The organism is Nitratidesulfovibrio termitidis HI1, assembly GCF_000504305.1.
GTDB classification, from domain to species: domain Bacteria; phylum Desulfobacterota; class Desulfovibrionia; order Desulfovibrionales; family Desulfovibrionaceae; genus Cupidesulfovibrio; species Cupidesulfovibrio termitidis.
Genome location: NZ_KI632512.1, coordinates 1,821,477 through 1,879,147 on the forward strand (window position 1 = coordinate 1,821,477; position 57,671 = coordinate 1,879,147).

45 protein-coding genes, 5 tRNA genes and 1 pseudogene (2 of these 51 cut by a window edge) are annotated in these 57,671 nt (G+C 66.2%); 41 read left to right on the top strand and 10 right to left on the bottom strand.

The genetic code is table 11. The features are described 5' to 3' along the window. Positions 1 to 475, bottom strand: partial view of a WcbI family polysaccharide biosynthesis putative acetyltransferase gene (locus DESTE_RS07445; RefSeq protein ID WP_035066531.1) — the start only. The gene continues 479 nt to the left of window position 1, outside the view; 475 of the gene's 954 nt are visible here — the first part of the coding sequence; it begins with the start codon at positions 473 to 475; the stop codon falls past the left edge of the window. Between the two features lie 325 nt (positions 476 to 800). Here DESTE_RS07445 and DESTE_RS07450 point away from each other — a divergent pair, with 325 nt between their 5' ends. The 4 genes from DESTE_RS07450 (at position 801) to DESTE_RS07465 (ending at position 6,539) form a co-directional block, all read left to right on the top strand. After that, positions 801 to 2,237, top strand: a complete 1,437-nt coding sequence (locus DESTE_RS07450; protein WP_425411687.1) for an amidohydrolase family protein — start codon at positions 801 to 803, stop codon at positions 2,235 to 2,237. A 15-nt stretch (positions 2,238 to 2,252) separates the two neighbouring features. Continuing rightward, positions 2,253 to 3,230 carry an aspartate carbamoyltransferase catalytic subunit gene (locus DESTE_RS07455; protein ID WP_035066536.1) on the top strand — a complete coding sequence of 326 codons (978 nt, stop codon included), beginning with the start codon at positions 2,253 to 2,255 and terminating at the stop codon, positions 3,228 to 3,230. After that, a complete protein-coding gene (locus tag DESTE_RS07460) occupies positions 3,227 to 4,507 on the top strand; it encodes a dihydroorotase (RefSeq protein ID WP_035066538.1) in 1,281 nt (426 codons plus the stop codon). The genes DESTE_RS07455 and DESTE_RS07460 overlap by 4 nt, the downstream gene beginning before the upstream one ends. A gap of 706 nt (positions 4,508 to 5,213) precedes the next feature. After that, positions 5,214 to 6,539 carry an HD domain-containing protein gene (locus DESTE_RS07465; RefSeq protein ID WP_035066540.1) on the top strand — a complete coding sequence of 442 codons (1,326 nt, stop codon included), beginning with the start codon at positions 5,214 to 5,216 and terminating at the stop codon, positions 6,537 to 6,539. 824 nt (positions 6,540 to 7,363) lie between these two features. Here the strand turns inward: DESTE_RS07465 and DESTE_RS07470 are convergent. Further along, on the bottom strand, positions 7,364 to 8,185 hold the full coding sequence (locus DESTE_RS07470; protein ID WP_245590770.1) for an acyl-[acyl-carrier-protein] thioesterase: 822 nt from the start codon (positions 8,183 to 8,185) through the stop codon (positions 7,364 to 7,366). Positions 8,186 to 8,451: 266 nt separating this feature from the next. Between DESTE_RS07470 and DESTE_RS07475 the strand changes: the two genes are divergently transcribed. The 3 genes from DESTE_RS07475 to rlmN all read left to right on the top strand — a co-directional run bounded on the left by DESTE_RS07475 (position 8,452) and on the right by rlmN (position 11,922). After that, a complete protein-coding gene (locus tag DESTE_RS07475; protein ID WP_084559397.1) occupies positions 8,452 to 9,012 on the top strand; it encodes a MarR family winged helix-turn-helix transcriptional regulator in 561 nt (186 codons plus the stop codon). Beyond that, the gene (locus DESTE_RS07480) at positions 9,009 to 10,502 is read left to right on the top strand and encodes an MFS transporter (protein ID WP_035066542.1); all 1,494 of its coding nucleotides are present in this window, start codon (positions 9,009 to 9,011) and stop codon (positions 10,500 to 10,502) included. Before DESTE_RS07475 ends, DESTE_RS07480 begins: the two co-directional genes overlap by 4 nt. A gap of 301 nt (positions 10,503 to 10,803) precedes the next feature. Next, a complete protein-coding gene (gene rlmN / locus DESTE_RS07485) occupies positions 10,804 to 11,922 on the top strand; it encodes a dual-specificity RNA methyltransferase RlmN (protein WP_035066544.1) in 1,119 nt (372 codons plus the stop codon). A 268-nt stretch (positions 11,923 to 12,190) separates the two neighbouring features. On the opposite strand, the gene DESTE_RS17945 is transcribed toward rlmN, so the two are convergent. The 4 genes from DESTE_RS17945 to DESTE_RS07505 form a co-directional block, all read right to left on the bottom strand. Beyond that, positions 12,191 to 13,156: a hypothetical protein gene (locus DESTE_RS17945; RefSeq protein ID WP_035066546.1), complete on the bottom strand. Its 966-nt coding sequence runs from the start codon at positions 13,154 to 13,156 to the stop codon at positions 12,191 to 12,193. A 141-nt stretch (positions 13,157 to 13,297) separates the two neighbouring features. Continuing rightward, the gene (locus tag DESTE_RS07495) at positions 13,298 to 14,593 is read right to left on the bottom strand and encodes an iron-containing alcohol dehydrogenase (protein WP_035066548.1); all 1,296 of its coding nucleotides are present in this window, start codon (positions 14,591 to 14,593) and stop codon (positions 13,298 to 13,300) included. Positions 14,594 to 14,907: 314 nt separating this feature from the next. Continuing rightward, positions 14,908 to 16,356, bottom strand: coding sequence for a Y-family DNA polymerase (locus tag DESTE_RS07500; RefSeq protein ID WP_084559400.1), 1,449 nt, complete (start codon positions 16,354 to 16,356; stop codon positions 14,908 to 14,910). 141 nt (positions 16,357 to 16,497) lie between these two features. Continuing rightward, positions 16,498 to 16,941 (bottom strand): LexA family protein, encoded by a 444-nt coding sequence (locus DESTE_RS07505; RefSeq protein ID WP_035066550.1) that lies wholly within the window; start codon positions 16,939 to 16,941, stop codon positions 16,498 to 16,500. 380 nt (positions 16,942 to 17,321) lie between these two features. Between DESTE_RS07505 and DESTE_RS07510 the strand changes: the two genes are divergently transcribed. From DESTE_RS07510 to gap, 5 genes are all read left to right on the top strand, one after another. Beyond that, on the top strand, positions 17,322 to 18,161 hold the full coding sequence (locus tag DESTE_RS07510; RefSeq protein ID WP_035066553.1) for a hypothetical protein: 840 nt from the start codon (positions 17,322 to 17,324) through the stop codon (positions 18,159 to 18,161). 252 nt (positions 18,162 to 18,413) lie between these two features. Further along, a complete protein-coding gene (locus DESTE_RS07515; RefSeq protein WP_035066554.1) occupies positions 18,414 to 18,830 on the top strand; it encodes a MarR family winged helix-turn-helix transcriptional regulator in 417 nt (138 codons plus the stop codon). Between the two features lie 32 nt (positions 18,831 to 18,862). After that, on the top strand, positions 18,863 to 19,438 hold the full coding sequence (locus DESTE_RS07520) for a manganese efflux pump MntP (protein ID WP_035066555.1): 576 nt from the start codon (positions 18,863 to 18,865) through the stop codon (positions 19,436 to 19,438). Between the two features lie 432 nt (positions 19,439 to 19,870). Continuing rightward, on the top strand, positions 19,871 to 20,434 hold the full coding sequence (locus DESTE_RS07525) for a GAF domain-containing protein (protein ID WP_035066556.1): 564 nt from the start codon (positions 19,871 to 19,873) through the stop codon (positions 20,432 to 20,434). A gap of 11 nt (positions 20,435 to 20,445) precedes the next feature. Beyond that, positions 20,446 to 21,462, top strand: coding sequence for a type I glyceraldehyde-3-phosphate dehydrogenase (gap, locus tag DESTE_RS07530; RefSeq protein WP_035066557.1), 1,017 nt, complete (start codon positions 20,446 to 20,448; stop codon positions 21,460 to 21,462). A 318-nt stretch (positions 21,463 to 21,780) separates the two neighbouring features. On the opposite strand, the gene DESTE_RS17600 is transcribed toward gap, so the two are convergent. Both DESTE_RS17600 and DESTE_RS07540 read right to left on the bottom strand, forming a co-directional pair. Continuing rightward, complete coding sequence (locus tag DESTE_RS17600; protein WP_084559401.1) at positions 21,781 to 22,437, bottom strand: FkbM family methyltransferase; 657 nt, start codon at positions 22,435 to 22,437, stop codon at positions 21,781 to 21,783. 194 nt (positions 22,438 to 22,631) lie between these two features. Continuing rightward, complete coding sequence (locus DESTE_RS07540; RefSeq protein ID WP_035069942.1) at positions 22,632 to 23,468, bottom strand: TlyA family RNA methyltransferase; 837 nt, start codon at positions 23,466 to 23,468, stop codon at positions 22,632 to 22,634. A gap of 449 nt (positions 23,469 to 23,917) precedes the next feature. Here DESTE_RS07540 and rpmE point away from each other — a divergent pair, with 449 nt between their 5' ends. From rpmE to prfA, 3 genes are all read left to right on the top strand, one after another. After that, positions 23,918 to 24,133 (top strand): 50S ribosomal protein L31, encoded by a 216-nt coding sequence (gene rpmE / locus DESTE_RS07545; protein WP_035066559.1) that lies wholly within the window; start codon positions 23,918 to 23,920, stop codon positions 24,131 to 24,133. Positions 24,134 to 24,338: 205 nt separating this feature from the next. Next, entirely contained in the window at positions 24,339 to 25,325 is a 987-nt protein-coding gene (locus tag DESTE_RS07550) for a DUF1385 domain-containing protein (protein ID WP_035069944.1), read from the top strand. Between the two features lie 3 nt (positions 25,326 to 25,328). Continuing rightward, a complete protein-coding gene (gene prfA, locus DESTE_RS07555) occupies positions 25,329 to 26,402 on the top strand; it encodes a peptide chain release factor 1 (RefSeq protein WP_035066560.1) in 1,074 nt (357 codons plus the stop codon). 160 nt (positions 26,403 to 26,562) lie between these two features. Here the strand turns inward: prfA and DESTE_RS07560 are convergent, their stop codons facing one another. After that, positions 26,563 to 27,198, bottom strand: a complete 636-nt coding sequence (locus DESTE_RS07560) for a LysE family translocator (protein ID WP_084559402.1) — start codon at positions 27,196 to 27,198, stop codon at positions 26,563 to 26,565. A 106-nt stretch (positions 27,199 to 27,304) separates the two neighbouring features. On the opposite strand from DESTE_RS07560, the pseudogene DESTE_RS18685 reads away from it, so the two are divergent. The 19 genes and pseudogenes from DESTE_RS18685 to rpoC form a co-directional block, all read left to right on the top strand. Continuing rightward, positions 27,305 to 27,442, top strand: a pseudogene (locus tag DESTE_RS18685) (LysR family transcriptional regulator); the annotation flags it as partial. Positions 27,443 to 27,616: 174 nt separating this feature from the next. Continuing rightward, complete coding sequence (locus DESTE_RS18365) at positions 27,617 to 28,174, top strand: LysR substrate-binding domain-containing protein (RefSeq protein ID WP_245590772.1); 558 nt, start codon at positions 27,617 to 27,619, stop codon at positions 28,172 to 28,174. After that, the gene (locus tag DESTE_RS07570; RefSeq protein WP_245590773.1) at positions 28,174 to 29,316 is read left to right on the top strand and encodes a N5-glutamine methyltransferase family protein; all 1,143 of its coding nucleotides are present in this window, start codon (positions 28,174 to 28,176) and stop codon (positions 29,314 to 29,316) included. Before DESTE_RS18365 ends, DESTE_RS07570 begins: the two co-directional genes overlap by 1 nt. Before the next feature lie 271 nt (positions 29,317 to 29,587). After that, complete coding sequence (lpxC, locus tag DESTE_RS07575) at positions 29,588 to 30,538, top strand: UDP-3-O-acyl-N-acetylglucosamine deacetylase (RefSeq protein ID WP_035066565.1); 951 nt, start codon at positions 29,588 to 29,590, stop codon at positions 30,536 to 30,538. Positions 30,539 to 31,278: 740 nt separating this feature from the next. Then, positions 31,279 to 31,354: transfer RNA gene (locus DESTE_RS07580), tRNA-Thr, on the top strand. Between the two features lie 4 nt (positions 31,355 to 31,358). After that, positions 31,359 to 31,444: transfer RNA gene (locus DESTE_RS07585), tRNA-Tyr, on the top strand. 85 nt (positions 31,445 to 31,529) lie between these two features. Then, a tRNA-Gly gene (locus DESTE_RS07590) sits at positions 31,530 to 31,606 on the top strand. A gap of 33 nt (positions 31,607 to 31,639) precedes the next feature. Next, positions 31,640 to 31,715: transfer RNA gene (locus DESTE_RS07595), tRNA-Thr, on the top strand. A 53-nt stretch (positions 31,716 to 31,768) separates the two neighbouring features. After that, the gene (gene tuf, locus DESTE_RS07600) at positions 31,769 to 32,962 is read left to right on the top strand and encodes an elongation factor Tu (protein WP_012612578.1); all 1,194 of its coding nucleotides are present in this window, start codon (positions 31,769 to 31,771) and stop codon (positions 32,960 to 32,962) included. A gap of 3 nt (positions 32,963 to 32,965) precedes the next feature. Beyond that, a complete protein-coding gene (rpmG, locus tag DESTE_RS07605; protein ID WP_035066568.1) occupies positions 32,966 to 33,115 on the top strand; it encodes a 50S ribosomal protein L33 in 150 nt (49 codons plus the stop codon). A gap of 14 nt (positions 33,116 to 33,129) precedes the next feature. Further along, a tRNA-Trp gene (locus DESTE_RS07610) sits at positions 33,130 to 33,206 on the top strand. A gap of 156 nt (positions 33,207 to 33,362) precedes the next feature. Beyond that, the gene (secE, locus tag DESTE_RS07615) at positions 33,363 to 33,614 is read left to right on the top strand and encodes a preprotein translocase subunit SecE (RefSeq protein ID WP_012612579.1); all 252 of its coding nucleotides are present in this window, start codon (positions 33,363 to 33,365) and stop codon (positions 33,612 to 33,614) included. 11 nt (positions 33,615 to 33,625) lie between these two features. Next, positions 33,626 to 34,180 carry a transcription termination/antitermination protein NusG gene (gene nusG, locus DESTE_RS07620; protein ID WP_012612580.1) on the top strand — a complete coding sequence of 185 codons (555 nt, stop codon included), beginning with the start codon at positions 33,626 to 33,628 and terminating at the stop codon, positions 34,178 to 34,180. Positions 34,181 to 34,244: 64 nt separating this feature from the next. Beyond that, the gene (rplK, locus tag DESTE_RS07625) at positions 34,245 to 34,667 is read left to right on the top strand and encodes a 50S ribosomal protein L11 (RefSeq protein ID WP_007523977.1); all 423 of its coding nucleotides are present in this window, start codon (positions 34,245 to 34,247) and stop codon (positions 34,665 to 34,667) included. A gap of 139 nt (positions 34,668 to 34,806) precedes the next feature. Further along, positions 34,807 to 35,514, top strand: coding sequence for a 50S ribosomal protein L1 (gene rplA / locus DESTE_RS07630; protein WP_035066571.1), 708 nt, complete (start codon positions 34,807 to 34,809; stop codon positions 35,512 to 35,514). 184 nt (positions 35,515 to 35,698) lie between these two features. After that, a complete protein-coding gene (gene rplJ / locus DESTE_RS07635; protein WP_035066572.1) occupies positions 35,699 to 36,220 on the top strand; it encodes a 50S ribosomal protein L10 in 522 nt (173 codons plus the stop codon). A 51-nt stretch (positions 36,221 to 36,271) separates the two neighbouring features. Next, positions 36,272 to 36,655 (top strand): 50S ribosomal protein L7/L12, encoded by a 384-nt coding sequence (gene rplL / locus DESTE_RS07640; RefSeq protein ID WP_035066574.1) that lies wholly within the window; start codon positions 36,272 to 36,274, stop codon positions 36,653 to 36,655. 690 nt (positions 36,656 to 37,345) lie between these two features. Next, the gene (gene rpoB / locus DESTE_RS07645; RefSeq protein ID WP_035066576.1) at positions 37,346 to 41,464 is read left to right on the top strand and encodes a DNA-directed RNA polymerase subunit beta; all 4,119 of its coding nucleotides are present in this window, start codon (positions 37,346 to 37,348) and stop codon (positions 41,462 to 41,464) included. Positions 41,465 to 41,585: 121 nt separating this feature from the next. Next, on the top strand, positions 41,586 to 45,743 hold the full coding sequence (gene rpoC / locus DESTE_RS07650) for a DNA-directed RNA polymerase subunit beta' (RefSeq protein WP_035066578.1): 4,158 nt from the start codon (positions 41,586 to 41,588) through the stop codon (positions 45,741 to 45,743). A gap of 1,359 nt (positions 45,744 to 47,102) precedes the next feature. Here rpoC and DESTE_RS17170 read toward each other — a convergent pair. Further along, on the bottom strand, positions 47,103 to 47,489 hold the full coding sequence (locus tag DESTE_RS17170) for a helix-turn-helix domain-containing protein (RefSeq protein ID WP_051384368.1): 387 nt from the start codon (positions 47,487 to 47,489) through the stop codon (positions 47,103 to 47,105). 571 nt (positions 47,490 to 48,060) lie between these two features. Here DESTE_RS17170 and DESTE_RS07660 point away from each other — a divergent pair. From DESTE_RS07660 to DESTE_RS07690, 7 genes are all read left to right on the top strand, one after another. Continuing rightward, the gene (locus tag DESTE_RS07660) at positions 48,061 to 48,729 is read left to right on the top strand and encodes a DUF4390 domain-containing protein (RefSeq protein WP_051384369.1); all 669 of its coding nucleotides are present in this window, start codon (positions 48,061 to 48,063) and stop codon (positions 48,727 to 48,729) included. Between the two features lie 14 nt (positions 48,730 to 48,743). Beyond that, the gene (locus tag DESTE_RS07665; RefSeq protein WP_156925290.1) at positions 48,744 to 51,134 is read left to right on the top strand and encodes a sensor histidine kinase; all 2,391 of its coding nucleotides are present in this window, start codon (positions 48,744 to 48,746) and stop codon (positions 51,132 to 51,134) included. A 92-nt stretch (positions 51,135 to 51,226) separates the two neighbouring features. Further along, positions 51,227 to 52,159, top strand: coding sequence for a TIGR01777 family oxidoreductase (locus DESTE_RS07670; protein WP_035066579.1), 933 nt, complete (start codon positions 51,227 to 51,229; stop codon positions 52,157 to 52,159). Between the two features lie 61 nt (positions 52,160 to 52,220). Beyond that, positions 52,221 to 53,693 (top strand): HD domain-containing phosphohydrolase, encoded by a 1,473-nt coding sequence (locus DESTE_RS07675; RefSeq protein WP_035066581.1) that lies wholly within the window; start codon positions 52,221 to 52,223, stop codon positions 53,691 to 53,693. Between the two features lie 33 nt (positions 53,694 to 53,726). Next, a complete protein-coding gene (locus tag DESTE_RS07680; protein WP_035066583.1) occupies positions 53,727 to 55,190 on the top strand; it encodes a sigma-54-dependent transcriptional regulator in 1,464 nt (487 codons plus the stop codon). Positions 55,191 to 55,287: 97 nt separating this feature from the next. Beyond that, positions 55,288 to 56,037: a 2,3-diphosphoglycerate-dependent phosphoglycerate mutase gene (gpmA, locus tag DESTE_RS07685; protein ID WP_035066587.1), complete on the top strand. Its 750-nt coding sequence runs from the start codon at positions 55,288 to 55,290 to the stop codon at positions 56,035 to 56,037. A 305-nt stretch (positions 56,038 to 56,342) separates the two neighbouring features. Then, positions 56,343 to 57,671: the 5' portion of a tetratricopeptide repeat protein gene (locus DESTE_RS07690; protein ID WP_035066590.1), read on the top strand. 36 nt of this gene lie beyond the right edge of the window; the window shows 1,329 of its 1,365 coding nt (coding positions 1-1,329); it begins with the start codon at positions 56,343 to 56,345; its stop codon lies off the right edge, out of view.

Sequence of the window (57,671 nt, forward strand, 5' to 3'; positions counted from 1 at the left end):
CTCCGCGTTCCTTGTCCCGCTCCACATCCAGCGATGCGCGCAGCATGGCGTCCAGGTCATACTTGGCCGCGATGTCGCCATGCAGGTACACGTGCAGGATTTCCGTCATGCCAAGGCCCATGGATACCAGCCGGTCCAGGAACGCATCGCCGAAATCCATGGGACTCTTGTTGGTCCAGAACGGCCAGTAGCCCGTGAACAGCATGTTGGGCAGGCGCAGCACCCGCGCCGCCGGGTTGACCATGGCCAGCAGCCGGTCAGAGGCGTGGTCGTCCCACTTTTCGCCCAGATGCTGGTACAGGAACAGTTCGCAGCCGGAAAGTTCGGCGGGGGCCACGCGCTCGCGCAGATAGTTGGTGTACCGGCGGATTTCGTAGCGCGCGGCAAACTGCGGCGAGGCGGCCAGAAGCTTCGCCAGCGGGTCGCCCTGGCAGTTGGCGTGGATGAGGCAAAGGCTGCGGTGCGGTGTGGTCATGGGAATCTGTGCGAGGACAAGCGGCTGGGGTTGCGGGGCGGGTGCCCCCGGAATGCGCGGGACTGCGGAATCGGACGGACCGTCAACCAAGGGCAACCAAGGACAAACAAGGCCAGTCAGGGACAGACAGCGGCAGGCAGGGTGACTACCGGGCATGAATGTCCGGAAAGGGCCATCCGTCATCAACTGTTCGGCGGGGGCGCCCGTTTTCTTTACATCCCCCCCCGATTGTGGAACACTATCTTGTGGGCATGCGTCCAATGACATGCCCCAAGTGCCGGGAGCCACTGTGCCCGGCTTGTACACCCAACCCCCCGTACAGACAATGCTCATCGCCGTCCGCGCGCGACGCGTCATACCCCTCGCAGGTGAGGGTCCGTCACGAGACCCGCGCGACCTGTTTTCGCCGCCCCGTGTTCTCGACGACCATGTCGTTGTGATCCGGGGCGTTTTCTTGGACGGCGCGTGCGCCACGCCGTCCGACGTGGATGTCCCTGATGGCACGAATGTTCCTGCTGGCGCGGATGCCCCTGATTGCGCGGATGACGCGGCCCGCATGCTCTCCGGGCTGCGCGGCGGGGTCATCGAGGCCGTGGAGCCCATGGAGGCCTTCCGCCGCCGCGCGGGCGTGCCTCTGACCGACCTTGGCGCCGTCACCCTGACGCCCGGCGTGGTCAACTGCCACACCCATCTCGAACTCTCGCACCTGGCCGGGCGCACCGTGCTGGGCGGCGGCTTCGTGCCATGGGTAAAAAGTCTGTTGCCGCTTGCCGGGGCCGACACGCCTCCGGAAGTTCGCGCCGCCGCGCTGACCGAAGCCGCCCGCCAGCTTGCGGCCTGCCACACAGCCCACGTGGGCGACATCACCGCCGTAGCCCCCGCCGCCGTGCGCCGGGCCATGCAGGCCGCGTCCATCGGCTGCTCGCACTTCGCGGAAGTGTTCGGCTACCGTTTCACCACTCCCGACGGAGAACCGGCAGCCCCGGCAGACACCGCCGCCCTGTGGCCGCGCGCCATGGCGGAACTGGCGTCCGATCTGACTGCGGAGGATATCGCTCTTTCCGGCCCGCCGGGAGCATTCCCTGCCACCAACGCGCCCTTCCCCATCCACCCGGACGCCGCGCTGGCCGGACATGCCCTGTACTCCACTCATCCAGTGGCCATGGCCGCCGCCCGCCGCTGGTGCGAGCGCAACCACCGTGTCTTTTCCCTGCATCTGGCCGAACACCCGGACGAGGTGGAATTCCTGACCACCGGGCGCGGCGCGCTGGCCGACCTGCTGGCCGTGCGCGTGCTGCCGCCGGGTTTTGCCGCGCCGGGCATGCGCCCCGTGCCCTATGCCGCCGAACTCGGCCTGCTGGACGAAGGCACCCTGGCTGTGCACTGCGTGCACCTGGACGCGGCGGACATCCGCCTGCTGGCCGAATCGGGCGCGCACGTCTGCCTGTGCCCCCGCTCCAACGCAGCCATCAACGTGGGCACGGCCCCGGCCCGCGCCCTGGCCGAAGCGGGCGCGCCGCTGTGCCTGGGCACCGACAGTCTGGCCTCGAACCACGACCTGGACCTGTGGAACGAGGCCCGCGCCCTGCGCGACCTGCCAGCCGGGCACGACCTGCCCGCCGCCGCCCTGCTGCGCCTGCTGACCGTGGGCGGCGCATCCGCCCTGGGCCGGGGCGACATCGGCGCCATCGTTCCGGGCCACCGCGCGCGACTGGCCCTGCTGCCCCAAGATTTCTCCCAAGCACTGGGGACAACCCCGTAACCCCCACACACCCACATGCAGCACGCACAACGCCCCACGTGGCCCCACAAGGACCTGCTGGACGTCACCCAGCTGACACGGGCAGAGCTGTTCCACCTGCTGGACACGGCGGCCCAGTTTCACGACATCAACCGCCGCCCCGTGAAAAAGGTGCCCACCCTGAAGGGCAAGAGCGTGGTGCTGTTCTTCGCGGAGCCGAGCACCCGCACCAAGACCTCGTTCGACGTGGCGGGCAAGCGGCTTTCCGCCGACACCTTCTCGCTGGCCAAGAGCGGGTCCAGCCTGTCCAAGGGCGAAAGCCTGAAGGATACCGCGCTCACCTTGCAGGCCATGACGCCGGACATCATCGTCATCCGCCACTCGTCCAGCGGCGCGGCGCAGTTTCTGGCCGAACGGCTGGACTGCTCTGTGGTCAACGCGGGCGACGGCTGGCACGCCCACCCCACCCAGGCCCTGCTGGACTGCTATTCGCTGCGCCAGGTCTGGGGCGACACCTTCGAGGGGCGCACCCTGCTCATCCTTGGGGATATCGCGCACAGCCGGGTGGCCCGCTCCAACGTGCACCTGCTCTCGTCGCTGGGGGTAAAGGTACGGCTGTGCGCGCCGCGCACCCTGCTGTCCGCCGGGGTGCACAACTGGCCGGTGACCATCTTCAACCGGCTGGACGACGCCGTGCAGGGCGCGGACGCGGTGATGTGCCTGCGCCTGCAACTGGAACGCCAGCAGGCGGGCCTGCTGCCCGACCTGCGTGAATACGCGCAACGGTTCTGCCTGTCGCCCCGGCATCTGGCCATGGCCGCGCCGGGCGCGCGGGTGCTGCACCCCGGCCCCATGAACCGGGGGCTGGAAATCTCGTCCGTGCTGGCCGATTCGCCCGAAAGCCTGGTCCTTGACCAGGTGGCCGCAGGCGTGGCCACGCGCATGGCAATCCTTTTCCTGCTCGCCACCCGCACCGGCATAGAGCAGACCGCCGACAACGGAGGCCGCGCATGACCGCCACCACTTCCCCTTCCCTGTTCCTTCGCAATGCCCGCCTGCTGGGGCGCATGGTGGATGTTGCCGTGGCCGACGGGCGCATCGCGTCCGTGACGGACAGCGGCGCGGGCAGCGCCCCCGCCGGGGCGGAGAACATCGACGCCAAGGGCATGGTGCTGTTCCCGGCCTTCATCGACGCGCACACCCACATGCGCGAGCCGGGGCAGGAGTACAAGGAAGACATCGCCAGCGGACTTGCGGCAGCCGCCCACGGCGGGTTCGGGGCCGTGCTGTGCATGGCCAACACCAGGCCGGTCAACGACGACGCCTCCATCACCCGCGACATGATCGACACCGCCCGCCGCCACTGGCCGCACGGCCCGCGCCTGTACCCCATCGGCGCGGCCACGGTGGGGCTGAAGGGCACGGAGCTTGCTCCGCTGGCCGAACTGGCCGAGGCGGGCTGCGTGGCCTTTTCCAACGACGGCGCGCCCGTACCGGATACCGAAATGTTCCGCCGCTGCGTGGAATATGCCGCCGATCAGGGCAAGGTGGTCATCGACCACTGCGAAGACCCGTACCTGGCCAAGGGCGCGCACATGAACGAGGGCGAAACCAGCGGGCGCATAGGGGTGAAGGGCCAGCCGGACATCGGCGAGGCGCTGCACGTTGCGCGCGACATCCTGCTGGCCGACTACCTGAAGCTGCCCATTCACCTTGCGCATATCTCGTGCCGCCGCTCCGTGGAGCTGATCGCCTGGGCCAAGCAGCGCGGCGTGCCGGTAACGGCGGAAACCTGCCCCCACTACCTGCTGCTGACCGACAGGGAACTGCTGGGCTACGACACCAAGGCCAAGGTCAACCCGCCCCTTCGCACCGACGACGACGTAGCCGCCCTGCGTGAGGCGGTGCAATCCGGCGTCATCGACATCCTGGCCACCGATCATGCCCCGCATGCCGCGCACGAAAAGGAAACCCCGCTGGACGAGGCGCCCAACGGCATCACCGGCCTTGATACCGCCGTGGCCCTGACCTGGGGGTTGGTACGCGAAGGCGTGCTGACGGAGGCGGATTTGATCCGCCTGTGGGCGACGGAACCTGGGAAGATATTCGGGCTGCCCGTGAACGGATTCGGCGTGGGCGACCCGGCGGATTTCTTTCTGCTGGACCCGGAAGAGAAATGGGTGCCTTCGCGCGAGACCATGCACTCGAAGAGTCTGAACACGCCGTTTCTGGGACGGGAGCTGGTGGGCAGGGTGAAGGCGTTGTGGCTTGGCGGGGTGAAGGTGGTGTAGGGGGGCGGGGGTAAGGCCGTGTCCGGCGGGGAGAAATAGTGTTGTGCCCCACTGGGAAGGCTTCTACGTATACAGTCCTGCCCTGTTGACCACGCCCGATTTCGTTATGCCTCCGGCGGGATGGGATGATGTCGTGCTTTATTGGTGAGGTTTCTACGAAGACACGCCAGCCCTTTTGACCTCGCCCGATTTCGTTATGCCTCCGGCGGGCAAGGGGCCATTTAGCGATAGCCCCTTGCATCCCCGCGCTCCAGGGGGGCGCAGCCCCTTGGAACGCGGGGGTGCAGGGGGTGTTCGTTACAACACCCCCTGCCCGCCGGAGGCATAGCGAAATCGAGGGTGGCCAAAGAGGCGTGACTGCCTTCGTAGAAGCCGTACCCAACAACGCTCAACCCTTTCCACTTCCCTTTATCTCAACCCCTTACCCCCGCCCCCGATAGCCCCCACCCCACTCCCCCTTGCATCCTCCGCCACTTTTGTGCATTTTGGCACAATCAGGCGGACACACTTCCCGTGCGCACGCACCCAGTGTTGCCCCATCCGGTGCCGCCAGCCATGGCTGGCCCGCATCCACCGGTCAGCCGGTTCACGGCCACCACCCGCGCCCCGTCACAGCTAGCCACCTTGACTTTTCGGGCCGCGCCTGTGATGCACGGATGGCACCGCGCCCGAGGGCGCGCTTTTCATCATTTTCAGGAGGACAGGGATGAGCCAACCTTTCAAGGACGCCATAGCCATCTGCAAGGCCATCCTTCGCAACGGCTACGACGCCTACGTGGTCAACGCGCAGTTGCAGAAGGAACTGCTGCAGGGCCGCGAAACCGAAATCGACATCGCCTGCGAGCCCGACTACGAAGAGCTCGGCAAGCTTTTCCCCAGCCTCGAGCGCTCCAACGAAGAGGGCGTGGTGGCCACCATGCGCGAAGGCGGAGCCCTGATCCGCTTCTACCACACCGATACCGAAGAATCCTCGCACCCGGAACATACCCTGGCCCGCATCACCCCGCGCATGCTGCGCGTGCTGGAGGAACAGGGCAAGATGCCCCCCGCCCTGGCCTGCCCGTACATCGCCCATACCGGCGACGTGTACGAAGGTTTCGAGGATTTCTCCAAGGGCAAGGTGCAACTGCGCGGCATTCCGGATGAAACCCTGCGCCGTAACTACCTGCTGGTCATCCGGGCCATGCGCTTCGCCGCCAACTTCGACCTGCCCATCGAACCCAACTCGTGGATCGCCATCATCCGCGCCGCCAGCCGCGTGCTGGACTACGTGCGCATCTCGGACATCATGGACGAGTGGCGCAAGGTGGAAGCCGAGTGCATGTGGAAGTTCGTCCGGCTGCTGTTCGATTCGCAGGTGCTGCACGGCCTGCTGCCCGAAGTGGCGGCCCTGTCCCGCGTGCGCCAGCAGCGCAATGACGAGGGCGTGGAAGAAACCGTGCTCGACCACACCATCGAGTGCGTGCGCCACTACCCGGAAGGCGAATACAACTACGACTGGCTGGGCACCTTCGCCATGCTGTTCCACGACGTGGGCAAACTGTACACGGCGGAATACTTCGACGGTAAGTGGAACTTCTACCAGCACCACCGCGTGGGTGCGAAGGTAACGCGCAAGCTGCTGCGCCGCCTGCACTTCTCGCCGGAGGACGTGGAACAGGTGTGCCATCTGGTGCGCCACCACATGCGCTTCCACTTCATGCTCACCGACCGGGGCATCCGCCGCTTCAAGTCGCTGGACGAATTCCCCCGGCTCATCGAGATGGCCCGGGCCGACCTGAAAGCCCGCGAAGGCAGCTACACCTACTTCAATCACAACATGAAGTACCTGGAGCGCGCCGAAACGCCGGAGCAGATGCTGGAACCCCTGCTGAACGGCAACGAGATCATGGAGTTCACCAGCCTGCACCCCGGCCCCCAGGTGGGCATGCTGCGCGATGCGCTGCTGAAGGCGCAGGTGGCGGGCGAAGTGACCAGCGTGCCCGAAGCCGTGGACTACGTGCGCGAGTACAAGGCGAAGAATTTCGGCTAGCGCCGGAATTGGAATGCGGCTGGTGCCGCGTGTTGAAGAGAAATGCGGGGGAAGGGACGAAGGTTCCTTCCCCCGTTTTTTGTTGGGGGGAGAGGAGGACGTTGCGCCCTGTTGGATGCGGCTTCTACGAAGACAGTCGTGCGCTGTTGTGAACGCCTGATTTCGTTATGTCTCCGGCGGGCAAGGGGCCGCAGAGCGGCGGCCCCTTGCATCCCCGCGCTCCAGGGGCTGCGCCCCTTGGAACCCCGGGTCATCCTGCACCGCGTTTCTTTCGTCGGCAGCTTCCCTCCGGCGCAGGGCGCCTTCGGGTGATCTGCCGACGGAACACGAATGTGCGTCCGACTCCCGCTAGCATGGCAAAGGGTTGGAGGCGTGCGTGTATCGACAGTAATCCTGCGCGGCGTCCCTGCGGCGGCAGCTTCCCTTCGGCGCAAGGCGCCTTCGGGTGATCTGCCGCCGGTGACGCCAATGCGCGCGAAGCTCCCGAAGTCTTGGCGTTAGTTCGGGTTCTGCATGTACCTCTGGTCGGTCTGCGGTGCACCCGCAACGCCGGAGCTTCCGCCGTCGCAGGGCCTCCGGCGGCGTTCTCCGCCTGCGGGCGCAATCCGCGCGAAAGTTCGTCGGTGAATGAAACGGGAATAAGGCAGAACCCGGCTCCGGAAGAACGCCAAATTATGTAACCGCAACAGGACCGACACTGCCCCCGTCCGGCAGTCAGTGGCTGCTCTGCGCCCGGCAACTCAACCGCGTATGCACCCCCGGTGGTATGTTGCGTCGTTTGGACTGGCCGGTCATGCGCGAAAGGCGCTTTCAGAAAGTGGCCATCACCGCCAGCCGGTAAGCGCCCGCGCCACCTCGCGGCCATCGGAACTGCGGGTAAGGATGTGCACGAAGCGGGCGGCACCCGGCGCAGGCGTATCGGCAGGCGCTGGCAGGCATTGCGCCTCCACCGTGTCGCCGTACACCGTCTCGGCCCGGAAGTGCATGTCCAGCCACACCGGGCGGGATGTCTCCTGCACCTCGTCCGGCACGCCTTCCAGCGCCCAGTCCAGGTAGCGCACGTTGTTCACGTGGCGGTTGCGGTCCATGTCCGCCCGGCGCACCGCGAAGAACCGGGAGGAAAGCGGCGCGGCGTCTTCCGCCGCTGCGGGTGGCCGCCGGTCGCCCAGCAGTCCGCCATCCAGCGCCAGTGGCGGATTTTCCGGCAACAGGGCCGCCACAGTGGGGGGAATCCGCTCCGGCCTGCGGGTGGCCAGGTTGATGACCACCCAGAACGAGGCCCCGCGCGCCACCACCGCCCCGTCCTGCCCCAGCATCAGGTAGTCGCGCCGAAATTGCAGCCGTTCCACCCCGCACGGCCAAGTGCGCACCGTCACCGTCTCGCCCTCCGCCGGCGCGCGCTCCACCTGCACCGCAAGCCGCGCCAGCACCCACGCCTGCCCCTGTTCGTGCAGCGCCGCCAGCGAGAGCCCCAGCCTGTCCGCGTGCACCCCGGCTGCCTCTTGCAGGTAGTCGCAGATGATCTGCGCGGAAACGGTGCCGTCCGGCCCCACCTCGTACCCGCGCACCCGGAAGGTTTCGTGATGCACGCGCAGATCGGCGGGGGCGGCAGGGGCAGGGTTTGCGGAAGAATCGTGGCTGAGCATGGACGGCTCCTTGTCCTGTGGGCGAATGTCCGGCGACGGATGCGTGAACCCTGTCGCACCGCCACGGCATAGCGCCGCGCCGCGCCGGAGTCCACTGCCGTTCTCGCCCCTTGCACGACCATACCGTGCCAAAATACCGCCCTGCCTGCCCGACGGCCCTTGCCGCCACAAGAAAATCCTACCCCCCACCCACCTTGACACTCGACGATCCCACGCCTATCTGTTGCCCCTTCAACAGTTGCAACGGCAACAATAGGACGTCTCGCATGGAACAGAGATTCACATCCTTCGCCTACCGCGTGGGCCAGCTGCGCCGCCTGGTGCTGCTGCTGGCCATAGAGCGCATTACCCCCCTGGGGCCAATAGGCAAGGGGCAGATACCCTTTCTGGCCGAACTCTTTCAGGGCGGCGACGGCGTATCGCAGGAAGACCTGGCGGAAAAGCTGCACTTCGACAAGGGTGCCGCAGCCCGCTCGCTGGCCAAGCTGGAAGCCGCCGGGCTGGTGACCCGCACCGTGAACCCGCACAACCGCCGCCAACTGGTCATCACCCTGACCCCGCAAGCCGAAGCGCTTCGCACCCCCTTTCTGGCCACCCTGCGCGAACTGACGGAAACCATGGTGCGCGGATTCTCCGGCGATGAACGCGAGCAGGCCCTGGGCTTTCTGGACCGCATGATCGGCAACGTGCTGGCCGAGTTGGGCCGCCCGTGCCGGGCAGACAGGCCGGCCAGATCGGGCAGACAGGCAAGAACGGACAGACCGGGTACCCCCGGCACGACATACCCGACTGGCCCGACTGGCCCGGCCTGTGGAGACGCGCAATGAGCCCCGCCTCCTTCCCCTTCCGCGATCCGGCGCACCGCGCCGCCACGCCCCGCCCGGCACCCGCGCCCGTATCGCGCGGGGCGGTGCTGTTCGTGGTCAGCACGTCCATGATCCTCATGCCGCTGATGATGTCCGCCGTGGGCGTATCGCTGCCCGCCATCGGGCGCGACCTTGCCGCCACGGCCATGCAGGTGGGCCTGGTGGAAACCACCTACGTCATGGCCCTTTCGGTGTTCCTGCTGATCATGGGCCGCCTTGGCGACATCTTCGGGCGGCGCAGGCTGTTTCTGGCCGGGCTTGTGCTGTTCACCGCCATCACCGCCGTGCTCTCGCTGTCGCAGTCCATCCGCATGGTCATCGGCCTGCGCTTTCTGCAGGGCATGGGCGCGGCCATGATCGTGGCCAACAGCTTCGCCATCATGCTCGATGTATTCCCGCGCGAGGAGCGCGGCCGGGCCATCGGCATCGTTTCGGCGGCGGCCTATGCGGGCATTTCGTGCGGGCCGCTGATCGGGGGTTTTCTGACCACCCACTTCGGGTGGCGCTGGGTGTTCCTGATGGTGCTGCCCTTCGGCATCTCCGCGCTGCTGCTGGTGTTCACGCGGCTGCGCGGCGAATGGCGCTCGGCCAAGGGGGAACCCTTCGACCTGCGCGGCAGCCTGGTGTACGGCGGGGCCATCGTGCTGCTTACCCTGGGGTCGTCGCATCTGGACGAGGGCACATGGGCCTGGGGGGCGCTGGCGGGCGGACTGGCCTGCGGCGGGCTGTTCCTGTGGCTGGAATCACGCACCCCCTTTCCGCTGCTGGAAGTCACCCTGCTGTCGCGCAACCGGCTGTTCACGCTCAGTTGCCTGTCCGCGCTCATCAACTACGCCTCCACCTTCGGGGTGCTGTTCTTTCTGGGCCTGTACCTGCAATACGTGCGGGGGCTTACCCCTAGTGACGCGGGCCTGCTGATGATCATCCAGCCGGTGATCCAGATGGTGCTTTCGCCCATCGGCGGGCGGCTGGCCGACCGCTTTCCCGCCGAACGGGTGGCCACCGTAGGCATGGTGCTGTGCGCCGTGGGCCTTGGCGTGGCCGCGTTCATCGGGCAGGACACCTCCACCACGCTCACCGTGGTGGTGCTGGTGCTGCTGGGCGTGGGCTACGGCCTGTTCGCCTCGCCCAATGCCAGCGCCATCGTGGGCAGCGTGGAGCCACGCCACCTGGGCGTGGCATCCGGCATGACCAGCACCATGCGCACCCTGGGCATGATGGCATCCATGATCGTGGTGACCATCGTGTTTTCCGTGTTCATGGACGGGCAGCCGGTGTCGGCGGACACCCTGCCGGGCTTTCTGTCCTCCATGCGCACGGCGCTGTGGACCTTCTGCGCGCTGTGCGCGGTGGGGGTGCTGCTGTCGGTGGGACGGGTGCGGGGGAAGCGACAGGCGCAAACCGGCAACGCCCCTGACGATGCACCCTGCAAGGCTGACGGCGGTCGCTGACGCCATCTGACGCCATCTGGCGCCATCTGGCGCCAGCCCTGTTCACGACAGCCACGCGCCATCGCGCAGCAGGCGCGGTCAATGCGGCAGACATGATTCAATAACCGGCGGAACGGGTGGGGGGCTTCCCCTCGCGCCCGTTCCGCTGTATTGCCTGCGGGCCGCGCCTGCATCCCGCGCATTCGCGGGGCGCGCATCCGTGCACATGCATCCGTGCCGCACATACTGGACGAACCCGCCGCGCGGGCTTACCCATACCGTCATGCCGCCCTTGCGGCCCAACCCTTGCCCCCCATCGAGCATGATCGACATACTGAACCTGACCTACGACGAACTGGAAGCGTGGATGACCGACGAACTCGGCGAGCCGCGCTTTCGCGCCCGTCAGGTGTGGCAGTGGCTGTGGCAGAAGAATGCCCGGTCCTTCGACGCCATGACCAACGTTTCCAAGATCACCCGCGCCCGTCTGGCCGAGGTGGCGCGCATCACCTGGCCCGAAGTCCGCACCGTGAAGACCAGCAGCGACGGCACGGTGAAATTCCTGCTGGCCCTGGCCGACGGCGCGCTGGTGGAAACGGTGCTGATTCCCAGCGAATCGCGCGACGGCAAGGTGCGCATGACCCAGTGCCTGTCCTGCCAGGTGGGCTGCGCCATGGGCTGCACCTTTTGCAGCACGGGCAGCATGGGCTTTGAGCGCAACATGACCATGGCCGAGATTCTCGGGCAGGTGCTGGTGGCGCGCGAACACCTGGGCGACGACCGGCCCGATCATCCCATCGTGCGCAACCTGGTGTTCATGGGCATGGGCGAACCGCTGCTGAACCTGAACGAAGTCATGCGTTCGCTGCGCACCCTCAACGACGAATTCGGGCTGTGCTTCTCGCCCCGGCGCATCACCGTGTCCACCTGCGGCATCGAAAAAGGTCTGCGCGAACTGGGCGAAAGCGGACTGGCCTTCCTGGCCGTGTCGCTGCACGCGCCCAATCAGGAGCTGCGGGCGCGCATCATGCCCCGCGCGGCGCGCTGGACCCTGGACGACCTGATGGCCGCGCTGGAATCGTACCCGCTGAAAACGCGCGAACGCATCACCTTCGAATACCTGCTGCTGGGCGGGGTGAACGATTCCATCGACCATGCCCGCGAACTGGTGCGCCTTGTCTCGCGCACCAAGGCCAAGCTGAACCTCATCGTGTACAACCCGGCGGAAGGGCTGCCCTACGAAGCCCCCAGCCAGGCGCGCATCCTGGCCTTCGAGCAGTACCTGTGGTCCAAGAACGTCACGGCCATCATCCGCAAGAGCAAGGGGCAGGACATCAAGGCCGCCTGCGGCCAGTTGAAGGCCTCGGAACTGGCAGGACTGGCGGAACTGGCGGAAGCTGGGGAAGGCGCGGCAGGCCCCGAAGACGAGGACGCGGAATAAGTCTGCCCGCAGCGGGGGCCGTGCCAACGACGCCACATATTCACGACGCGAAAAAGCCCGGCCTTTCGGCCGGGCTTTTTCGTTACCCGTTCGCTGTCCGCCAAACCCACGCGCGGAGAAGAATGCCGGACGCGCCGCACGGTGGCACGGACATGATCGGGTACGCCGCAGCGGATGGGCAAGGCGGACGCGGACCAAGATGATCGAATCGTGCCGGGCTGGTCTGGCACGGGCAATCACCTCGGCGCGTTACGGCATGCGGGCACGGTCACGGCGCTGCCGCGCGCGCCTCGTCCACTTCCCGCGCCGCCGCCACCTCCAGCATCCGTTCCAGCATGCCGCGCTGCCGATCTCCCTGCCGCACGAACGCGCCACCCACCAGAAGCTCGTCATCTTCGCGTCGGGCCGATTCCACGCGCAGGGCGAACAGGGTCCAGCCCCTGCCGTCTGCCATGGGCAAGGCCAGTTCGCACAGCGCGCCCTCCGTGCCTTCCAGCCACGGGCACAGCGACTCGCCCTGGCCGGAAAGCTGGACGCCGTATGGCGACAGCCGGTGCACCCGCACCGGGGCGGGCATGACCTGGCTGCCCAGCGGGCGCAGGTGGGCCGGGTGCGACACCGCCACGCCCGCGTCGGGGGGCGGCGCCTCGCACACGCAGGGGGCCATCATTTCCGCGTCGGGGGGCAGCCCCCGGCAGAACCGGGATTCGTCGGCGCTGTTCCACACCTCCACGGCCAGCGGCGCGGAAAGCGCCCCCGGCCCGGTGCGTCCGCAGCGGCGGCACCCCACCAGATGCAGCACGCCGTCATGCAGCAGCCAGACATCTCGGCTGCCGCAGGTGCAGCAACGCGCCTTGACGATGCCATCGGCACCGCTGGCGCCACCAGTAGTGGAACCTTCGCTCTGTGTGGCTATCGCATCGAGTTGATCGGGCAACGCCCGATGCGCCGTGGCCCGCGCAGCCTCCTCGGCCAACGGCAATGCGGCACGCAATTGCCGGTCCTCGCGCCGCCGGTCGTCCTGACGGCGATCTTCCCGGCGACGATCTTCCTGATGGCGTTCATCCTGACGGCGTTCATCTGGCCAGTGGGCGACCGGTGCATGCACATCCGGATGTCGCTCATCAGGATGCGCTGCCGCCGCCCCGTCCGTTCCGGCAAGGCCGATGCGCGCGTCGGGCGCATCCTCCACTGTCACGGCGGGCATCCCCCCCGCCGTCCGTTCCGTGCTCATGCAGACCTCCACCCACCGGTCCCGCCGGTGATCGGCGGCGCAGCCCCCCGCGCCATTGCCGCCCGCATCCGCACCTTGCGTTCCGCCTGCCCCGCCCCCGAACTGCCTGGAACGTCAGGCACTCCGGGCGCACCGGCCGTCCTACACGGACGCGCGAAACACCCGTTCCACCCGTTCCGCCGCCAGTTGCAGCGGGCGGGGATATTCCTTGGCCAGTTGCACCAGACGCCCCACGTCGCCTGCGGCCACGCCCCAGTGGGACAGTCCGGCGGGCGCGCCCCAATGCAGGAACAGCGCACGCAGCAGCAGCGCGCAACGTTCCGGGGCGTCCCGGTCGCCAGCGGGCAGGGCCGACGGGTTGCCGTCCTCGCCCGGCTCGGCCAGGGCCTCGGCCACCGTGGTTTCCAGCGCCGCCGCCAGTCTGCGCATGGCCGGGGCCTTGTCCTGTGCCACTTCTTCCATCCAGCACGGATAGATGACGGCCAGGGCCATCCCGTGCGGCACATGCGGATGCAGGCCGCTGACCGCGTGTTCCAGCGCGTGCGATTCCCACGACCCGGCACCCAGCCCCACCCCGGTCAGGCCGGACAGCCCCACGCCCGATGCCCAGGCCAGCGCCTCGCGCGCCTCCGTGTCATGGGCATCGGCACGCAGGCGCGTGGCGGCCCGCACGATGGTGCGCAGCAGGGCCTCGTTCTGGGCCAGCACCGCCTCTTCGGCAAAAAAGGGAAGTTCCGTGTCCTTGCGCCTGACACCAGCCGGGGCGGACGCGGCGGGCGTGCCCACCACCGAAAATTCCAGCACATGGCTCATGGCGTCCGCCGCGCCGTTCACGGTCAGGTGCCAGGGCAGCCCCTGCTGGAAGCTCACATCCACGAAGGTTGCCACCGGCGACGGGCAGCGCATGCCCCACTTGTGGCCCGACGCGCCCCGGGTGATCACGGCGTTGCCGTTCATTTCCGATCCGGTGCCGGACAGGATGGACACCGCGAACACCGGCAGCGAACGGGTGACCGGCTTGCGCTCGGCAAAGGGACTCCACGGGTCGCGCCCTTCGGCCAGCAGGGGCACCAGGGCCGCAGCCGCCTTGGTGGCGTCGATGACGCTGCCGCCGCCGATGGCCACAAACCCCGTCCCGCCGCCGTTGGGGGAAATGCCGGCGTGCCCTTCCGCTCCCGTGCCCGCCGCCGCGGCGATGCGCAGCACGGTGCCCAGATCCGGGTTTGCCGTCACGCCCCACACCTCGCTGCGGCGCACGTCCGCTGCGCTCAGGGACGCCACGGCCTGGTCGTACGCGCCCACGCGGCGCGCCGCCTCGCCGCCGCCCACCAGCACCACATGGTCGAGCCCGGCCGCGCGTACCCGCGCGCCAAGCCCGGCCAGAACGCCGGGGCCGAAACGGACCTCCACCGGGTTGTGATAGACGAAATCCTTCATGGCTGTTCCTTCTGCGCCGCGCACCGGTCCGGCCCGATCCAATCCGGCCCGATCCGACCCGACCCGGCCCCGGCTTCCGCGCCGTCCATTGCCGTCCCTTGCCGTTGATGGCCGGACCAGCGAGGCGAGGCGCGGAAATGCTTGCGGGAGCCTGCGGACCCAGCGGGACGGCGGATGCCGTACCCTGTGCATAGCGCATGAGTTTGTCGGAATGGCGTCGGCCGCAACGCGCCGTCGTTGTTTACGCCCTGCGGGCAGCACTCGCGAAATGTGGCCGCCGGACAAGCGGCCCTCGCACGGCCTTTGCGACCACCTTACCTGCACAGCGCCTCGGCCAGTTCGTCCCATGCCGTGGTGCGGCGCGGTGAACGGAACCGCTGGCGCATGTGCCACGGGGCCTTGTCGTCCAGCCCCTCTGCCGCGTGGCGCAGCTTGCCGCGTCCGTACCGGGCGTTGATCCGGTCGGCCACGGCCATCAGCCGCTCGCGCGCGGCGTCGCGTTCCGCCGTGCCGTCGGCCAGGGCCAGCAGGCTGCCCTGCCGGGTGTCGGCCCGTTCCAGGCCGTACAGCATCACCCCGGCCTTGGCGTAGGGATACCCCGGACGAAAGACGCGGTCGAGCCCTTCATGCGCCAGACGGATGAACACCACGCTGTCCGCCGTGGGTACCGGCAGGGGCAAGGACACGCCGTCGTCGCAGCGCAGGGCCGCCTCTTCGTCGTGGCGGGCGGTGCGCACGTGCACGGCCAGTCCCCCGGCCACCAGCCCGGCCCGGCGCAGCTTGGCCCCGGCCAGGGCGGCGTGGGTGGCCAGGGCCTCGCGCAGCATGGCCACGTCGGTGATGCGCCCGGCGAACGAGCGCGAGGACACCACCGTGTGGCGGGGCGAGGGCGGCTCGCCCTGCTCCTCTGCCCCGATGCACGGCACGCCGCGCAACTCCAGCACGGTGCGCAGCCCGGTGACGCTCATGCGCCGCCGCACCCAGTCGTCGCCCGCATCGCGCAACGCACGGGCCGTGACGATGCCCGCCCCGCGCAGCATGCCCGCCAGCCGCCGCCCCACGCCCCACACCGCTTCCACCGGCAGCGAACCGAGCAGTTCGTCCACGCCCATGCCCAGTACCTCGCGGCTGCGAGCCAGATCGAACACCCCCTGGCAGTGCGGGGTGCGCTTGGCCACCCGCCCGGCGATCTTGGCCAGGGTGCGGGTGGGGGCGATGCCCACGGAAATGGGAATGCCCGTCCAGCGGGTCACCCGTTCGCGCAGGGCGCGGCCCACTGCGACGGGGTCGGTGGCCAGCGGCCCGCGCAGGGGCAGAAAGGCCTCGTCGATGGAGTACACCTCCACCTCGGGGGCCAGGGTGCCGAGGGTACGCATGACCCGGCTGGATAGGTCGCCGTACAGGGCGTAGTTGGAGGAAAAGATGGACACCCCCAGCCGCAGCAGTTCGCGCCGCACCTTGAAGGCCGGTGCGCCCATTTCCACACCCAGGGCCTTGGCCTCGTCCGAGCGCGAGATGATGCACCCGTCATTGTTGGACAGCACCACGATGGGCTTGCCGCGCAGGTCGGGCCGGAACAGCCGCTCGCACGAGGCGTAGAAGTTGTTGCAGTCCACCAGCGCCCACAGCTGCCCCGCGAAACCGGAAGAGCCGGGGGTACCGGCAGCGCTGGCGGGATTGGGGGGATTGAGGGAAATGGAAGATGGCGACGCGGCAGAATCAGGTGGAACCTGCCGGGAAGGCAGAAGGGCGGGGCTGGGCATGGCGGATTGCCGTTGGACCTGTGGCGGGCGAGCGCAGGCCGCGCCGTTGCTTGGGGATGGTTTGGGTGCGCGGGTCCGGCGTCCGCGCCGCGCATCGGCAACTTCCCGGACGGTGCCGAATCGGGGTGGCAGTGGCCCCCTCTACAGGGCGTGCACCACGTAGGTCACCACGCCCCAGACGTGCACGTCGTCCCGCCCGGTGATGTCCAGCGGCTCGTAGTCCGGGTTTTCCGGCAGCAGCACCACCCGGCCCGCGCGCAGATGCAGGCGCTTGACGGTAAGTTCCCCGTCCACGGCCACGATGGCCACCTTGTTGTGTACGGGCTCCACCGCCCGGTCCACCACCAGCAGGTCGCCGTCGTGGATGCCCGCGCCAATCATGGACTGGCCTTGCGCCCGCAGGAAAAAGGTGGCCTCCGGATGGCGGATCAGGTGTTCCGCGATGTCCAGCGGCCTGTCCAGATAATCGTCGGCGGGCGAGGGAAAGCCCGCCGCCACCCGCGCCAGCAACAGGGGGCAGGTCACGGACGCGCGCGGCGCAGCGCTGGCCGGGAAAACGGGGGAAACGGGACAACCGGTGGGCATGGGACCTCCTGTGCTGGGGCCAGCATCCCGAAGGCTGACCGTTTGCGGAACTGCGGGGACCCGGCTACCATAGGCCGCGCGCAAGAGGGCCACAACGTGGCCCCGCACCTCCGGACGGCCCCATTCCGGACGGAGGCAGGAGGCGCTCCGGCTGATCCGGAAGGGTGCGCAACCCCGGTCATGATGCATGACGTCCCGCCCAAAACGACGGCAAGAGAAAATCCAGAAAAAATTCAATACTGCGTTTTTACAACATTTTCATGCAACACGAAGCGCCACCTCCCGCATCCGGCCCCACGCCCTGCTCCACGTCGGGATCCGGACCCGCATCCCGGCTTCCGACAGATCGCGCCACTCCGCCCGGTGGCGCCCGCGCGGACATGCCAGCCCTGCCAGATCCGCCAAATCCGCCGGACCCGCCAGACCCACTAAACCCGCCAGACCCGCGCCTGCATCTGCTGCTGGCCGGATGCTACGGCGTGCTGGTGTGGCATCTGCCCCCCCTTGGGCTGGCCGTGGTGGCGGCAGGGCTGGCCGGACTGTTCGTCGCGTCGCCCCTGCGGCGCAGGCTGCGGCCGGGCATGCTGCGCGGCCACGCCTGGTTCGTGCTGGTGTGGGTGGCGCTGCGTTTCGCGCTGGCCTGCCTGGGATCGCCGGAGGTTCCTGACGCGCCGGGAATCGGGGACGCCGGGGTGGGCGGGTTTGGCGAGGCGGGCGGCGTGTTCGGCGCCTTGCGCTTCGCGTGGCCGGACGCCCCCCTGCTGGCGCATGCCGCGCGCGAATCCGCACTGCTGGGGGTGCGGCTGACCCTGCTCATCGGCATCGGCCTTGCGCTGGCGCTGGCCGCGTCGCCCCGCGCGCTGGGGCTGGCGCTGGTATGGCTGCTGCGTCCCGTGCTGGGCGCGCGGGCCTGGCAACCAGCGCTGGGCGTGGCGCTGATGGTGCACTTTCTGCCCATGGCGCAGGGCACGTTCACCCAGGTATCCCGCGCGGTGGACCTGCGCGGCCCGCTGCCCCTGCGGCGGCGCGCCGTGCTGCTGCCCGCCGCCGTGCTGCGCATCCTGGGCCAGCGCACCTGGACCCAGACCGTGGCCGTGGCCGCGCGCGGGCTGGATCACCCTGACGCATGGCAGCCCGACTTTCCCTTCCGCCCCGTCCGCTGGGCCGTGGCCCTGCTGCTGGTGGGGCTGGGCGTGGGCATGACCTGCCTGCCGGGATGACGGGCAGCGCGAACATCGGCAAGCCACTGGCAAGCGCCGTCGCATCCCCGCCCCGCCCGCATGCGGCCGGACGCCCTCCCACCGTTTCCCGCACGGAAGCTCCCGCCGACATCATCGGAAACATGCCGCCATGCCCCGCCGCCCTTGCCCCCGCATCCGTCGGTGGCTATAAGGACCGGGCGCGCCGCCACATCCGTGCGGCAGCGCGCCCCTTGCGCCCTTTGGCGTCCACCCTCCGCACACAGGCCCGCCATGTCCGACACCGGCAAGCTCACCCACGCCATCGTGGAATTCTACGAAAAGCTCTCCTCGTGGGAGCACGACGTGGTGCGCGAGCAGGGGCTTACCCTGCCCCAGACGCACACGCTGGAAATCCTGGGCATTCACGGCGCGCTGCCCATGAAGGAACTGGCCGCGCGCATGGGGGTGACCACCGGCACCCTTACCGTGCTGGTGGACCGGCTGGAGGACAAGCAGCTTGTGGTGCGCCGCCCGCACGAGCACGACCGGCGGTCCATCCTCGTGGCCCTGACCGAACGCGGTCAGACGCAGTACGAGGAGCACGACCGGCTGCACCGCCGCCTGACCGCCGACCTGACCGCCGACCTGACCCCCGAGCAGAAGGCGGCCCTGCTGCACTGCCTGGAAACCATGAACGCCTCCTTCTAGGGATTGCCCTTGGACCTGCCGCCGGACACACCATGACCGTCATCGAATTGCTGGCCCTTGCCGTGGCCCTTGCCATGGACGCCTTTGCCGTGGCCGTTGCCACCGGGGTGCAGTTGCGCTGCGTCTCGCCACGCCAGACCTTTCGCCTGTCGTTCCACTTCGGGCTGTTCCAGGCGCTGATGCCCGTGGCCGGGTGGGCGCTGGGCCTTACCGTGCGCGACTACATAGAGGCCTGGGACCACTGGCTGGCCTTCGGGCTGCTGGTCTTCATCGGCGTGCGCATGATGCGCGAAGCCCTGGCGGGCGACGACGAGGACGCCGACTGCAAGTGTGACCCCACGCGCGGCATGACCCTGCTGGTGCTGTCCGTGGCCACCAGCATCGACGCGCTGGCCGTGGGGCTTTCGCTGTCCATCCTCGGGCTTTCCATCTGGACGCCCGCCCTGGTCATCGGCGTGGTGTGCGCGGGCTTTACCGCGGGCGGGCTGCACCTGGGCCGGGTGCTGGCCAACGCCAGCCGCCTGGGACACCGTGCGGCCCTGGTGGGCGGCGGTGTGCTCATCGCCATCGGCGTGCGCATCCTGCACGACCACGGGGTGTTCGGATAACGGCAGCCGCTGCCTTCGGCCCCGCCTGCCTTCCCCCCAGCCTGCCGGTTCCGTCGATTCGGCCTGTCCGGCATTTCCGTGGCTCCCCCCTGTGCCGCCGTCCTGTGCCGCCATCCCTCGCCACGTCATCTCCCCGGTCGTTCCCCCCTCCGCGCTTGTGCCTTTTCTCCCGACCGGATATAGAATGTCATGAACCGGGCTTTCCGGCGGGCATTGCGCACCGCCACCCGGCGTGGCAGGCCGCCCGGGAGGCGGCATGCCCCCCCCTTGGGCCGCATGCGGCAACACCGTGCGGCCCACATTCACGCGGCAAGGACCGAGGCGCCGCGCCCCAGACGGCTGGCTTGCGCCGGGCCACAGCGCCCACCCCGCCCCAGCGTCGTGTCCCCATCGCCGCACGTCCACCGCAACCCCAACCCCGGAGGCATCGCCATGGGCGAACGCGAACACACCTATTACCGTACGCTCTACGACCTGGTCCGCGTCATCAACTCCAGCCTTGAACCGACCACCGTGCTCGACACCATCGCCAAGCAGGTGGCCGACGCCATGAATGCCAAGGCCTGCACCCTGCGGCTCATCGACCGGCGCGGCACCACCCTGCTCGCCAGCGCCGCATGGGGCCTGAGCAAGGGCTACCTGCGCAAGGGCCCCATCGAAATCGCCAAGAGCGGCCTTGACCGCGAGGTGCTGGCGGGCAACGTGGTGCACATCCAGGACGTGGCCAGCGACCCGCGCTTCCAGTACCCGGAAGCCGCCCGCGCCGAAGGGCTGGTATCCATTCTGGTGCTGCCCCTGCTGGTGGACGGCAAGGCCATCGGCTCGCTGCGCGTCTATTCCGACACCCGGCGGGACTTCACCGGCGAGGAAGTGGAGTTCGCCGGTGCCATCGCCAACCTCAGCGCCATCGCCATCGAGAACGCGCGCATGCATCAGGCGCTGAAGACCGACTACGAGTTGCTCACCGCGTACAACAACACCATCCACGAACTGTAGGAGAACCCCAGATGACCAAACTCCGCATTGCCATCAACGGGTTCGGGCGGATAGGCCGTCAGGTGTTCAAGGCCATCCTGGACCGATACCCCGACACCATGGAAGTGGTGGCCGTCAACGACCTGTACGACGTGGCCACCAACGTGCATCTGTTGCAGTTCGACACCTGCTACGGCCGCCTGAAGGTGGACGCCGAAGTGAAGGACGGCAACATCCACGTGGGCGACTGGACCGTGCGCAACTATGCCGAGCGCGACCCCAAGGTGCTGCCCTGGCGCGACCTGGGCGTGGACATCGTCATCGAATCCACGGGCATCTTCCGCACCGGGCCGCAGTGCAAGGCGCACATCGACGCCGGGGCCAGGAAGGTGATCATCACCGCGCCCGCCAAGGAAGAGGACCTGACCATCGTGCTCGGGGTCAACGACGACGCCTACGACCCGGAAAAACACCACGTCGTGTCCAACGCCTCGTGCACCACCAACTGCCTGGCCCCGGTCACCCTGGCCCTGCACAAGGCCTTCGGCATCGTCAAGGGCGTGCTGACCACGGTGCACTCGTACACCAACGACCAGCGCATCCTGGACCTGCCCCACAAGGATCTACGCCGCGCCCGCGCCGCCGCGCAGAACATCATCCCCACGTCCACCGGGGCGGCCAAGGCCGTGGCCAAGGTCATCCCCGAGCTGAAGGGCAAGTTCGACGGCATCAGCCTGCGCGTGCCCACGCCCACGGTGTCCATCGTGGATTTTGTGGCCGAACTTGAAAAGCCCACCACCACCGAAGAACTGCGCGCCACCCTGAAGGCCGCCGCCGAAGGGCCTATGAAGGGCATCATGGCGTATTGCGAAAAGCCGCTGGTGTCGTCCGACTTCATCGCCGACCCGCATTCCAGCATCGTGGATGCCGAATTCACCACCGTGATGAACGGCGACATGGCCAAGGTGCTGGCGTGGTACGACAACGAGTGGGGCTATTCCTGCCGCGTGGCGGATCTGGCTGCGCTGATGGCGAAGAAGGGGCTGTAGGCCAAAGGCACGCTTGGCCCTGCGTATTGCGGCCACGCTGCCGACAGAAGCTGCCCCTTGCGGCGCACCCGCAATCCCGGCATGTTGCCCACGCATACCCGGCGCCGCCCCAGGCGGCAGGGGGTGCCCAAAGCCATGACGGGCCGGCACTCGCACCGGCAGCGGAAGGCAATGGCTGCACTGCGTCAAAAAAATCCCCCGGGCGGTTGGCATACCGTTCGGGGGATTGCGTTACAGCGACCGAAGAAACACAAAAAAGCACCTCCCCTGCGCTGTTTGCAGCCCTGAGACACAAACGGAAGCAATACGGTTATGGGGTCAACGCTCCACATACCTGAACAGGTAGTCATTTCGTTGCAAATGCTCAACCAACTCATAGCCATGCTTATCCAGAAAAGGAACCATCACCTTGATGCTGCGGCATTCCACACAGATATACCTGAAACGAAACACGCTAAAATCAACACCCTTCAGCACTTCAATCTCGGCGCCTTCCACGTCAAGCGATAACAGATCAATAACCTGCGGAGATTTCGCCTCTTGAAGAATATCATGCAGCGTCCTTGCCGATGCTCCAAAAAGGACAACTTCTTCACCGGCAGGCAAATGGCGTTGACCTGACGCCACATGCCCCACGGGATTGCTTATGTCCGTGCCAACATGGAGAGGTGTCGTCATAAGGTTACAATACAATACCGGAACAAAAGCATCTGAATATTCAAACGAAACACAAGCGTTGCAAAAAAAATGGTTTTCTCGTGACCTCACTCGCTTGCATTGAAAATAATTATGCACCACAGGCTCGATCAATACCCCCCGCCACCCTCTACTTCTTTCGAAATAGCAGGTATTTGATTGGGAAACTCCATCATTGGCGCCAAGTTCGACAAAGTATCCGGAATCGTAATCCAGATACCGCTCCAGCTTCCTGTCCAGTTCTTCAAGACCGTAGTACTTCCGAGACTGATCAGACATGCGCCGACCTCCCCTGTAAATATTCCCTGCACATACCCCAAGGCGAACGCTCTGGCACCTCTGCCATGGAGTAAAGGAGGCGCTTTTTTTTGTAAATGCACCGAATGAAAGGGGAGGGCTTGCCCTTTCCCAGCATCTTCGCAGGAGTCCCCCTGCAGTTTCCGGGGCGCCTCCCCCCGCAAAAGCGCAAACGCCTACCGCCGTCGGAACGCCGCCAGATACTCCTGATTGCCCTTGGGGCCGGTAATGGCCGAGGGCACCACGCCCTCCAGGTCCAGCCCCAGCGCATCGCGGCAGTACGCCACCACCTTGTCCACGGCAGCCTGCCGCAGGGCCGGGTCGCGCACCACGCCCTTCTCGGTCTGCCCCGGCCCCACCTCGAACTGCGGCTTCACCAGCGCCACCACCCGTCCGCCCGGCTTCAGCCATTGCAGGCACGGCGCCAGCACCAGCGTCAGCGAGATGAACGACACATCCGCCACCACCAGATCCACCGGTTCCGGAATCAACTCCGGCGGCGCGGTGCGCAGGTTGGTATGCTCGTGCGAAACAACCCGCGCATCGGCCCGCAGTCGCTCGTGCAACTGGTTGTGCCCCACGTCCACGGAATATACCCGCGCGGCCCCGTGCTGGAGCAGGCAGTCCGTGAACCCTCCTGTTGACGCCCCGGCGTCCAGGCAGACGAACCCGGTCACGTCCAGCCCGAAATATTCGATGGCGGTCAGCAGCTTGTACGCCCCGCGCGAAACAAACCGCTCGCGCCCGAAGAGTTCGAAGCGCGTCGTCACCGGGTACTTGTGCCCCGGCTTGTCCACCTTCACGGCCCGCTCCGGCGTCTTCGCCAGATCCGGGACGCCCGCGCCGTCCTCGTCCCCGTCGCCGTCCCCGTCACTCTGCGGCAGCACCACCACCTGCCCGGCCATGATCAGCCGCTTGGCCTGCTCGCGGCTTTCGGCCAGCCCGGCCTCGAACACCAGTTGGTCGGCGCGTTCCTTTTTCGGTGGGCGCGCGGGGCGGGGGCGCGGAGCCACGACGGGCTCCCCGGAAGCGTCGGGACCGGACATGTGCGAGCCAGACACGTCCGAACCGGACACATCCTGACCGGACGCCGTTGCACCGGTGTTTTCCGGCGGCGTTGCCGCCACATTCTTTCGGACATCAGCGGGACGGGACATGCGGTACTCGCCATGCGCGGCATGGCCACGCGAAAAATGAGGAAAAAAGAAACCGGCGGTCGCCCGGACAACCAACCACGGGGGCACGCTGCCCCGGCCCTGCCCGGCGCAACCTTGACAGCGGCACGCGCCCGGCATACCTGTTGCCTGCGCCTGCCCGCCCTGCCCCGACGCACGGGGCGTGAGCGATGGGCAGACTACACGAGGCCCGGACGGCCCGCAACGCCGTCGCATCGGGGGCCTTGCCAAAACGGGGAGATGGGCGTATCAGTCTGCGTTCCGATTTTCCCCACGAGGAGTCCAAGATGAAGGAAAACATCCATCCCACCACGTTCAAGGCCAAGATGACCTGTGCGTGCGGCTATGAATCCGAAGCCCTTTCCACCAAGGGCGAGGTCGTGAACGTGGAAATCTGCTCGCAGTGCCACCCGTTCTACACCGGCAAGCAGCGCTTCGTTGACACCGCTGGCCGTATCGACCGCTTCCGCAAGAAGTACGCCAAGTTCGGCGAAGGCAAGTAGCCTGCCTTCCTCGGGCGGTGCGCACAGGCGCGCCGACGTCGATTTTTCCTCCCCGGAGGGGTTCGCCCTCCGGGGAGAAATCTTCATTGCCATCAGCCGCAAGGGGTACAGCATGGGCGCAATGGGCAGGACACGGGCCACCGGCGTGACCGGTGCGCTCCACGCGGCGTTTTCGCATTTTGGCCGTGCCTGTCGTGCGTTGCCCATGGCGCTGTCCCTTGCGGCGGACGCGCCCTGCACCATCGGCGGCCAGGCCGTGATGGAAGGCGTGATGATGCGCAACGGCGAACGCCTGGCCCTTGCAGTGCGCCTGCCCGACGGAGAAATCCTGGCCGAAAGCCGCCCGTGGTACACCCTGTCGTCCGCGGAATGGCTGAAGCGCCCCTTCGTGCGCGGCTTTCCCACCCTGGTGGAAACCCTGGTCAACGGCATCAAGGCCCTGAACCGCTCGGCAGAGCACGCCGCCCAGAACGAAACCGGCGAGGAACTGAAGCCGTGGCATCTGGCCCTGACCCTTGCGGTGTCGGTGGCCCTGGCCCTTGGCCTGTTCGTGGTGCTGCCGCACATGTTCTCGCTGGGCATGAAGTGGCTGGGCCTTGGCGGCGACGTGGAAGGGCTTTCCTTCCATGCCTGGGACGGCCTGTTCAAGTTCGCCATCTTCATCGGCTACATCCTGTGCATCTCGTTCTTGCCGGACATCCGCCGGGTGTTCCAGTACCACGGGGCCGAGCACAAGGTGATCCGGGCCTTCGAGGCGCGCGGCGACGTGACGCCAGAAACCGCCGCCATCCACAGCCGCCTGCACCCGCGCTGCGGCACCACCTTTCTGCTGTTCGTGCTGTCCATCTCCATCATCCTGCACGCGGTGCTGGTGCCGTTGCTGCTGCTGGTGTGGACCCCGGACGGCGCGGTGACCAAGCACGTCGGGACGGTGCTGTTCAAATTTCTGCTGATGGTCCCCATCAGCGCACTTGCTTACGAGGCCATCCGCTACGCCGCCCGCCTCGGCGACGGCCTGCCGGGCGCGGCGCTGCGCGCCCCCGGCATGCTGCTGCAGATGCTGACCACCCATGAACCCGACCGAGACCAGCTCGAGGTCGCCATAGTGGCCCTGCGCGAGGCCCTGGGAGACGCCGCCCCGGCAACGGTGCGCGCGCCCGCCTACCGCCATCAGGCCCCCGCAACGGAGTAACGGATGTTCGCCAAGCTCGAAAACCTGGAACGCCGCTTCGAAGACCTGGAGCAGCAGCTTGCCTCGTCCGAGGTCTTCAACGACCAGGACCGCTACCGCAAGCTCACCAAGGCCCACGCCGACCTCAAGGAAGTGGTGGACGTGTTCCGCCGCTACAAGGAACTGCGCCAGAACCTTGCCGACAACAAGGAACTGCTGGACGATGCCGATCCGGAAATCCGGTCCATGGCCCACGAAGAAGCCAAATCCCTCGAGACGGCCATTCCCGAGATCGAGCAGGAACTGCAACTGCTGCTGCTGCCCAAGGACCCGCTGGACGAGAAGAACACCATCGTGGAAATCCGCGCGGGCACCGGCGGCGAAGAAGCCGCCCTGTTCGCGGCGGATATGTTCCGCATGTATTCCCGCTACGCCGAAATCCGGGGCTGGAAGGTGGAAATCCTCAGCGCCAACGAATCGGACACCGGCGGCTACAAGGAAATCATCGCCCTTATCGTCGGGGACAAGGTGTACAGCCGCCTGAAGTTCGAATCGGGCACCCACCGCGTGCAGCGCGTGCCCGCCACCGAATCGCAGGGCCGCATCCACACTTCCGCCGCCACCGTGGCCATTTTGCCCGAGGCCGAGGAAGTGGACGTGGAAATCCGCACGGACGACATCCGCATCGACGTGTTCCGCGCGTCAGGCGCGGGCGGTCAGCACGTCAACAAGACCGAATCGGCGGTGCGCATCACCCACATTCCTTCGGGCATCGTGGTGTCGTGCCAGGACGAAAAGTCGCAGCACAAGAACAAGGCCAAGGCCATGAAGGTGCTGGCCTCGCGCCTGCTGCAGGCCGAGCAGGACCGCCAGCACAACGAGGTGGCCGCCGACCGCCGCTCGCAGGTGGGTTCCGGCGACCGGTCGGAACGCATCCGTACCTACAACTTTCCACAGGGCCGGGTAACCGACCACCGCATCAACCTCACCCTGTACTCGCTGGACCGGGTGATGGAAGGCGAGGCGCAAACCCTGTTCGACGCCCTGTCCACCCATGCCCAGACCGAGGCGCTGAAGGCGCAGGCCGACGTGCAGTAGGCCACCGAGACGGGGACACGGAAAAGAGTGCATACGAGGACGGCCCGTCGCGCAAGCGGCGGGCCGTCTTCATTTTTCATGTCCGCAGGTCTGATGCCGAAAGACCGCCCGCCCTGATATACAGCGCCACAGGGCCGGACGCGGGCATCATCGCCACGACCTATCCCCCCAGCGCCAGACGCAGCCCGAACGCAACCAGGCACGCCCCCACGCCCCGCTCGACGGCGCTCCGCCAAACAGTGAAGACACGCATGAAACGCGGTTCCGTCAGCCAGAACACGACCACTGCAAACCACGCAAAGTGCGCCAAGGCCACAAACGCCCCCACGCCAGCCAGCGCAAGGCGCGGCATTGCCGCGTCAACCACCTGTGTAAACAGCACCACAAAGAACAGCATGGCCTTGGGATTCATTATGTTGCACAAAAAGCCCTCGGAGAAGGAGCGCCATGTGTTCCCATGCCCCTCGTTTGTCGCCCCCCCCACTGGCGAGCCCACGCCAGTTTTTCGTGCGAGCAGCGACATGCCGCCCAGCCAGCACAGGTACACCGCCCCGGCATAGCGTATCGCATCCAGCACCCATGCGTGATGCGCCACGATGTACCCAAGCCCCAGCAGCGCATAGGCGGCATGCACGGTTGCGCCGCAGGAAATGCCGAACGCCGTGGCTACCCCGGCCTTGCGCCCGTGCCGCATCCCGCTGCGCACGATCATGGCGAAGTCCGGGCCTGGGCTGATCACTGCAGCCACCGTTACCCCCGCCACGATCGACAGGTTCATGATCATTGAATCATTCATGGTGATACCTCATGCGAATTTTATTAACACACTAGATATCCCCGTATTTTTCGACAGAAAAACGAAATAAATTCACTTTTGCCATGAAAGAAAGTATGGGCAACACATGCAGAAGCTCCCACCCCTCGCCCCGCTGGTTGCATTCCGCGCCGCCGCGCGACATGGCAACTTCACCGCCGCCGGGCATGCGCTCAACCTGACGCCCGGCGCGGTCAGCAAATCCGTGAAACAACTTGAGGAGTTCTTCCAGTTTGATTTGTTCCACCGCTCCAACAGGGGGCTCCGCCTTACCGAAAGGGGACGGGTGTTCGCCGAACAGACCAACACCTTGCTGGAACAACTGGAAAAGACGTGCGAGCGCCTGCTGACGGAACAGACCCGACACAGACTCTCCGTTTCATGCGAGCCAACCCTGGCCATGCGCTGGCTGATGCCCCGCCTTGAGGCCTTCGGGCGCATCGCCCCGCGCGTTGACGTGCAACTGTCCACGGCAGGCGGCCCCATCGACCTTTCGGCGCAAGGGGTGCATTTGGCCATACGCCGATCCGATTTCACCTGGCCGCGCGGGTACGCCTGTCGCTCCCTGGGGAAGGAGCGCATCGGGCCGGTGTGCTCGCCCGGCTATTGGAGCGACAACGCCAACCGGCCTGCGCGCCTGCTGCACACCAGAACGCGTCCGCAAGCCTGGGCCGACTGGCGGGCCCTTTCCGGCGTCGCCCTGCTCGCCGACACCGAACAATTCTTCGATCATTTCTACTTCAGCCTTCAGGCGGCCACGGCGGGCATGGGCCTGGCCATGGGGCCGGAACCGCTGGTGCGCGACGATATCGCGCGGGGCCTACTGGTCGCCCCATACGGTTTCTCCACCACCCCCATGGAGTATGTGGTGCTTTGCCCGCCCACCGGCGACGAATACGGGTTCACCGCCAACTTCACGGAATGGCTCGCAGTGGAGCTGGCCTTGCCACAGGATTGATGCCCACCGCTTGCGGCGCGCCCCCGGCTGCGCTACTGCTCGGCCCCATGAGTGACCATCGCCCCACGACTCTCCCCGATACTGTCGGACCGGACACGGCTGCCGCCCGCGCCGCCCTCGTCCCGTTGTCCGCCGCCGCGCCGCAGGGCCTGCGGGCAGTGGTGCGGGCCGCCGCCGCACATCTGGCGGCCAGCCCGTCGCCCTCGGTACGCGGCGACGCCCCACGCCTCACGGCAGAACTGCTCGTGGCGCGGGCGCTTGACCTGCCCCGGCAGGATCTGCTGCTGCGTCTGGCACTGCACCCCGCCGAACCGGTGCCGCAAGACGCGCTGACACACATCGCCACCCTGCTGGACCGCCGCGCTGCAGGAGAACCCACGGCGCACATCCTGGGCGAACGGGAATTCTATGGCCGCGACTTTCTGGTCACCCCGGCCACGCTGATTCCCCGGCCCGAAACGGAACTGCTGGTGGAGACCGCCCTTTCGCTGGCCCCGCGCGGGGCGCGCCTTGCCGACTGCGGCACCGGCACGGGGTGCATCGCCGTGACCCTGTGCGCCGAGCGGGATGACCTGCACGGCGTGGCCTGCGACATTTCGCCGGACGCGCTGGCCGTGACCGCTCGCAACATCGTGACGCATCTTGGCGGGACGATGGGGCCTGCCGCAACACATCCCGACCTGGCCCCACGGGACGCACAAGACGCCGCACGCCGGAAAGCCTTCCGCCGTTGCCAGCCGGTGCTGGCGGACTTCACCCGCCCCCTGTTCCGCGACGGTGCGCTGGACCTGCTGATATCCAACCCCCCCTACGTCACTGAGGCCGAACATGCAGGGCTGACGCCGGAAGTGCGCGACCGCGAGGCGCGTTCCGCCCTTGTGCCCTGCACGGGCGAAGGGGTGGACGATGCCGCCGCCGCACGGGGCCGGGCGGACGGACTGGGGCATGCTCGGGTGCTGGTGGCCGAGGCCAGCCGGGTACTTCGCCCCGGCGGTCTGTTCCTGATGGAGTTCGGCTGCGCGCAGGGGCAGTCCGTGGCCGACCTGTTCCTGCCGTACCCCCGGCTCTGGGCCCAGGTGGACATCCGACGCGACCTGGCCGGGCTGGACCGGTACGTGGTGGCCCGGCGCGCACAAGGGTAGTGACGGGGCACATACCCCGGCAGTGCAGGACGGCGATGCACGCGCGCGCGAACACGCGGCGGCGATGCCCCCTGCGAAGGAACGCCGTGTCACGCGAACGCCACCGGAATGTGTGGTTTCCGCACCACGGCGGCTGATGCGCAAAAGCCACACAAGTGCGTGAAACACACACCTCCGCGCGTCGCCCCTGACAACGATTCCTCGCATTTTCAGCATATTGCAAAAGTCTAGATTTTGGCACGGTTCATGCTCTAACGCCAGCGGAGGGGTTATGAACCAGACCACCATCAAGAAAAACATCGATTGCTCGGGCGTCGGCCTGCACGGCGGCAAGATGGTCCACCTGACCATGCGTCCCGCCCCGGAAGACACCGGCATCGTGTTCGATATCCATACCGCTCAGGGCGTCCGCCGCGTGGCCCCCAATCCCCAGTCGGTGGTCGCCACCGGCCTGGCCACCACCCTCGGCGTGTCCGGCAACGGGCATGACGCCTCGGTGGCCACCGTGGAGCATCTGCTTGCCGCCATCCGCGGCCTCGAGATCGACAACCTGATCATCGAGGTGCAGGGCGGCGAAGTGCCCATCATGGACGGCAGCGCCGCTTCCTTCGTCATGCTGCTGCGCAATGCGGGCATCCGCACCCAGTCGCGCGCCCGCCGCGTGCTGCGCATCGCCAAGCCCATCAGCCACGAGAGCGACGGCAAGTCCATCCGCGCCCTGCCCTACGACGGCTTTCGCGTGGACTACACCATCGACTTCGCCCATCCGCTCATCGGCGTGCAGCACATGAGCCTGGAGGTAACCCCCCGCACCTTCGCCGAAGTGGCCAAGGCGCGCACCTTCGGCTTCCTGCGCGAGGTGGAGTACATGCACAGCAAGGGCCTGGCCCTTGGCGGCTCGCTGGACAACGCCGTGGTGCTCGACGACTACGCCGTGCTCAACGACGACGGCCTGCGCTTTCCCGACGAATTCGTGCGCCACAAAATCCTGGATTTCATCGGCGACATGGCCATGCTGGGCACCCCGTTGCAGGGGCACTTCATCGTGAACTGCTCCGGCCACGCCCTGAACAACGCCTTTCTGCGCGTGCTGACCGAAAATGCGGACATCTACCTGCAGGAAGTGACGCTGGACGAACCCGCCGCCGAGCGGGCAGCCCGCCGTCCCGCCGTTGCCCCGGCCCATGCGCCCGCGCATGTGGGGCACCCCGCAACGGCCTAGCCTTTCGCTGCCCCGTCCATTGCCTTTCCGGGCCGCCTTCGGGCGGCCCTTTTCATTGTGCGCGACGGAGAGCGTTTGCGCCACGACGGTGCGCCAAACGCGGCCGAACCAGATCCCCGGCATACCAGACCTGCCGGCATACCAGACCTGCCGGCATACCGGCCAGACAGGCCAGACCGGACAGAGCGGTCGAACCGGCCAGACCGGACAAACCGGACAAACCGGCAAGTACGCGCCCGCAGCAGGGTTGCCCTGGACAACCGGATGCACGGGCAAGCCAAGGTCTGGGCCACACGAGATGCGCTGTCGGATACGCGCTTATTATAATGATTGGACAGCGCGGCGACACCATGCTTCCGCATACGGCGACACCCCCGACACGGACCGAGCTGTCATGTCGACGCCAATAGGCCCCATCCGCCCTGTTCCGTGTCCAGACCGGACCAGACCGGACCGGCCTTGCACGTCTGGCTCGATCTGGCCAACGTGCCCACCGCGGCGGGCCATCCGGTCAGACAGGCGTGCATGCGTCGACAGGCCGAGGCGGCACCGGTCGAACCCATGCAGGGCACTCCGCATGAGCCCACACGCGCCGCACCTTGCGGCCAATGCCCACAAATTTTTCCCCGCAAAACCGCGCCGGACGCCAATCCGTCACTCAATGCACAAAAAAACGCGCTTTCCTCCGCCTTTCCCCCTTGCCTTTTCCCGGGGGAGCGGGTAGAAGGCCTTTCTCGTTGGCTGGCGTAGCTCAACTGGCAGAGCAGCTGATTTGTAATCAGCCGGTTGCGGGTTCGAGTCCCATCGCCAGCTCCACAGTGGAGGGGTTCCCGAGTGGCCAAAGGGAACAGACTGTAAATCTGTCGTCGTAAGACTTCGGTGGTTCAAATCCACCCCCCTCCACCACTTGACAAGCTATCTTGGCTGTAGGAGACAGGAAGGCCTGTCGGAGAACTACGGCTTCCTGGAAGTACGGCAGTCTGCCTGACGTGCGGGAATAGCTCAAGTGGCTAGAGCATCAGCCTTCCAAGCTGAGGGTTGCGAGTTCGAGTCTCGTTTCCCGCTCCATCCTAGCCCGGGTTCTCCTCAAGCAAGCAATCGGCCCACATAGCTCAGGCGGTAGAGCACTTCCTTGGTAAGGAAGAGGTCATGAGTTCAAGTCTCATTGTGGGCTCCATTTCCGTGCCTAACGATTAACGCAAGAAGAAAACCACGCCAGGGAGAACACCTATGGGTAAGGAAAAATTTGAACGCAAGAAGCCGCATGTCAACATCGGCACCATCGGCCACATTGACCACGGCAAAACCACTCTGACCGCCGCCATCACCAAGGTGGCCGGTCTGCGCGGCAACGGCAAGTTCGTGGCGTTCGACGAAATCGACAAGGCTCCCGAAGAAAAGGAACGTGGCATCACCATCGCCACCGCCCACGTCGAATACGAAACCGCCACCCGCCACTACGCCCACGTGGACTGCCCCGGCCACGCCGACTACATCAAGAACATGATCACCGGCGCCGCCCAGATGGACGGCGGTATCCTGGTGGTCGCCGCCACCGACGGTCCCATGCCCCAGACCCGTGAGCACATCCTGCTCGCCCGTCAGGTCGGCGTGCCCTACCTGGTGGTGTTCCTGAACAAGTGCGACATGGTTGACGACGAAGAGCTGCTCGAACTCGTGGAACTCGAAGTTCGCGAACTGCTCTCCCTCTACGGCTTCCCCGGCGACGACATTCCGGTGATCCGCGGTTCGGCCCTGAAGGCCCTTGAAACCGACGATCCCAACTCCGCCGACGCCGCTCCGGTCGTGGCCCTGCTCGACGCCTGCGACAGCTACATTCCTGAACCGCAGCGCGACATCGACAAGCCCTTCCTGATGCCCATCGAAGACGTGTTCTCCATCTCCGGCCGCGGCACCGTGGTGACCGGTCGTGTGGAACGCGGCATCATCAAGGTCGGCGAAGAAGTCGAAATCGTCGGCATCAAGGACACCGTCAAGTCGACCTGCACCGGCGTCGAAATGTTCCGCAAGCTGCTCGATCAGGGCCAGGCTGGCGACAACATCGGCGCCCTGCTGCGCGGCATCAAGCGTGAAGACGTGGAACGCGGCCAGGTTCTTGCCGCTCCCAAGTCCATCAAGCCGCACCGCAAGTTCAAGGCCGAAGTGTACGTTCTGTCCAAGGAAGAAGGCGGCCGTCACACCCCGTTCTTCTCGGGCTACCGTCCGCAGTTCTACTTCCGTACCACGGACATCACCGGCATCATCGCGCTGGCTGACGGCGTCGAAATGGTCATGCCCGGCGACAACTCCACCTTCACCGTGGAACTGATTGCCCCCATCGCCATGGAGCAGGGCCTGCGCTTCGCCATCCGCGAAGGCGGCCGCACCGTTGGCGCGGGCGTGGTCTCCGAAATCCTGGAGTAAACGATGCGCGTCAATCTCCTGCTCGCCTGCACCGAGTGCAAGCGCCGCAATTACGCGACCGTCAAGAACAAGAAGAATACTACCGGACGCATCGAGCTGAAGAAGTATTGTCCCTGGGACAAGAAGCACACGCTCCACCGCGAAACCAAGTAGTATCCTCATAGTGCAGGGCAGTAGCTCTAACGGCTAGAGCGCCGGTCTCCAAAACCGGATGTTGGGGGTTCGAATCCCTCCTGCCCTGCCATCTCCTTTCCTAGCGGGACAGTGCACGGCAACGTGCCAAGGCGCCCCACGGCACCTTTCCGCCCGGCCCGGCGAACCGCATGGTTCGCCCGCCGGGCGGGCCGGTCCCCCCCGAACGATGGCAAGTCGACCAGTCGAAATGGCTCCAGAGGCGACCATGGCGAAAAAGCAGCAGAACGCGCCCGAGGCGACCCCCGCCGATTCCGGCAACGGCATCGGTGACAAGATCACCCAGCTCAGGGACTACTTCGAGGAAGCCAAGGGCGAACTGCGCAAGGTCACCTGGCCCACGCGCAAGGAAACCACGGCAACGGGCATCGCCGTGCTCGTTCTCGTTTTCGTCATGTCCCTGTTCCTCGGTGTCGTGGACCTTGGGCTGACCAAGCTCGTCGAATACATCCTCTCGTGATGGACACCGAAATGACCGAATCGATTCCCACGACAGCCAAGGCCCGCTGGTTCATCGTCCATACCTACTCGGGCTTCGAGCAGCGTGTCGAACAGACCATACGCGAGATGATCCGTACCGGTCAGGCGCAGGGGCTCATCGAAGAGGTCGTGGTGCCCACCGAGAAGGTCATCGAGCTCGTCAAGGGCGAGAAGCGGACCTCCACGCGGAAGTTCTACCCCGGGTACGTCATGGTCAAGATGGCCATGACGGATTTCTCGTGGCACCTCGTCCAGTCCATACCCAAGGTTACCGGATTCGTCGGCGGCAAGAACCGTCCGACCCCCATGCGTGACAGCGAAGCGGAACGCATCCTGACCATGATGGAATCACGGCAGGAGCAGCCCCGTCCGAAGTTCAACTTCGAGCGCGGGGACGAGGTTCGCGTCATAGACGGGCCTTTCGGCGGCTTCAATGGCGTCGTCGAGGACGTCAACTACGACAAGGGCAAACTCAGGGTGTCGGTCTCCATCTTCGGCAGACAGACCCCGGTCGAGCTGGACTTCGTCCAGGTTTCCAAGGGCTAGCCCCCTTTCGATGATTTAGCGCGGTAACCATCGCGGCCCGCGCCGCCCATAGAGGGACAGAACAATGGCTAAGAAAGAAGTTGCCAAGATCAAGCTGCAGATTCCGGCCGGGGCGGCCAACCCTTCCCCGCCGGTCGGTCCCGCGCTCGGCCAGCACGGGCTGAACATCATGGAATTCTGCAAGACTTTCAACGCGAAGACCATGGAGCAGAAGGGCATGATCACCCCCGTGGTGATCACCGTCTACTCCGACCGTTCCTTCACGTTCATCACCAAGACCCCGCCCGCTTCCGTGCTGCTGCTGAAGGCCGCCAAGCTCGAAAAGGGCTCTGGCGAACCCAACCGGAACAAGGTCGGGTCGGTGAGCATGGCGCAGGTTGAAGAGATCGCGAAGCTGAAGCTGCCCGACCTCACCGCCAAGGATCTCGATGCGGCCACCCGCTCCGTTCTGGGCACCGCCCGGAGCATGGGCATCGAAATCAAGTAGCGTTTCGGATCAGTTGCACTGCCGTCCGCCGACAATGTCGGCCTTCCCGGCCAAGCCGGGGCGCATGTCTCCATCGTGAGAAAGCGTGACCATGGCGGCAGGAGATTGCGAACGTCAGCAAAAGGAAAAGGTGGGTACAATGCCCAAGCACGGCAAGAAATATCGTTCGGCGACTGAAGGACGCGACATCGCCGAAATCCTCACGCTTGAAGACGCGGTGGCCAAGTCCCTTGGGGCTTCGTTCGCCAAGTTCGACGAAACCGTCGACGTGGCCATCTGCCTCGGCGTCGATCCCAAGTACTCCGACCAGATGGTGCGCGGCGCCGTCACCCTGCCCCATGGCCTCGGCAAGACCGTGCGCGTGGCGGTGTTCTGCAAGGGCGACAAGGAAGCCGAAGCCAAGGCCGCCGGCGCCGACTTTGCCGGTGCCGAAGAACTGGTCGCCAAGATCAAGGAAGGCTGGCTGGACTTCGACAAGGCCATCGCCACCCCCGACGTCATGGCCCTGGTCGGCCAGATCGGTCGCGTGCTCGGCCCCCGTGGCCTGATGCCCAACGCCAAGACCGGCACCGTTACCTTCGACGTGGCCACCGCGGTGAAGGAAACCAAGGCTGGTCGCGTGGAATTCAAGGTCGACAAGGCCGGCGTGCTGCATGCCCCGCTCGGCAAGGTGTCCTTCGGTCCCGAAAAGATCCTGGACAACCTGAAGTCGCTGCTTGATACCGTGAACCGCCTGAAGCCCGCCACGGCCAAGGGCACCTACATGAAGGCCATGGCGGTTTCCACCACCATGGGCCCCGGTTTCAAGGTCGACCCGACCACCATCAAGAAGTTCCTCGAAGGCTAAACCCCTTCGGTGATATTTGGCCCGACTGTTCGCAGTCGGGCCTTTACCGGCTACAGGCCCGGAAATACGAGTCGAAGAAAGCAGGCAGCACGGGTTCTCCGCCCTTGCATTAAGTCCTGCCGAGACCACAGTGTCTTTGGCTCGGCATTTCCACCCAGACACACCCGAACCTGAGGAGAGTCACGTGAACAGGTCCGAGAAAGCAGCCATCATCGAGCAGCTCAAGGCTCGTGCTGAAGGCGCTTCCATCGCGGTCGTGACCGACTTCAAGGGTATGTCGGTGGAAGAGCTGACCCGTCTCAGAGTGAAGCTTCGTGAAAACGGCGCGGAATACCACGTCGTGAAGAACACCCTGGCACGGATCGCCTTTACCGACGGAGCGCATGACGTCATCAAGGACGTGTTCAAAGAGAACTGCGCCGTCGCCCTTGGGTTCGCAGATCCCGTCGCGGTGGCAAAGGCGGTTACCGACTTTGCCAAGACGAGCAAGATCTTCACGGTGCGCCACGGCAGCCTTGAAGGCAAGTTTCTTTCCGGTGACCAGGTCGCCGACCTTGCCAAGCTGCCCAGCAAGCCCGAACTGATCGCGCGCGCTCTTGGCACGATGAACGCCGTGCCCACCAACTTCGTTTCGCTGTTCGCCAACATCATCCGTGGCCTTCTCTACGCCCTGAAGGGCATTGAAGAGAAGAAGGCCGCCGCCTAGGCGACACCGAGCCCAACCCCTTACGCCAAAGACACCCGAAAGGAGCAAATCATGTCCAGCATCACCAAGGAACAGGTCGTCGAATTCATCGCCAACATGACCGTCCTCGAACTTTCCGAGTTCATCAAGGAACTTGAAGAAAAGTTCGGCGTGTCCGCCGCCGCTCCGGCCATGGCCATGGTTGCCGCCGGCCCCGCTGAAGCCGCCCCGGCCGAAGAAGAAAAGACCGAATTCGACGTTATCCTGAAGGCCGCTGGCGCCAACAAGATCGGCGTCATCAAGGTTGTGCGCGCCCTGACCGGCCTTGGCCTGAAGGAAGCCAAGGACAAGGTTGACGGCGCTCCCTCCACCCTGAAGGAAGCCGTTTCCAAGGAAGAAGCCGAAGAAGCCAAGAAGCAGCTGGTGGAAGCCGGCGCCGAAGTCGAAATCAAGTAGACTCGGTTCGCTGCGCCGCACAGGCGATCGGAATGGCGCGGGCGAGTTCATCGCCCGCGCTTCTTCTGCTTTGTCGCCCCGTACGGCAAATTGGCATTTCGGGTGGCGGCCACGCGCCAAAGCATACCGGAATACCGGCCAGATGCAGGTGGGCGAGGTCTTCACGGGGCGGGATGAAACGGGACGAACGGAACATACGGACAGGCGGAACAGGCAGAACTGGCCGCCCCCCCCTTGGGGATGCCAGGTTGGATCGGAAGCGAGTATGTGGCAAGCCGCACGGACTTGCATAATTTTTCCGAAACGACTATTCTTGCAATTTGGTCGAACTTACTTCGCACCAATCCAGCTCCTGACCCGGGCGGTACGTTGTACGCTGCACCCCTCTTTTCTACCCCCCGAACCGACAGCCTTTCCGGTGGGCGCGTCGCTCTTGTCGCGCGTCCGCTTTGCCTTGTCCGCGGTACGGCGTTGAAGGGTACCCCCCTTCACGCGGCCGCCTTTCGTTGTCGCTTCGCCCCGGCAGCCACGCATCACGCGCCCGCTGCCCCCGAACTGCGGTACCATGGCCCTGCCACCGGTACCGCTGCCAGCGTGCCGTGCACGCGTCCGCTCCATCCGACCCCCACGGGTCGTTCGGCCTCTCGCGCTGAGAGCCCCGCCGGAAAACCGTCTTTCTGAGGTGAAACCATGGGCCAACTCACGAAAAAGTTCGGCAAGATTCCCGTATCGCTCGGCATTCCGCACCTCCTGAACCTTCAGGTGGACTCGTACATCAAGTTCCTTCAGGAAGGCCTTGCCGAGCGCAAGACCGACGAGGGGCTTGAAGGGGTCTTCCGGTCCGTGTTCCCCATCGAGGACTTCAACCGCACCGCCAGCCTCGAATACGTCAGCTACGACATCGGCGAGCCCAAGTTCGACCAGGCGGAATGCATCTCGAAGGGCCTCACCTACGAAGCGCCCATCCGCATCAAGGTGCGGCTCGTGGTGTACGACGTCGACGACGATTCCGGCAACCGCACCATCCGCGACATCAAGGAACAGGACATCTATTTCGGCACCCTGCCGCTGATGACCGAGAAGGGCACCTTCATCATCAACGGCACCGAGCGTGTCATCGTCAACCAGTTGCAGCGTTCGCCGGGCATCATCTTCGAGCACGATTCGGGCAAGACCCATTCGAGCCGCAAGGTGCTGTACTCCTGCCGCGTCATTCCCATGCGCGGCTCGTGGCTCGACTTCGACTTCGACCACAAGGACATCCTGTACGTCCGCATCGACCGCCGCCGCAAAATGCCCGCCACCATCCTGTTCAAGGCCATGGGCATGACCAAGACGGACATCCTGGACTACTTCTACAAGAAGGAGTTCTACCGCATTTCCGCCGACGGTCGCGTGTTCTGGGAAGTGCAGAAGGACATGTTCCGCAAGGATTCGGCCTTTGCCGACATCGCGGGCGCCGACGGCACCGTGTTCGTCAAGGCGGGCAAGCCCATCACCAAGCGCGCCTGGCGCCAGATCTGCGAAGCAGGCCTTGAAGCCATCGAAGTGGCCGCCGACACCCTGGATGGCCTGTTCCTGGCCGAAGACGTGGTGAACCCGGCCACCGGCGAAGTGCTGGCCGAAGCTGCCGACGAAGTGACCCCCGGCGTGCAGGAACGCCTGCGCGAAGCGGGCATCGACCGCCTGCCCATCCTGCACACCAAGGGCGTGGACACTTCTTCTTCCCTGCGCGACACCCTGGTGCTGGACAAGACCGCCGACAAGGAAGCCGCCCAGGTGGAAATCTACCGCCGCCTGCGCCCCTCGTCGCCGCCCACGCCCGAAATCGCGGAAAGCTTCTTCGACAACCTGTTCCGCAGCCCGGACTACTACGACCTCTCCCCCGTGGGCCGCTACAAGCTGAACCAGCGCCTTGGCCTTGACCAGTCGCTGGAACTGCGCGTGCTGACCGACGAGGACATCCTGACCGCCATCCGCGTGCTGCTGCACCTGAAGGACAGCCACGGCCCGGCCGACGACATCGACCATCTGGGCAACCGCCGCGTGCGCCCCGTGGGCGAACTGGTGGAAAACCAGTACCGCATCGGCCTCGTGCGCATGGAACGGGCGATCAAGGAACGCATGAGCCTGCAGGAAGTCTCCACGCTCATGCCGCACGACCTGATCAACCCGAAGCCGGTGGCCGCCGTGCTGAAGGAATTCTTCGGCACCTCGCAGCTTTCGCAGTTCATGGACCAGACCAACGCCCTGTCGGAAGTGACGCACAAGCGCCGCCTGTCCGCCCTGGGCCCCGGCGGCCTGACCCGCGAACGCGCGGGCTTCGAAGTGCGCGACGTGCACACCTCGCACTACGGCCGCATCTGCCCCATCGAAACGCCGGAAGGCCCGAACATCGGCCTCATCGTGTCGCTGACCACCTACGCCAAGGTGAACGACTACGGCTTCATCGAGACGCCGTACCACGTCATCCGCGACACCGGGATGACCGGTGAGGTGGTCTACCTCGACGCCTCGCGCGAGCACGGCGAAGTCATCGCCCAGGCCAACGCGCCCTTCGACGCCGAAGGCAAGCTGGCCGACGACTACGTCACCACCCGCGTGAAGGGCGACGTGCTCATGTCGCCCCGCGAGGAAGTGACCCTGATGGACGTTTCGCCCAGCCAGATGGTGTCCATCTCGGCCGCGCTGATCCCGTTCCTGGAACACGACGACGCCAACCGCGCGCTCATGGGTTCGAACATGCAGCGCCAGGCCGTGCCGCTGCTGCAGTGCGAGAAGCCCATCGTGGGCACGGGCATGGAAGGCCCGGTGGCCCAGGACTCCGGCGCGTGCATCATCGCCGAAGGTCCCGGCATCGTGCGCTACGCCGACGCCGACCGCATCATCGTCAGCTACGAGAACGGCCTGTACCCCGAACGGGGCGGCGTGCGCGCCTATGACCTGCAGAAGTTCCACAAGTCCAACCAGAACTCCTGCTTCGGCCAGAAGCCCACCTGCCACCCCGGCCAGATCGTCGTCAAGGGCGACATCCTGGCCGACGGCCCCGGCATCGAGGACGGCGAACTGGCCCTGGGCAAGAACCTGGTTGTCGCGTTCATGCCCTGGTGCGGTTACAACTTCGAAGACTCCATCCTCATCTCCGAGCGCACCGTGAAGGAAGACACCTTCACCTCGGTGCACATCGAAGAGTTCGAGGTCGTCGCGCGCGACACCAAGCTGGGACCGGAAGAAATCACCCGCGACATTCCCAACGTGGGCGAGGACATGCTCCGCAACCTGGACGGCAGCGGCATCATTCGCATCGGGGCCAACGTGAAGCCGGACGACATCCTCGTCGGCAAGATCACCCCCAAGGGCGAAACCCAGCTGACCCCGGAAGAAAAGCTGCTGCGCGCCATCTTCGGCGACAAGGCCCGCGACGTGAAGAACACCTCGCTCAAGGTGCCCCCGGGCATCGAGGGCACCGTCATCGAGGTCAAGGTGTTCAACCGCCGCTCCGGTGAAAAGGACGAGCGCGCCCGCCTGATCGAGGAATACGAACTGGGCCGCCTGGACCGCAAGGAACAGGATCACATCCGCGGCCTTGGCGACGCCACCCGCGTGAAGCTGATGGCCGTGGTGGAAGGCAAGCAGCTTGCCACCACCCTGGCGGGCAAGAAAAAGGGCGAGGTCATCGCCGAGGCCGGCGCCTCCGTCACCGCCGAGATGCTGGCCGACGTGCCCCTGAAGAAGTTCGCGGGCCTGTTCAAGAACCGCGAGGTCAACGACGCCGTGGACGCCCTGCTGGAAAGCTATGACCAGCAGGTGCAGTTCATCAGCAACATCTACGAGTCCAAGCGCGGCAAGGTGACCGAAGGGGACGACCTGCCCCCCGGCGTCATCAAGATGGTCAAGGTCTACATCGCCGTGAAGCGTAAGCTTTCGGTGGGTGACAAAATGGCCGGTCGTCACGGGAACAAGGGTGTCGTCTCCTGCATCCTGCCCGCCGAGGACATGCCGTTCTTCGCGGACGGTCGCCCGGTGGACATCGTGCTGAACCCCCTTGGCGTGCCTTCGCGTATGAACATCGGCCAGATCATGGGAACCCACCTCGGGTGGGCCGCCAAGGAAATGGGCCGTCAGCTCGCCGAAATGCTGGAGCGCAACGACCCGCTGAAGGCGCTGCGCAACGAGGTGAAGCGGGCGTTCGATTCCGCCGCCATCAACTCGCTGGTCGATTCCATGGACGACGAGGACTTCCGCGCTTCCGTGGCCAAGCTGGGCCGCGGCATCGTGACCAAGACCCCCGTGTTCGACGGTGCGGCGGAAGAGGAAATCTGGTCGTGGCTGGTACGCGCCAACATCGACGATGACGGCAAGACCGTGCTGTACGACGGCCGTACCGGCGAACGGTTCCACAACCGCGTCACCACCGGCGTCATGTACATGCTCAAGCTCCACCACCTGGTCGACGAAAAGATCCACGCCCGCTCCACCGGCCCCTACTCGCTGGTGACCCAGCAGCCGCTGGGCGGCAAGGCCCAGTTCGGCGGCCAGCGGCTGGGCGAAATGGAAGTGTGGGCGCTGGAAGCGTACGGCGCGGCCTACCTGCTGCAGGAATTCCTGACCGTGAAGTCGGACGACGTGACCGGCCGCGTGAAGATGTACGAGAAGATCGTGAAGGGCGACAACTTCCTGGAAGCCGGTCTGCCCGAATCGTTCAACGTGCTCGTCAAGGAACTCATGTCGCTGGGCCTCGACGTCACGCTGCACCAGGAAGAAGGCAAGAAGCGCCCGAAGCGTGTCGGCTTCATGAACGCGCTGTAGGAATATGCATTCAAGCCCGGCGGACGGAAGTCCGCCGGGCACATGCGGCGCCGCCCGGTACGCGCGCGCACGCCGGGGCACGCAAAGGCCCGCAAACCACCTTTTCGGGTAGGGACACGATATGACCTTAGACGATCTGTTCACCGTCCGGGGCTCGTCGGCCAACGTCGCGAACATCCGCAACCTGAAGGCGATCCAGATCTCCATCGCCGCGCCGGAAAGCATCCGGGAATGGTCGTACGGCGAAGTGAAGAAGCCCGAGACCATCAACTACCGCACCTTCAAGCCCGAGCGGGACGGCCTGTTCTGCGCCAAGATCTTCGGGCCGGTGAAGGACTACGAGTGCAACTGCGGCAAGTACAAGCGCATGAAGCACCGTGGCATCGTGTGCGAAAAGTGCGGAGTCGAGGTCATCGCCTCCAAGGTGCGCCGCGAACGCATGGGCCACATCGAACTGGCCGCGCCCGTCGCGCACATCTGGTTCCTGAAGACCCTGCCCTCGAAGATCGGCACCCTGCTCGACATGACCATGGCCGACCTCGAGAAGGTGCTGTACTTCGACTCGTACATCGTGCTCGATCCGGGCAGCACCAACCTCGCCAAGATGCAGGTCATCTCCGAGGACCAGTACCTTCAGGTCATCGACCACTACGGCGAGGACGCCCTTGTCGTGGGCATGGGCGCCGAAGCCGTGCGCAGCCTGCTTGAGGAACTGAACCTCGAGGAACTGCGCGCCATGCTGCGCGAAGAATCGCAGGCCACCAAGTCGCAGACCAAGAAGAAGAAGCTTACCAAGCGCCTGAAGATCGTCGAAGCGTTCCTGGAGTCGGCCAACAAGCCGGAGTGGATGGTGATGGAAGTCATCCCCGTCATTCCGCCCGAACTGCGCCCCCTGGTTCCGCTGGACGGCGGCCGCTTCGCCACGTCCGACCTGAACGACCTGTACCGCCGCGTCATCAACCGCAACAACCGCCTCAAGCGGCTGATGGAACTGGGCGCGCCCGACATCATCATCCGCAACGAAAAGCGCATGTTGCAGGAAGCCGTTGACGCCCTGTTCGACAACGGTCGCCGTGGCCGCGCCATCACCGGCACCAACGGCCGCCCGCTGAAGTCGCTGTCGGACATGATCAAGGGCAAGCAGGGCCGGTTCCGCCAGAACCTCTTGGGCAAGCGCGTCGACTACTCCGGCCGTTCGGTCATCGTGGTGGGCCCCAAGCTGAAATTGCACCAGTGCGGCCTGCCCAAGAAGATGGCGCTGGAACTGTTCAAGCCCTTCATCTATTCCGAGCTCGAAAAGAGAGGCCTGGCCTCCACCATCAAGAGCGCCAAGAAGATGGTGGAGCGCGAGGAACTGGTGGTGTGGGACATCCTGGAAGAGGTGGTGCGCGAGTACCCCATCCTGCTCAACCGCGCCCCCACCCTGCACCGTCTGGGCATCCAGGCCTTCGAACCGCTGCTGGTCGAAGGCAAGGCCATCCAGCTGCACCCGCTTGTCTGCTCGGCCTACAACGCCGACTTCGACGGTGACCAGATGGCCGTGCACGTGCCCCTTTCGGTCGAAGCGCAGATCGAATGCCGCGTGCTCATGATGAGCACCAACAACATCCTTTCCCCGGCCAACGGTTCGCCGGTCATCGTGCCCTCGCAGGACATCGTCCTCGGGCTGTACTACATGACCGTGGAGCGTTCGTTCGAAAAGGGCGAAGGCATGGCCTTCTGCGCCCCGTGGGAAGTGGTGGCGGCGTACGATTCCGGCTCCGTCTCGCTGCATGCGCGCGTCAAGGTGCGCATGGAGGACGGCAAGACCGTGGACACCACCCCCGGCCGCATCCTGGTCTGGGAAGTGCTGCCCAAGGGCGTGGACTTCGAGTTCGTCAACTGCACCCTGACCAAGAAGAACATCGCCCGGCTGGTGGGCGCCGCCTACCGTGACGCGGGCACCAAGGCCGCCGTCATCCTGTGCGACCGCCTGAAGGACGTGGGCTACGAATACGCAACGCGCGCGGGCATCACCATCGGCGTGAAAGACCTGCGCATCCCGTCCAAGAAGAAGGGGATGCTCGAGGCCTCGCAGAACGAGGTGGACGACATCGAGCGCCAGTACCGCGACGGCATCATCACCCGTACCGAAAAGTACAACAAGGTGGTGGACGTCTGGACCAAGGCCACCCAGGACATCTCCAACGAGATGATCAAGGAAATCTCGCACGACATCCTCGTGGACGCCAAGACCGGGAAGCAGGAAGTGAACAGCAGCTTCAACCCGATCTTCATGATGTCCACCTCGGGCGCGCGAGGCAACCAGGACCAGATGCGCCAGCTTGCGGGCATGCGCGGCCTGATGGCCAAGCCTTCGGGCGAAATCATCGAAACGCCCATCACCTCGAGCTTCCGCGAAGGCCTCGACGTGCTGCAGTACTTCAACTCCACGCACGGCGCGCGAAAGGGCCTTGCCGACACCGCGCTGAAGACGGCGAACTCGGGTTACCTTACCCGCCGCCTGGTGGACGTGGTGCAGGACGTCATCGTCAGCGAGCTTGACTGCGGCACCGTGGACGGCATCGAGATCGGCCATTTCGTCAAGGGTGGCGACATCAAGGTGCGTCTGGCCGACCGCGTGCTGGGCCGCGTGCTGTTGTACCCCGTGTTCGATCCGGAAACCCGCGAACTGCTGTTCGACGAAAACACCCTGATCGACGAAGACGTGGCCCAGACCCTGGAAGCCACGGGCATCAGCACGGTGACCATCCGTTCTGCCCTGACCTGCCAGAGCGAACGCGGCGTGTGCGCCCGTTGCTACGGGCGCGACCTTGCACGCGGCCACCTCGTCAACATCGGCGAGACCGTGGGCATCATCGCCGCCCAGTCCATCGGCGAACCGGGCACCCAGCTCACCATGCGCACGTTCCACATCGGCGGCACCGCGTCGCGCGAAATCGAACGTTCCAGCATCGTGTCGCAGCATCCGGGCCGCGTGATCCTGTCGCGCGTGAAAGCCGTGCGCAACCGCGACGGCCAGATGATGATCCTTGGCAAGAGCGGCCAGATCGCCATCGTGGACGACCAGGGCCGCGAACGCGAAAAGTACATCCTGCCCAACGGTTCCCGCCTGAACGTCGCCGACGGCAGCGAGATCAAGAAGGGCGTCGTCCTTGCCGAATGGGACCCGTTCAACGAACCGTTCGTCTCGGAAGTGGAAGGTACGGTCAAGTTCACCGACATCGTCGAGGGCAAGACCTACCAGGAAAAGATGGACGACGCGACGCGCATGACCACGCAGTCGATCATCGAATACCGCACCACCAACTACCGCCCGTCCATCTCCATCTGCGACGAGAACGGCGACCCCAAGATACGCAGCGGCAACCTGCCCGCCACGTATTCGCTGCCCGTCGGCGCGCTGATCATGGTGAAGGCCGGTCAGGAAGTTCAGGCCGGCGACATCATCGCGCGCAAGCCGCGTGAATCGTCCAAGACCAAGGACATCGTGGGTGGTCTTCCCCGCGTGGCCGAGCTGTTCGAAGTGCGCAAGCCCAAAGACATGGCCGTTGTTTCCGAAATCGACGGCACGGTCACCTTCGCCGGTGAAACCAAGGGCAAGCGCAAGCTGGTGGTCACCCCCGAAACGGGCGAGGCCAAGGAATACCTGGTGCCCAAGGGCAAGCACATCACCGTTTCCGACGGCGACTTCGTGGAAGCCGGTGAACTCCTGACCGAAGGTCATCCGGAACTGCACGACATCCTGCGCACCAAGGGCGAGAAGTTCCTGGCCCGCTACCTGGTGGACGAAATCCAGGAAGTGTACCGCTTCCAGGGCGTGGGTATCGACGACAAGCACATCGAAGTCATCGTGCGCCAGATGCTGCGCAAGATCACCGTGCTCGATCCGGGCGGCACCAGCTTCCTGGTGGGCGAACAGGTGGACAAGGGCGAATTCCGTCAGGAAAACTCCCGCGCCATGGGCGAAGGCCGCACCCCGGCCACGGCCGAGCCGCTGGTGCTCGGCATCACCCAGGCTTCGCTGACCACCTCGTCGTTCATCTCGGCGGCGTCGTTCCAGGAAACCACCAAGGTGCTCACCGAAGCGTCCCTGCGTGGCAAGATGGACTACCTGCGCGGCCTGAAGGAAAACGTCATCGTGGGTCGCCTGATCCCCGCCGGGACCGGCTACCGCGAGTACGTGCACTCCGACATCTCGGTGCCGGAACAGAAGGAACGCCCGGACAAGTTCCTGGAAGACCTGGAAGACAATCCGCTGCTGGTGGACATCTTCTAGGCAGGGCTTGCGCCAAGAGTAAGAGAAGACAGGGCCTCCGCTTTCGGGCGGGGGCCCTTTTCTTGTGGCGCCATGGTGAGGGGAAGGGGCATGCGCTCTTGGAGACGGCCTCTACGCAGACAGTCCTGCCCTGTTGATACCGGTCGATTTCGTTATGCCTCCGGCGGGCAAGGGGCCATTGAGCGATGGCCCCTTGCATCCCCGCGCTCCGGGGGGCGCTGCCCGCGCTGCTATCTTCATCCGTAAGACTCGCGCTTCGCGCTCGCCTAACGGCTGAAGTCCTGGTCCCCCCAAGTTCGTCCTGCACCGCATTCCTTTCGTCGGCAGCTTCCCTCGGCCAAAGCGCCTTCGGGCGATCTGCCGACGGGAACGCGATGTGCGCAATTCTCTCGCCGCCCCGCCATGGCTCGGGAGCTCTATCCCCACCCATCCTGCACCGCATTCCTGTACCGGGCAGCTTCCCTCCGGCGCTGGAGCGCCTCCGGGCGATCTGCCCGGCGGAATGCGATGTGCGCACGAAGGCTCTCGCAGCCAATACCCCACGAGACAGCCGCTACCCTCGCCCCCGTTGCGGCGCGCATCCGCGACGCCGGAGCTTCCGCCTCGCAAAGCCTCGGCAGCGATCTCCGGCTGCGGCTGCGTATCGCCGCACGATGGTCGCGTCTGATGTGGCGCGTTGCTCAAGGGAGCAACTGACAATGGTGGTTTGCTGTTCGCGCCAGCGCGCAGGCCGAGCATCGGGAACAGTCCTCCATTATGTTCACCGAAAATGTGCCGCGCGTAGAAGCGTGTGACGCCGGGCTTTGACGGCGGCACATGCGTCGCAACGGGGGTATGGGTAAAGGCACCCTCGCTCAGCCATGCCAGCGGGAGCAACGCGCGTATTCGCGTTCCCACCGCCAAATCACCCAAGGCGCGCCAGCGCCGCAGGGTAGTTGACGGTGAAAGGAACGCGGCGCAGGAAAACGTACGGTCAGGGCACCCAAGCTCCACCATGCCTGCGGGAGTCATGTGCGCATTGGCGTCACCGGCGGCAGATCACCCGGAGGCGCCCAGCGCCGGAGGGAAGCTGCCGCCGAAGGGACACCGCGCATGAAACGTAGGGGGTCCAGGGGTGGCGAAGCCCCCCTGGAGCGCGGGGATGCAAGGGGCCGCCGCTCTGCGGCCCCTTGCCCGCCGGAGGCATAACGAGATCGAGCGTGGACTTGGTGGCTGACGTGTATTCGTAGAGGCCGCAGCCAACCGCGCGGCAGCCTTTCATCACCCCGCCGGAGGCATAACGAAATCGCGCGTGGTCAAAGGGGCAGGACTGTCTTCGTAGAAGCCGGATGCAACAAGGCACAACATATCCCATCCCCTTCACCCCCCCGGACGGCGCCCCCCCTTCCGCCTGTCCAGTTCCTCGGTCAGGTCCTGCGTGGGCACGCAGCGCAGCATGTCGCGCAGGACGACGCCGGCATCGGGCCGTCGGCGGGCCTCGGCATCGTTCTCCCTTGCGACGGGCGCATGCTCGGCGAAGACGGGCCCAAGGCCGGTGACGATCCAGTAGGTATTGATGCCCAGCCGCGACAGCCGTATCAGCCAGTCCGCCGGGATACGACCGTGCTTTCCGGCCTCGACGATGGCGGACAGCCTGAGGCCCAGCAGTTCCGCCAGCGCGGCCAGCGTCCGGCACCCGGTGGCCTCAAAGATACGGGCCAGCTGCGCCCTGGCATCTGGCCCGTAAAAGGAAGGAATCTCGCTCATGGCACGCTCCGGCATTGCGCGGTTGGCAACTGCCCGGAGCACGGAACGCCCGAAGGAACGGACGCCCGGCCGCAAAGGATTCCCGGAAGAGCAATTGCCGGGAGCTCGTAGCCGCCACAGGACGGTGGGATTATTCCCCCTTGCGGGGTATTGTATTCTCCGCACTCCCGACACGCGTGCGTGAAGACGGTCGTGCCTGCTTGCGCATGCACAACCCCGCAGTGTCGGCGGCGGACCGCCTGTGGATAAAGGTGCTACGTACACCCGCCCGCACTATGCGGCACCCGGACGGGCGGCGTCAAGTGCCCGGAGCCGTTGGGAGATATGGCCGCGACGGCGAAAAGGAAGAAAAAGGAAGGGAACGCGTCAGGTGGGATGCCCGGCAGGATGTCAGATCAAGTCTGAACTCCTACATGTCAGGCGGGATGTCGGAGGGGGGACATGTTCAGGGGAGCGCCCAAGGGGGATACCCCCTTCTCCCCCCACCCACCCCCCGTCACCGTCTTGCCATCATTGCCCGGCTGTGCGAAAACGTGGTGCCTTGAGCGGGCATCCACGACAAGGACATTCAATGCCGCCGCACTCCCAGCTTCGCCGTCCCTCCTCACAGCCGCACCGGCCCGCATCGGTCCGGCCTTTTGGCGTGCGCGCCCTGTCCTTCGTCAACGGCCTTGCCTCCCCTCTTCTCCTGCTCGCACTGCTTACCCTGTTCCTGCTGCCAGCCGCCACCCCGGCGCAGGCCGCGCCCCCCCGCCAGTTCGTGCTCGACACCTTCGCCATCGAAACCCGCGACGGCACCCTGGTGCTGCGCCTGGGCGTTGGCGTCGACGACCCCGACGGCCTGCGCGACCTGCTGAAGGACGGCGCCGAAATGGAACTGCGCGGCACGGCCACGCTCACCCGCCGCCGGGGCGTGCTGCCCGACGTGACCCTGGCAGAAAAGACCTTTGCCTGCGTGCTGCGGCACGACACCCTGACCCGCGAGTTCGAACTGCGCCTTGAAGGCCGTGAGGCTCCCTGGCGTGACAAGAACCTTGGCCGTCTGCTGGAGGGCACCTGGAAGCGCCTGGTGCTGCCGCTGGCCCCCATTGCCGGGCTGGAAAAGGGCGAACCGCACCGGGTTTCGCTGGCCCTGTCCCTGCGCCACACCGACGTGCCGCCCTGGCTTTCGCGCACCCTGTTCTTCTGGTCCTGGGAAGTCGTGCCCGACGCGACCTTCACGCAGGACTTCACCTACTGACCCCCCGCCTCCCCATGGCCCGCCGCACCGTTACGCCCGACCAGCCCTCTGGCCGCCCGCCAGACGGACAGCCGAACGGGCACGATCCTGTCGGCACCCCCGTTCCGCACAATCCGCACGATGGTCCGGACGCTCCCCGCGTCATCCGGGTGAACCCCAGCGACTCGCGCGAACGCAAGCGCCGCCAGCGCGAAATCTACGTGGCGGCGGGCGTGCTGGTGAGCATGCTGGTGGCCACCTGGGTCGAACTGAACCTGTTCGGCGTCGATTCCTACATCTTCCTCGTCTTGATGAACATCAACTTCATCCTGTTGCTGGTGGTGCTGTTCATCGTGCTGCGCAACGGGGTGAAGCTGATCCTCGAACGCCGCCGCCGGGTGTTCGGATCGCACCTGCGCACCCGGCTGGTGCTGGCCTTCATGGCCCTGTCGCTGGTGCCCACGGTGATCATGTTCCTGGCCTCCAACCGGGTGGTGGGCACCTCGGTGGACTACTGGTTCAACAACCAGGTGGAAATCTCGCTGGACAGCGCCCTGGACGTGGGGCGCAGCTTCTACACCGCCTCTGCCGACCGGCTGCGCGCGCGCGGCGAATCCATCGTGGCGGAAATAACCGACCGCCACCTGACCTGGGGCGGCCAGGCCATGGACGCCCTGCTGGAGCGCAAGCGCAAGGAATACGGCCTGTCGCTGGCCGGGGTCGTCACCCCGGGCCAGGTGGAACAGAACTGGCACGCCCCGCCGGACCTGGCCCCCACCTGGAAGGAGGCACGGCGCAGGATCGCCTGGGACCAGGCGGCGGCACAGCGCTACGTGTCGCTGCTGTGGAAGGGCGAGCGCGCCGACTACGTCTTCGGCGTGCTGGCAGTGGACAACGGCAACACCGGCTATCTGGTGGTGGGCGAATCCATCGGCGAAGGGGTGATGCTGAAGCTCGAGCGCATCGCCCAGGGCTTCGACGACTACAAGAAGCTGAAAACGCTGAAAAGGCCGCTGAAGGTTTCGTTCCTGTTCATCCTCGCGGTGCTCAGCGTGCTGATCATCCTGGGGGCCATCTGGTTCGGCTTCCGGCTGTCCAAGGAACTCACCGCGCCCATTCTGGCCCTGGCCGAAGGGACGGAGCGCATCGCACGGGGCGACCTGGCCTTCCGGCTGGAGGACGCGTCCACCGACGAACTGGGCCTGCTGGTGCGCTCGTTCAACCGCATGGCCGAAGACCTTTCCGTCAGCCGCACCCGGCTCACCGACGTCAACGAGATGCTGGCCCTGCAGAACGTGGAGATCGGCGAACGCAGCCGGTACATCGCCACCGTGCTCGACAACATCGCGGCGGGGGTGGTCTCTTTCGGCCCGGACGACCGGGTGGCCACCATCAACGCCGCCGCCTGCGCCATGTTCGGGGTGGAGCCGGGTTCCATCGTGGGCCGCGACCCGCGCGAATTCCTTTCCGACGAAGACGCGGCCATGAACCGCGAAATGCTGGACGAGGTGCGCGCACGCCCCGGCCGCCGCTGGCAGCGCCAGGTGGAATACGGCAAGGGCGACCGCGCCCTGAAGCTGCTGCTCACCTCCGTCAGCCTGACCACGCCAGAGGGCGAGTACCGGGGCGCGGTGGCCGTGTTCGAGGACATCACCGAACTCGAGCGCATGCAGCGCATGGCCGCCTGGCGCGAGGTGGCGCGGCGCATCGCCCACGAGATCAAGAATCCGCTCACCCCCATCAAGCTTTCCGCCCAGCGGCTGGAACGCAAGTTTGCCGGCGCCGTGGGCGACCCGGTGTTCGGCCAGTGCACCGACCTCATCGTGCGCCAGGTGGAACACCTGCAACAGATGGTGGAAGAATTCTCGGCCTTCGCCAAGCTGCCGGAGGTAACCCCCCGGCCCGGCAACCTTACCCCGCTGCTGGAGGAACTGACCGCCCTGTTCCGCAACAGCCACAGCAACATCCAGTGGACGCTGGACATCCCCGCGCCGCTGCCGGTGCTGCCCATGGACCAGGAAGCGCTGCACCGGGCCTTCCTGAACATCCTGACCAACGCGGCGGAAGTGCTGCAAGGCCGCGAAGGCGGCGCGGTGACCATCACCGCCGTGCACAACACGGCCCTGAACCTGGTGCGGGTGGACGTGGCCGACAACGGTCCCGGCCTGACGCCGGAAGAACGATCGCGCCTGTTCGAGCCCTACTTTTCGCGCAAGAGGGGCGGCACGGGCCTTGGGCTGACCATCGTGAAATCCGTGGTGTCGGACCATCGCGGCTACGTGCGCGCCCATGCCGCGCCCCGTGTGCCGGAAGGACAGGATGCGCCGACAGGGCACGACACGCCCGATACGCCCGACGCGTCCCCCGCGCAGCGCACCCCCGGCAATTCCGGCACCGTTGTCACCGTCGAGCTTCCTGTGGCATAAGGGAACGTATACCGGTGCTCCGCGCGCCGCGCATGGTGCGCGGGCGCGACCCGTTTCCCCGCCGTCCCGGCACACGCCACGGGAGTTTCCGCATGCACGTCGTCATCCTTGGCGGCACGGGCTTCATCGGTTCGGCCCTCGCCCGCGCCCTGCTGGCGCGGGGCGATACGGTTACCGTGCCCTCGCGCGACCCGCGCCCCGCCAGCGCTCGGGGCGTCGTCACCGCAACATGGAACGGGCGCGACCCGGAACCGCTGGCCCGCCTGCTGGAAGGCGCGCAGGCGGTGGTCAATCTGCTGGGAGAGAACATCGCCGCTGGCCGCTGGACGCCGCAGCGCAAGGCACGCATAGTGGACAGCCGCGTGGCGGCCGGACAGGCCGTGGCCGCGGCGCTGGGCGCCATGAACGGCGCCGGGCTTCCGGCGGTGCTGGTACAGGCCTCGGCAGTGGGATATTATGGCGCCTGGCCCGACATGGCCGCCGCTCCCCGCTGCGGCGAAGGCGACCCGCCGGGGGCCGGGTTTCTGGCGGAAACCTGCGCCCGATGGGAGGCCTCGTCCGCCCCGGCACAGGCCATGGGCGTACGGCGCTGCATCATCCGCAGCGGCGTGGTGCTGGGGGCCGGGGGCGCGCTGGCGCGCATGCTGCCCGCGTTCAGGGCCTGGCTGGGCGGTCCGCTGGGCAGCGGCAGACAGCCGTTCCCGTGGATACATCTGGCGGATGAGGTCGGGGCCATCCTGCACCTGCTGGATACCCCGTCCTGCTCCGGCCCGTACAACCTCGCCGCGCCGCAGGCCGTGGACAACGCCGGGTTCACGGCGGAACTGAACCGCGCAGTGGGGCGGCCGACCTGGCTGCCCGCGCCGCCCGCCCCCGCCTTTGCCCTGCGCCTGGCCCTGGGCGAACTGGCGAAAGAGGCCCTGCTGGCGGGCCAGGTGGCCCCGCCGGAGCGTCTGGCCGACTCCGGCTACGCCTTCCGGTTCCCCACGCTGCGCGCGGCGCTGGCGGACCTGCTGGCCGTCTGACGCATATGCGCCGGCGCTACCCCCGGCGCGCAACACGACATTCCACAGTTCCGGAGCGGGCATGGCATACTGCAAGATACTGCTGGTCGAGGACGAGGCCGTTTCGGCGCTGGACATGCGCCGCAGGCTGCGATCGCTCGGCTACGGCGAACCGGTGCTGGCCGCCAGCGGCGAGATGGCCGTGGAAACGGCCCGGAACGAAAAGCCTGATCTGGTGCTGATGGACATCGTGCTCGGCGAGGGCATGGACGGCATCGATGCCGCCTCGCGCATCCTGGCCCTGCATGCCGTGCCCGTCATCTACATGACCGCGCACGAAGACCCGGAAACCCTGCAACGCGCCAAGATCACGGAGCCGTTCGGCTACCTGCTGAAGCCCTTCGAGGATCGCGACCTGCGCACGTCCATCGAGATGGCGCTGTACAAGCACCAGATGGACCACGAAACCCGGCGCAAGGAACGCTGGTTCGCCACCACCCTGCGCTCCATCGCCGACGCGGTGCTCACCGTGGACCGCCACGGCCGCATCACCTACATCAATGCCAGCGCCGAGGCCATGACCGGCGCCGACCACCACACCTGCATCGACCGCCATTTCGCGGAGCACGTGGACATCCGGCCCGGCGGCAACGGCCACCGCCTGCAAGACCCCAACGATCTGCTGGCCCAGCCCGCGCAATCGCCACCGGGCGTGGGTGCAGGCGCCAGTCTGCATGCCTCGCCCGTCACCCCGCTCTCCTGGAAGGGGCCCGCCATGGCCGCGCAATCGCCGCCCACGGGTGCGACGGCCATGGCCGACGCCTTCGTGCACGGCCCCGACGGGCGCGCGCAGCCCATCGAAATGAGCGCCTCGCCCCTGGCCGACCCGGATGGCCGCCGGGTGGGCACGGTACTGGTGTTCCGCGACATCACCGAACGCCGCCAATCGGAAGAGGCCCTGCGCCACAGCGTGGAGAATTTGCGCCGCACCCTGCGCCAGACCGTTTCCGCCCTGGCCACCGCCTCGGAAAAGCGCGACCCGTACACGGCGGGCCATCAGGCGCGGGTGGCGGAACTGGCCCACGCCATGGCCGTGCGGGTGGGCCTTCCCGGCGAACGGCTGGAGGGGCTGCGCGTGGCGGGCATGCTGCACGACATCGGAAAAATTCACATCCCTGCGGAAATACTGGCCAAGCCCACCCGCCTGTCCGACCTGGAAATGGGCATCATGCGCACCCACAGCCAGGTGGGCTACGACATCCTGAAGGAAATCGAGTTCCCCTGGCCGGTGGCGCAGATCGTGCTGCAACACCACGAACGGCTGGACGGCTCCGGCTACCCCCACGGCCTTTCGGGCGACGACATCCTGCCAGAGGCGCGCATTCTGGCCGTGGCCGACGTGGTGGAGGCCATGTCCTCGCACCGGCCCTACCGCGCCTCGCTGGGGCTGGGCCCGGCCCTGGCGGAGATTGCGACCGGGCGCGGCACGCGGTACGACCGCACCATGGTGGACGTGTGCGTCAGCCTGTTCCACGACGGCTTCATTCTTTCCTGACCACCCCTTTCCGCACCCGCAACCGGACACGCCATGCACGCCCGCATCCTGATCATCGACGACGAAGACGGCATCCGCTTCTCCCTGCGCGGCATTCTCGAAGACGAAGGCTTCGAGGTGCTCGAGGCCCCCAGCGGCGAGGATGGCCTTGCCCTGCTGGCCCGCGAAACCCCCGACCTGGTGTTCCTGGATATCTGGATGCCCGGCATGGACGGGCTGGCCGTGCTGGACCAGTTGCACGCCCAGCGGCCCGGCCTGCCGGTGATCATGATCTCCGGCCATGGCACCATCGAAACGGCGGTCAGCGCCATCCGCAAGGGCGCGCACGACTTCATCGAAAAGCCCCTGTCGCTGGAAAAGGTGCTCATCGCCGCGCAGCGGGCCCTGGAATACGGCGACTTGCGCCGCGAGAACGAGGCCCTGCGCGACAGCCTGCCCACGGCCCACGCCGACGAGATGAACGGCCGCTCGCCGGTGATGGAGGCCCTGCGCGGCCAGATCGCGCGGGTGGCCCCCACCGACGCCTGGGTGCTGATCACCGGAGAAAACGGCACCGGCAAGGAACTGGCGGCGCGGGCCATCCACGCGGGCAGCCGCCGGGCCGACCGGCCCCTGGTGGCGGTGAACTGCGCGGCCATCCCGGAAGAACTCATCGAAAGCGAACTGTTCGGGCATGAAAAGGGCGCCTTCACCGGGGCGGATTCGGCCAAGGCGGGCAAGTTCGAAATGGCCCACAAGGGCACGCTGTTTCTGGACGAAATCGGCGACATGAGCCTGAAGACCCAGGCCAAGATACTGCGCATATTGCAGGAACAGCAGTTCGAGCGGGTGGGCGGGCACCGCACCATGCGCGTGGACGTGCGCGTCATCGCCGCCACCAACAAGAACCTCGAGGACGAGATCGCCGCCGGAACCTTCCGGGAAGACCTGTACTACCGGCTGCGGGTGTTCCCGTTGGTGCTGCCCCCCCTGCGCGAACGCGAGGGCGACGTGCCCCTGCTGCTCGACCTGTTCGCGCAGCGCCTGGCCCGCGATTACGGCGTGCGCCCGGCCACCTTCGCCCCCGACGCGCACGAGGCGCTGGCCCGGTACCCGTGGCCCGGCAACGTGCGCGAGTTGCGCAACTTCGTGGAGCGCATGCTCATCCTGCATGCGGGGCTGGAAGTGACGCGGGCCATGCTGCCGCCGGAATTCCTGCGCACGAACGCCATCGAAGGCGCTGGGGCGGGGGCAAGGGCCACTTACGGAGCCGGGGCCGACATGGGCCATGGTTCCGAGCCGGACCCGGCGCACCCGGACCACCTGGCCGACATGGCCGCGCTGCTGGCTCCCGGCATGGACCTGAAGGCGGCCCGCGCCGCCTTCGAGGCGCAGTACCTTGCCGCGCGCCTTGCGGAGTGCGGCGGCAACGTCACCCGGCTGGCCGAGGCCGTTGGCATCGAGCGCAGCCATCTGTACCGCAAGCTGAAAGGATACAACATCCAGACGGCCGACTGACCGCCAGGCCGCCCACCGACTGCCGACCGGCCAGTCGCCGCCACGGGCAGGGGCAACGGCGGCAAACGGAAACCCAAGCGGGCCGACGGGAGGGAGCATGCATACGCTGGTACTTCTGCGTCACGGGCAAAGCGCGTGGAACCTGGAAAACCGCTTCACCGGCTGGACCGACGTGGACCTTTCGCCCGCGGGCGAACAGGAGGCGCGCGACGCCGCCCGCCTGCTGGCGGACGAGGGGCTGACCTTCGACATCTGCCACACCTCGGTGCTGACCCGGGCCATCCGCACCCTGTACATCGTCCAGCACGAAATGGGGCTGTCCTGGCTGCCGGTGCACAAGCACTGGCGGCTCAACGAACGCCACTACGGCGGCCTGCAAGGGCTGGACAAGGCGGAAACCGCCGCCCGCTTCGGCGAGGAGCAGGTGTTCGAATGGCGGCGCAGCTACGACACCCCGCCACCGCCCCTGCCGGCAGACGACCCGCGCAACCCCGCCGGGGATGCCCGCTATGCGGGCCTTGCGCCCGACGTGCTGCCCGCCAGCGAAAGCCTGAAGGAAACCGTGGCCCGCGTACTGCCCTACTGGCACGACGTCATCGCGCCGCAGGTGCTGTCCGGGCAGCGGGTGCTGGTGGCGGCCCACGGCAACAGCCTGCGCGCCCTGGTCATGCATCTGGACGGGATGACCCAGGAAGCGGTCACCAAGCTGAACATCCCCACCGGGCTGCCGCTGGTCTACACCCTGGACGCCAACCTGCGCCCGCTGGGCCATCGGTATCTTGGCGACCCGGCGGTTGCCGAGGCCAAGGCCAAGGCCGTGGCGGCACAGGGCGCGGCGCGGAAATAACCGGCGGCGTGGCGTCACGGCCTTCACCAGGGGAAATGCCTGCGGATCGGGGGGGGGCTGCGGCCACGGGATACCGAGAGACGAGGAGCGAACGCGCACGGCTCGCCACGTCATGCGACCCATGCTAGGATTGCGGGCGGAGCAGCCTGCCGGAGCGATCGAGACGGATCCGCGGGCTTGTCAACCGCTGCTTACATTGACAAGCCCGGAGCGCGTACCTACCGTTCCACACCGTGCCCGGCACGGACGACACACTCACAGGCCAGCGTCCTCTGCGGGGGGGAAGCGTGCCGCAAGGAGCAAGCATGGCGAGCAACATCAACCTGAAGCTCAAGCAAAAGCAGTACGAAGGTACCGTCGTCGAGTTCATCAGCGAAAAAAAAGGCTACTTTCTTGTCGTGAGCGACGACCAGAACTTCATTTCCCTGTTGCGCAACACGGTTGCCAAACATCTCGCCATCGCCACGGACGCCCTTTCGGTGGTCACCAACACCGACTACATCATCAAGTCCATCCGTGATGTCTCCATGCGCAAGAAGAACGTGCTGGTGTTCATGGAGCGCATGCTGGAAGGCCGCGACACCGGCATTCTTGTCCGGCAGGTCAAGAATGCATACTCGGACGTGAAGATCATCATCCTCACCGGCGAGACGGAGCGGCAACGGCTGGTGCTGCTGCATGAAATCGGCGCGGACAACTTCATCAGCAAGCCCATTTCGGTGAACACGCTGATCGAAAAGATCGCCTTCACCATCAAGCCGCAGGGCAAGCTGGGCCAGCTCATCGACACGGCGCGGGCCATGGTGCAACAGGGCTCGCACGAAAGCGCGCTGAAGGTCTGCCGCAAGATACTGGAACTGAAGCCCAACAGCGCCGCAGGGCTGCTGGTCATGGGTGACGCCTACCAGGCGCTGGGCAAGATGGACCGCGCCCGCGAATGCTTCGAAGAAGCCAGCCGCAACGCCGACCTGTACCTGGAGCCGCTGAAGAAGCTGGCCGACCTGAACAAGCTGATCGGCGACAACGAGGCCCAACTGGGCTATCTGGAACGGCTGGACCGCCTTTCGCCCCTCAACGTGGAGCGCAAGGTGGACATGGGCGAGATCCACGTGGAGATGGGCAACCAGGAAAAGGCCGAGGAGCTCTTCGAACTGGCCGTCACCCAGGCCACCCGCGAGGCCATGGCCTACATCGGCGACATTTCCGAACGCATCGCCACCATCTACAGCGAACGCGACCCGGAACGGGCCGAACGCTTTCTGCGCAAGGCCCTGGACGCCAAGGGCGACATGCTGGACCGGGGGGACCTCGGCACCTTCAACCGCCTGGGCATCGCCCTGCGCAAGCAGGGCAAGTGGCGCGACGCCACCATAGAATACCAGAAGGCCCTGCGCATCGCGCCGGACGACGAAAACCTGTACTACAACATGTCCATGGCCTTCGCCGAAGGCAAGGAATTCCGCGATGCGCGGTCCAACATGTTGAAAGCCATGACCATCAATCCCGAACTGCCCCAGCGCGACAAGACCATTGCCTTCAACATGGGCCTGGTGTTCATGCGGGCGGGCGGGCGTGACTATGCAGAGCGCTGCCTGAAGGTGGCGTTGGAACTGGATCCGGATTTCGACCTCGCA

What these genes read in the sequence shown, in the direction of transcription:
- rplL (WP_035066574.1), top strand. Translation starts at nt 36,272, where the DNA reads ATGTCCAGCATCACCAAGGAACAGGTCGTCGAATTCATCGCCAACATG.
- DESTE_RS07495 (WP_035066548.1), bottom strand. Translation starts at nt 14,593, where the DNA reads ATGAAGGATTTCGTCTATCACAACCCGGTGGAGGTCCGTTTCGGCCCC.
- DESTE_RS07520 (WP_035066555.1), top strand. Translation starts at nt 18,863, where the DNA reads ATGACCGTCATCGAATTGCTGGCCCTTGCCGTGGCCCTTGCCATGGAC.
- rlmN (WP_035066544.1), top strand. Translation starts at nt 10,804, where the DNA reads ATGATCGACATACTGAACCTGACCTACGACGAACTGGAAGCGTGGATG.
- DESTE_RS07470 (WP_245590770.1), bottom strand. Translation starts at nt 8,185, where the DNA reads ATGCTCAGCCACGATTCTTCCGCAAACCCTGCCCCTGCCGCCCCCGCC.
- gpmA (WP_035066587.1), top strand. Translation starts at nt 55,288, where the DNA reads ATGCATACGCTGGTACTTCTGCGTCACGGGCAAAGCGCGTGGAACCTG.
- DESTE_RS07680 (WP_035066583.1), top strand. Translation starts at nt 53,727, where the DNA reads ATGCACGCCCGCATCCTGATCATCGACGACGAAGACGGCATCCGCTTC.
- DESTE_RS07525 (WP_035066556.1), top strand. Translation starts at nt 19,871, where the DNA reads ATGGGCGAACGCGAACACACCTATTACCGTACGCTCTACGACCTGGTC.
- rplA (WP_035066571.1), top strand. Translation starts at nt 34,807, where the DNA reads ATGCCCAAGCACGGCAAGAAATATCGTTCGGCGACTGAAGGACGCGAC.
- DESTE_RS07515 (WP_035066554.1), top strand. Translation starts at nt 18,414, where the DNA reads ATGTCCGACACCGGCAAGCTCACCCACGCCATCGTGGAATTCTACGAA.
- secE (WP_012612579.1), top strand. Translation starts at nt 33,363, where the DNA reads ATGGCGAAAAAGCAGCAGAACGCGCCCGAGGCGACCCCCGCCGATTCC.
- DESTE_RS07500 (WP_084559400.1), bottom strand. Translation starts at nt 16,356, where the DNA reads ATGCCCAGCCCCGCCCTTCTGCCTTCCCGGCAGGTTCCACCTGATTCT.
- DESTE_RS07570 (WP_245590773.1), top strand. Translation starts at nt 28,174, where the DNA reads ATGCCCACCGCTTGCGGCGCGCCCCCGGCTGCGCTACTGCTCGGCCCC.
- DESTE_RS07550 (WP_035069944.1), top strand. Translation starts at nt 24,339, where the DNA reads ATGGCGCTGTCCCTTGCGGCGGACGCGCCCTGCACCATCGGCGGCCAG.
- DESTE_RS07510 (WP_035066553.1), top strand. Translation starts at nt 17,322, where the DNA reads ATGCCAGCCCTGCCAGATCCGCCAAATCCGCCGGACCCGCCAGACCCA.
- DESTE_RS17170 (WP_051384368.1), bottom strand. Translation starts at nt 47,489, where the DNA reads ATGAGCGAGATTCCTTCCTTTTACGGGCCAGATGCCAGGGCGCAGCTG.
- DESTE_RS07480 (WP_035066542.1), top strand. Translation starts at nt 9,009, where the DNA reads ATGAGCCCCGCCTCCTTCCCCTTCCGCGATCCGGCGCACCGCGCCGCC.
- DESTE_RS17945 (WP_035066546.1), bottom strand. Translation starts at nt 13,156, where the DNA reads ATGAGCACGGAACGGACGGCGGGGGGGATGCCCGCCGTGACAGTGGAG.
- DESTE_RS07505 (WP_035066550.1), bottom strand. Translation starts at nt 16,941, where the DNA reads ATGCCCACCGGTTGTCCCGTTTCCCCCGTTTTCCCGGCCAGCGCTGCG.
- DESTE_RS07475 (WP_084559397.1), top strand. Translation starts at nt 8,452, where the DNA reads ATGGAACAGAGATTCACATCCTTCGCCTACCGCGTGGGCCAGCTGCGC.
- DESTE_RS07660 (WP_051384369.1), top strand. Translation starts at nt 48,061, where the DNA reads ATGCCGCCGCACTCCCAGCTTCGCCGTCCCTCCTCACAGCCGCACCGG.
- DESTE_RS17600 (WP_084559401.1), bottom strand. Translation starts at nt 22,437, where the DNA reads ATGTCTGATCAGTCTCGGAAGTACTACGGTCTTGAAGAACTGGACAGG.
- DESTE_RS07450 (WP_425411687.1), top strand. Translation starts at nt 801, where the DNA reads ATGCTCATCGCCGTCCGCGCGCGACGCGTCATACCCCTCGCAGGTGAG.
- DESTE_RS07460 (WP_035066538.1), top strand. Translation starts at nt 3,227, where the DNA reads ATGACCGCCACCACTTCCCCTTCCCTGTTCCTTCGCAATGCCCGCCTG.
- rpoC (WP_035066578.1), top strand. Translation starts at nt 41,586, where the DNA reads ATGACCTTAGACGATCTGTTCACCGTCCGGGGCTCGTCGGCCAACGTC.
- lpxC (WP_035066565.1), top strand. Translation starts at nt 29,588, where the DNA reads ATGAACCAGACCACCATCAAGAAAAACATCGATTGCTCGGGCGTCGGC.
- DESTE_RS07465 (WP_035066540.1), top strand. Translation starts at nt 5,214, where the DNA reads ATGAGCCAACCTTTCAAGGACGCCATAGCCATCTGCAAGGCCATCCTT.
- rpmG (WP_035066568.1), top strand. Translation starts at nt 32,966, where the DNA reads ATGCGCGTCAATCTCCTGCTCGCCTGCACCGAGTGCAAGCGCCGCAAT.
- rpmE (WP_035066559.1), top strand. Translation starts at nt 23,918, where the DNA reads ATGAAGGAAAACATCCATCCCACCACGTTCAAGGCCAAGATGACCTGT.
- tuf (WP_012612578.1), top strand. Translation starts at nt 31,769, where the DNA reads ATGGGTAAGGAAAAATTTGAACGCAAGAAGCCGCATGTCAACATCGGC.
- DESTE_RS18365 (WP_245590772.1), top strand. Translation starts at nt 27,617, where the DNA reads ATGCGCTGGCTGATGCCCCGCCTTGAGGCCTTCGGGCGCATCGCCCCG.
- DESTE_RS07455 (WP_035066536.1), top strand. Translation starts at nt 2,253, where the DNA reads ATGCAGCACGCACAACGCCCCACGTGGCCCCACAAGGACCTGCTGGAC.
- DESTE_RS07670 (WP_035066579.1), top strand. Translation starts at nt 51,227, where the DNA reads ATGCACGTCGTCATCCTTGGCGGCACGGGCTTCATCGGTTCGGCCCTC.
- gap (WP_035066557.1), top strand. Translation starts at nt 20,446, where the DNA reads ATGACCAAACTCCGCATTGCCATCAACGGGTTCGGGCGGATAGGCCGT.
- nusG (WP_012612580.1), top strand. Translation starts at nt 33,626, where the DNA reads ATGACCGAATCGATTCCCACGACAGCCAAGGCCCGCTGGTTCATCGTC.
- prfA (WP_035066560.1), top strand. Translation starts at nt 25,329, where the DNA reads ATGTTCGCCAAGCTCGAAAACCTGGAACGCCGCTTCGAAGACCTGGAG.
- DESTE_RS07665 (WP_156925290.1), top strand. Translation starts at nt 48,744, where the DNA reads ATGGCCCGCCGCACCGTTACGCCCGACCAGCCCTCTGGCCGCCCGCCA.
- rpoB (WP_035066576.1), top strand. Translation starts at nt 37,346, where the DNA reads ATGGGCCAACTCACGAAAAAGTTCGGCAAGATTCCCGTATCGCTCGGC.
- DESTE_RS07560 (WP_084559402.1), bottom strand. Translation starts at nt 27,198, where the DNA reads ATGAATGATTCAATGATCATGAACCTGTCGATCGTGGCGGGGGTAACG.
- DESTE_RS07675 (WP_035066581.1), top strand. Translation starts at nt 52,221, where the DNA reads ATGGCATACTGCAAGATACTGCTGGTCGAGGACGAGGCCGTTTCGGCG.
- rplK (WP_007523977.1), top strand. Translation starts at nt 34,245, where the DNA reads ATGGCTAAGAAAGAAGTTGCCAAGATCAAGCTGCAGATTCCGGCCGGG.